Annotated in this window: 57 protein-coding genes (2 of these 57 cut by a window edge); 27 read left to right on the plus strand and 30 right to left on the minus strand. The window is 57.8% G+C overall.

Annotated elements, in window-relative coordinates; genetic code table 11:
• The 14 genes from ACR0DK_RS16965 to ACR0DK_RS17030 all read right to left on the minus strand — a co-directional run.
• Positions 1-1361, minus strand: partial view of a ligase-associated DNA damage response DEXH box helicase gene (locus tag ACR0DK_RS16965; RefSeq protein WP_480737264.1) — the 5' portion only. 1051 nt of this gene lie to the left of the window's left edge; only the first 1361 of its 2412 coding nucleotides appear in the window; it begins with the start codon at positions 1359-1361; the stop codon falls past the left edge of the window.
• Between the two features lie 49 nt (positions 1362-1410).
• On the minus strand, positions 1411-2718 hold the full coding sequence (locus tag ACR0DK_RS16970; protein ID WP_170397365.1) for an ATPase: 1308 nt from the start codon (positions 2716-2718) through the stop codon (positions 1411-1413).
• Between the two features lie 116 nt (positions 2719-2834).
• Positions 2835-3380 carry a prepilin peptidase gene (locus tag ACR0DK_RS16975; protein ID WP_170397363.1) on the minus strand — a complete coding sequence of 182 codons (546 nt, stop codon included), beginning with the start codon at positions 3378-3380 and terminating at the stop codon, positions 2835-2837.
• 3 nt (positions 3381-3383) lie between these two features.
• Complete coding sequence (locus tag ACR0DK_RS16980) at positions 3384-4235, minus strand: tetratricopeptide repeat protein (RefSeq protein WP_170397362.1); 852 nt, start codon at positions 4233-4235, stop codon at positions 3384-3386.
• Between the two features lie 30 nt (positions 4236-4265).
• Positions 4266-4808 (minus strand): tetratricopeptide repeat protein, encoded by a 543-nt coding sequence (locus ACR0DK_RS16985; protein ID WP_370644360.1) that lies wholly within the window; start codon positions 4806-4808, stop codon positions 4266-4268.
• A 52-nt stretch (positions 4809-4860) separates the two neighbouring features.
• On the minus strand, positions 4861-5838 hold the full coding sequence (locus tag ACR0DK_RS16990; protein WP_170397360.1) for a type II secretion system F family protein: 978 nt from the start codon (positions 5836-5838) through the stop codon (positions 4861-4863).
• A gap of 11 nt (positions 5839-5849) precedes the next feature.
• Positions 5850-6818 carry a type II secretion system F family protein gene (locus tag ACR0DK_RS16995; RefSeq protein ID WP_170397358.1) on the minus strand — a complete coding sequence of 323 codons (969 nt, stop codon included), beginning with the start codon at positions 6816-6818 and terminating at the stop codon, positions 5850-5852.
• 12 nt (positions 6819-6830) lie between these two features.
• Positions 6831-8270: a TadA family conjugal transfer-associated ATPase gene (locus tag ACR0DK_RS17000; RefSeq protein ID WP_170397349.1), complete on the minus strand. Its 1440-nt coding sequence runs from the start codon at positions 8268-8270 to the stop codon at positions 6831-6833.
• A 17-nt stretch (positions 8271-8287) separates the two neighbouring features.
• Positions 8288-9520 carry a CpaE/TadZ family protein gene (locus ACR0DK_RS17005; RefSeq protein ID WP_170424297.1) on the minus strand — a complete coding sequence of 411 codons (1233 nt, stop codon included), beginning with the start codon at positions 9518-9520 and terminating at the stop codon, positions 8288-8290.
• A 201-nt stretch (positions 9521-9721) separates the two neighbouring features.
• A complete protein-coding gene (locus tag ACR0DK_RS17010) occupies positions 9722-10348 on the minus strand; it encodes an OmpA family protein (protein WP_170397345.1) in 627 nt (208 codons plus the stop codon).
• 17 nt (positions 10349-10365) lie between these two features.
• Complete coding sequence (locus ACR0DK_RS17015; protein WP_170397343.1) at positions 10366-11772, minus strand: type II and III secretion system protein family protein; 1407 nt, start codon at positions 11770-11772, stop codon at positions 10366-10368.
• Between the two features lie 196 nt (positions 11773-11968).
• Positions 11969-12850: a Flp pilus assembly protein CpaB gene (gene cpaB / locus ACR0DK_RS17020; RefSeq protein ID WP_170424295.1), complete on the minus strand. Its 882-nt coding sequence runs from the start codon at positions 12848-12850 to the stop codon at positions 11969-11971.
• Positions 12851-13018: 168 nt separating this feature from the next.
• Positions 13019-13201, minus strand: a complete 183-nt coding sequence (locus ACR0DK_RS17025; protein ID WP_170424293.1) for a hypothetical protein — start codon at positions 13199-13201, stop codon at positions 13019-13021.
• A 94-nt stretch (positions 13202-13295) separates the two neighbouring features.
• A complete protein-coding gene (locus ACR0DK_RS17030) occupies positions 13296-13490 on the minus strand; it encodes a hypothetical protein (RefSeq protein ID WP_170397337.1) in 195 nt (64 codons plus the stop codon).
• Positions 13491-13842: 352 nt separating this feature from the next.
• Here ACR0DK_RS17030 and ACR0DK_RS17035 point away from each other — a divergent pair, with 352 nt between their 5' ends.
• Entirely contained in the window at positions 13843-14709 is an 867-nt protein-coding gene (locus tag ACR0DK_RS17035; RefSeq protein ID WP_170564712.1) for a transglycosylase SLT domain-containing protein, read from the plus strand.
• 45 nt (positions 14710-14754) lie between these two features.
• Here ACR0DK_RS17035 and ACR0DK_RS17040 read toward each other — a convergent pair whose 3' ends face one another.
• From ACR0DK_RS17040 to tldD, 5 genes are all read right to left on the minus strand, one after another.
• The gene (locus ACR0DK_RS17040; RefSeq protein WP_170397333.1) at positions 14755-15381 is read right to left on the minus strand and encodes a 3-oxoacid CoA-transferase subunit B; all 627 of its coding nucleotides are present in this window, start codon (positions 15379-15381) and stop codon (positions 14755-14757) included.
• Positions 15381-16085 carry a CoA transferase subunit A gene (locus ACR0DK_RS17045; protein ID WP_170404323.1) on the minus strand — a complete coding sequence of 235 codons (705 nt, stop codon included), beginning with the start codon at positions 16083-16085 and terminating at the stop codon, positions 15381-15383. The genes ACR0DK_RS17040 and ACR0DK_RS17045 overlap by 1 nt, the downstream gene beginning before the upstream one ends.
• 92 nt (positions 16086-16177) lie before the next feature.
• Positions 16178-18802, minus strand: coding sequence for a type I DNA topoisomerase (gene topA / locus ACR0DK_RS17050; protein ID WP_480737271.1), 2625 nt, complete (start codon positions 18800-18802; stop codon positions 16178-16180).
• A 169-nt stretch (positions 18803-18971) separates the two neighbouring features.
• Positions 18972-20108, minus strand: coding sequence for a DNA-processing protein DprA (dprA, locus tag ACR0DK_RS17055; protein WP_480737273.1), 1137 nt, complete (start codon positions 20106-20108; stop codon positions 18972-18974).
• A gap of 240 nt (positions 20109-20348) precedes the next feature.
• Positions 20349-21770 carry a metalloprotease TldD gene (tldD, locus tag ACR0DK_RS17060; protein ID WP_480612760.1) on the minus strand — a complete coding sequence of 474 codons (1422 nt, stop codon included), beginning with the start codon at positions 21768-21770 and terminating at the stop codon, positions 20349-20351.
• A gap of 176 nt (positions 21771-21946) precedes the next feature.
• Between tldD and coxB the strand changes: the two genes are divergently transcribed.
• The 11 genes from coxB (at position 21947) to ACR0DK_RS17115 (ending at position 31893) form a co-directional block, all read left to right on the plus strand.
• Positions 21947-22858, plus strand: coding sequence for a cytochrome c oxidase subunit II (gene coxB / locus ACR0DK_RS17065; protein ID WP_170397324.1), 912 nt, complete (start codon positions 21947-21949; stop codon positions 22856-22858).
• A gap of 74 nt (positions 22859-22932) precedes the next feature.
• Entirely contained in the window at positions 22933-23889 is a 957-nt protein-coding gene (gene cyoE, locus ACR0DK_RS17070; RefSeq protein WP_480737275.1) for a heme o synthase, read from the plus strand.
• On the plus strand, positions 23886-24047 hold the full coding sequence (locus ACR0DK_RS17075; RefSeq protein WP_170397320.1) for a hypothetical protein: 162 nt from the start codon (positions 23886-23888) through the stop codon (positions 24045-24047). The genes cyoE and ACR0DK_RS17075 overlap by 4 nt, the downstream gene beginning before the upstream one ends.
• Positions 24047-24622 (plus strand): cytochrome c oxidase assembly protein, encoded by a 576-nt coding sequence (locus ACR0DK_RS17080; RefSeq protein ID WP_170397318.1) that lies wholly within the window; start codon positions 24047-24049, stop codon positions 24620-24622. The genes ACR0DK_RS17075 and ACR0DK_RS17080 overlap by 1 nt, the downstream gene beginning before the upstream one ends.
• Positions 24623-24644: 22 nt before the next feature.
• Positions 24645-25460, plus strand: coding sequence for a cytochrome c oxidase subunit 3 (locus ACR0DK_RS17085; RefSeq protein ID WP_170397316.1), 816 nt, complete (start codon positions 24645-24647; stop codon positions 25458-25460).
• A gap of 156 nt (positions 25461-25616) precedes the next feature.
• Positions 25617-26294, plus strand: a complete 678-nt coding sequence (locus ACR0DK_RS17090; protein ID WP_480737278.1) for an SURF1 family protein — start codon at positions 25617-25619, stop codon at positions 26292-26294.
• Positions 26291-27679 carry a threonine synthase gene (gene thrC, locus ACR0DK_RS17095; protein WP_170635467.1) on the plus strand — a complete coding sequence of 463 codons (1389 nt, stop codon included), beginning with the start codon at positions 26291-26293 and terminating at the stop codon, positions 27677-27679. The genes ACR0DK_RS17090 and thrC overlap by 4 nt, the downstream gene beginning before the upstream one ends.
• The gene (locus ACR0DK_RS17100) at positions 27676-28938 is read left to right on the plus strand and encodes a M16 family metallopeptidase (RefSeq protein WP_170626462.1); all 1263 of its coding nucleotides are present in this window, start codon (positions 27676-27678) and stop codon (positions 28936-28938) included. The genes thrC and ACR0DK_RS17100 overlap by 4 nt, the downstream gene beginning before the upstream one ends.
• Positions 28938-29522 (plus strand): GNAT family N-acetyltransferase, encoded by a 585-nt coding sequence (locus ACR0DK_RS17105; RefSeq protein ID WP_170397308.1) that lies wholly within the window; start codon positions 28938-28940, stop codon positions 29520-29522. Before ACR0DK_RS17100 ends, ACR0DK_RS17105 begins: the two co-directional genes overlap by 1 nt.
• Positions 29523-29650: 128 nt before the next feature.
• The gene (locus ACR0DK_RS17110; protein ID WP_255612132.1) at positions 29651-30442 is read left to right on the plus strand and encodes an MBL fold metallo-hydrolase; all 792 of its coding nucleotides are present in this window, start codon (positions 29651-29653) and stop codon (positions 30440-30442) included.
• Between the two features lie 38 nt (positions 30443-30480).
• On the plus strand, positions 30481-31893 hold the full coding sequence (locus tag ACR0DK_RS17115) for an FAD-binding oxidoreductase (RefSeq protein WP_480737281.1): 1413 nt from the start codon (positions 30481-30483) through the stop codon (positions 31891-31893).
• A 39-nt stretch (positions 31894-31932) separates the two neighbouring features.
• Here the strand turns inward: ACR0DK_RS17115 and ACR0DK_RS17120 are convergent, their stop codons facing one another.
• Both ACR0DK_RS17120 and ACR0DK_RS17125 read right to left on the minus strand, forming a co-directional pair.
• Complete coding sequence (locus ACR0DK_RS17120; RefSeq protein ID WP_170424274.1) at positions 31933-32415, minus strand: fasciclin domain-containing protein; 483 nt, start codon at positions 32413-32415, stop codon at positions 31933-31935.
• A gap of 171 nt (positions 32416-32586) precedes the next feature.
• Positions 32587-33126 (minus strand): adenine phosphoribosyltransferase, encoded by a 540-nt coding sequence (locus tag ACR0DK_RS17125; RefSeq protein WP_480737283.1) that lies wholly within the window; start codon positions 33124-33126, stop codon positions 32587-32589.
• A gap of 324 nt (positions 33127-33450) precedes the next feature.
• Here ACR0DK_RS17125 and ACR0DK_RS17130 point away from each other — a divergent pair, with 324 nt between their 5' ends.
• Complete coding sequence (locus tag ACR0DK_RS17130; RefSeq protein ID WP_170397300.1) at positions 33451-33624, plus strand: hypothetical protein; 174 nt, start codon at positions 33451-33453, stop codon at positions 33622-33624.
• A gap of 2 nt (positions 33625-33626) precedes the next feature.
• On the opposite strand, the gene ACR0DK_RS17135 is transcribed toward ACR0DK_RS17130, so the two are convergent.
• The gene (locus ACR0DK_RS17135) at positions 33627-34256 is read right to left on the minus strand and encodes a LysE family translocator (RefSeq protein ID WP_170397298.1); all 630 of its coding nucleotides are present in this window, start codon (positions 34254-34256) and stop codon (positions 33627-33629) included.
• Between the two features lie 284 nt (positions 34257-34540).
• Between ACR0DK_RS17135 and ACR0DK_RS17140 the strand changes: the two genes are divergently transcribed.
• A complete protein-coding gene (locus ACR0DK_RS17140) occupies positions 34541-35398 on the plus strand; it encodes an alpha/beta hydrolase (protein ID WP_480737287.1) in 858 nt (285 codons plus the stop codon).
• Between the two features lie 2 nt (positions 35399-35400).
• On the opposite strand, the gene ACR0DK_RS17145 is transcribed toward ACR0DK_RS17140, so the two are convergent.
• On the minus strand, positions 35401-36273 hold the full coding sequence (locus ACR0DK_RS17145; RefSeq protein WP_480592141.1) for an S-methyl-5'-thioadenosine phosphorylase: 873 nt from the start codon (positions 36271-36273) through the stop codon (positions 35401-35403).
• 205 nt (positions 36274-36478) lie between these two features.
• Between ACR0DK_RS17145 and ACR0DK_RS17150 the strand changes: the two genes are divergently transcribed.
• Entirely contained in the window at positions 36479-38113 is a 1635-nt protein-coding gene (locus ACR0DK_RS17150) for a SulP family inorganic anion transporter (protein WP_480737289.1), read from the plus strand.
• Positions 38114-38143: 30 nt separating this feature from the next.
• Here ACR0DK_RS17150 and ACR0DK_RS17155 read toward each other — a convergent pair whose 3' ends face one another.
• On the minus strand, positions 38144-38788 hold the full coding sequence (locus ACR0DK_RS17155) for a CatB-related O-acetyltransferase (protein WP_480737291.1): 645 nt from the start codon (positions 38786-38788) through the stop codon (positions 38144-38146).
• Entirely contained in the window at positions 38788-39393 is a 606-nt protein-coding gene (locus tag ACR0DK_RS17160) for a flavin reductase family protein (RefSeq protein ID WP_170397289.1), read from the minus strand. Before ACR0DK_RS17160 ends, ACR0DK_RS17155 begins: the two co-directional genes overlap by 1 nt.
• Before the next feature lie 72 nt (positions 39394-39465).
• On the opposite strand from ACR0DK_RS17160, the gene ACR0DK_RS17165 reads away from it, so the two are divergent.
• The 5 genes from ACR0DK_RS17165 to ACR0DK_RS17185 all read left to right on the plus strand — a co-directional run bounded on the left by ACR0DK_RS17165 (position 39466) and on the right by ACR0DK_RS17185 (position 42516).
• Positions 39466-39960, plus strand: coding sequence for a GNAT family N-acetyltransferase (locus ACR0DK_RS17165; protein ID WP_480737445.1), 495 nt, complete (start codon positions 39466-39468; stop codon positions 39958-39960).
• Positions 39961-40013: 53 nt separating this feature from the next.
• Entirely contained in the window at positions 40014-40781 is a 768-nt protein-coding gene (locus tag ACR0DK_RS17170) for an EcsC family protein (protein WP_480737293.1), read from the plus strand.
• Positions 40782-40861: 80 nt separating this feature from the next.
• The gene (locus ACR0DK_RS17175) at positions 40862-41347 is read left to right on the plus strand and encodes an NUDIX hydrolase (protein WP_480737296.1); all 486 of its coding nucleotides are present in this window, start codon (positions 40862-40864) and stop codon (positions 41345-41347) included.
• Positions 41348-41418: 71 nt separating this feature from the next.
• Positions 41419-41874 carry a DUF1178 family protein gene (locus ACR0DK_RS17180; RefSeq protein WP_480612782.1) on the plus strand — a complete coding sequence of 152 codons (456 nt, stop codon included), beginning with the start codon at positions 41419-41421 and terminating at the stop codon, positions 41872-41874.
• Between the two features lie 3 nt (positions 41875-41877).
• Positions 41878-42516 (plus strand): SDR family NAD(P)-dependent oxidoreductase, encoded by a 639-nt coding sequence (locus tag ACR0DK_RS17185; RefSeq protein WP_480737299.1) that lies wholly within the window; start codon positions 41878-41880, stop codon positions 42514-42516.
• On the opposite strand, the gene ACR0DK_RS17190 is transcribed toward ACR0DK_RS17185, so the two are convergent.
• Positions 42510-42866, minus strand: coding sequence for a hypothetical protein (locus ACR0DK_RS17190; RefSeq protein ID WP_170397277.1), 357 nt, complete (start codon positions 42864-42866; stop codon positions 42510-42512). The genes ACR0DK_RS17185 and ACR0DK_RS17190 overlap by 7 nt on opposite strands.
• 155 nt (positions 42867-43021) lie before the next feature.
• Between ACR0DK_RS17190 and ACR0DK_RS17195 the strand changes: the two genes are divergently transcribed.
• From ACR0DK_RS17195 to ACR0DK_RS17220, 6 genes are all read left to right on the plus strand, one after another.
• Positions 43022-44260 (plus strand): aspartate kinase, encoded by a 1239-nt coding sequence (locus ACR0DK_RS17195; RefSeq protein WP_170397275.1) that lies wholly within the window; start codon positions 43022-43024, stop codon positions 44258-44260.
• Positions 44261-44305: 45 nt separating this feature from the next.
• Positions 44306-46549 carry a phosphoenolpyruvate--protein phosphotransferase gene (gene ptsP / locus ACR0DK_RS17200; protein WP_170511353.1) on the plus strand — a complete coding sequence of 748 codons (2244 nt, stop codon included), beginning with the start codon at positions 44306-44308 and terminating at the stop codon, positions 46547-46549.
• 165 nt (positions 46550-46714) lie between these two features.
• On the plus strand, positions 46715-48160 hold the full coding sequence (gene zwf, locus ACR0DK_RS17205; protein WP_170466131.1) for a glucose-6-phosphate dehydrogenase: 1446 nt from the start codon (positions 46715-46717) through the stop codon (positions 48158-48160).
• A gap of 2 nt (positions 48161-48162) precedes the next feature.
• On the plus strand, positions 48163-49968 hold the full coding sequence (gene edd, locus ACR0DK_RS17210; RefSeq protein ID WP_480737303.1) for a phosphogluconate dehydratase: 1806 nt from the start codon (positions 48163-48165) through the stop codon (positions 49966-49968).
• A gap of 4 nt (positions 49969-49972) precedes the next feature.
• Positions 49973-50605, plus strand: coding sequence for a bifunctional 4-hydroxy-2-oxoglutarate aldolase/2-dehydro-3-deoxy-phosphogluconate aldolase (locus ACR0DK_RS17215; RefSeq protein ID WP_170466124.1), 633 nt, complete (start codon positions 49973-49975; stop codon positions 50603-50605).
• A gap of 51 nt (positions 50606-50656) precedes the next feature.
• A complete protein-coding gene (locus tag ACR0DK_RS17220; RefSeq protein WP_170733246.1) occupies positions 50657-51847 on the plus strand; it encodes an aminotransferase class V-fold PLP-dependent enzyme in 1191 nt (396 codons plus the stop codon).
• Between the two features lie 81 nt (positions 51848-51928).
• Here the strand turns inward: ACR0DK_RS17220 and ACR0DK_RS17225 are convergent, their stop codons facing one another.
• The gene (locus tag ACR0DK_RS17225) at positions 51929-53038 is read right to left on the minus strand and encodes a pyridoxal phosphate-dependent aminotransferase (protein WP_480737304.1); all 1110 of its coding nucleotides are present in this window, start codon (positions 53036-53038) and stop codon (positions 51929-51931) included.
• A gap of 149 nt (positions 53039-53187) precedes the next feature.
• Between ACR0DK_RS17225 and ACR0DK_RS17230 the strand changes: the two genes are divergently transcribed.
• Entirely contained in the window at positions 53188-53970 is a 783-nt protein-coding gene (locus ACR0DK_RS17230) for a crotonase/enoyl-CoA hydratase family protein (protein WP_170564757.1), read from the plus strand.
• On the opposite strand, the gene ACR0DK_RS17235 is transcribed toward ACR0DK_RS17230, so the two are convergent.
• The 3 genes from ACR0DK_RS17235 to ACR0DK_RS17245 form a co-directional block, all read right to left on the minus strand.
• Positions 53971-54303: a DnaJ family domain-containing protein gene (locus tag ACR0DK_RS17235; protein WP_480737305.1), complete on the minus strand. Its 333-nt coding sequence runs from the start codon at positions 54301-54303 to the stop codon at positions 53971-53973.
• A 39-nt stretch (positions 54304-54342) separates the two neighbouring features.
• Positions 54343-55503, minus strand: a complete 1161-nt coding sequence (locus ACR0DK_RS17240) for a benzoate/H(+) symporter BenE family transporter (protein ID WP_480737307.1) — start codon at positions 55501-55503, stop codon at positions 54343-54345.
• Positions 55504-55649: 146 nt separating this feature from the next.
• Positions 55650-56695 carry the final stretch of a valine--tRNA ligase gene (locus ACR0DK_RS17245; RefSeq protein ID WP_480737310.1) on the minus strand. It continues 2116 nt past the right edge of the window, so only the last 1046 of its 3162 coding nucleotides appear in the window; its start codon lies beyond the right edge, outside the window; the stop codon is at positions 55650-55652.

Below are 56695 nucleotides of genomic sequence, written 5' to 3' on the forward strand. Positions count from 1 at the left end.
GCTCCATCCGGGCGCTGCTGTAGCCTCTGCCACCGATCATAGGCTCGCAGGGCATATCCACCGGTGGCGCAGAATTCCAAACAGGCATCGAATTCAGCACGGGTGATCTGCGCATAAGGCCCGGCAGCCGTCATTTCGGCGTAGAGTGCATCTGCATCGAACGGTCCCGCTGCGGCGGCGATCAGAATATGCTGGCACAAAACGTCCCTGGGTCCTGGCCCGCGGGGGTCGCCATCCAGATCATGTTCTTGCACAGCTTCCAGTGCAGCAACACATTCGACCACTTCGAACCGGTTGGCTGGGACGAGAATAGCTTTGGAAGGGGCATTGTAGCGGTGATTTGCGCGCCCGATCCGCTGCACCAGCCGCTTGACGTTCTTCGGCGCGCCGATCTGGATCACCAGATCCACATCGCCCCAGTCGATCCCCAGATCGAGGCTGCCGGTGCAGACAATTGCCCTCAGATCACCCCTGACCATCGCGGCCTCGACCCGTTCGCGTTGTTGCCGATCCAGGCTGCCGTGGTGAATGCCGATGGGCAGAGCGTCGTCGTTGGCGAGCCAGAGGTTGTGAAAGAAAATCTCGGCCTGCGCCCGAGTATTGTGAAAGATAAGTGTCGTCTTGTGCTTCTTGATCTGCTCTATCACAGCGGGGATGGAATAGGCTGCGCCACCGCCCGACCATGGCGGCATCTCTTGTGTTTGCAGCATCGAGATATCGGGGTCAGGGCCGGGATCAGCCTGAATAACTCGGCAAGGATCGGGATTGCGGGCTAGAAATCGTGCGATGCCTTCGGGGTCTTCAACAGTGGCGGACAAGCCAACGCGGCGCAGATCGGGGCAGAGTGTCTGCAATCGTGCCAGCGCCAGCATCAATTGATCCCCCCGTTTGCTTTCTGCCAGTGCATGTATTTCGTCGACAACAATGCGCTGGACCCCAGCAAACATGCGCGGAGCATCTTCGTATGAAGTAAGTAACGCCAGACTCTCGGGCGTGGTCAGCAGGATATGTGGAGGATCGGCGCGCTGGCGTTTCTTCTGCGTGGCCGATGTGTCGCCGGTGCGATCTTCGATCCGAATTGGAAGGCCGATTTCCTCGACGGGAACGCGCAGATTGCGCCTGATATCCGCTGCCAGCGCCTTGAGAGGAGACACATAAAGCGTGTGCAATCCGTCATGCTGCCCCTGCGCCAACTCGGCCAGGGAAGGCAGAAAACCGGCCATGGTTTTGCCGCCACCAGTTGGAGCGATAAGAAGGGTCGCGGGATCATTCGCCCGCTCAAACATTTCCTGCTGATGCGGATGAATCGACCAGCCTTTGTTCGAAAACCAGTTTTGGATTGCCGGGGGAATCTGCACCATCCGGCAAACCTAGCGCAGCCCTCAGGCCATGGAAACCAGGACAAGGGGATCAGTGAATGATCTTTTCTTCCTTCACGAACATGTTGGCCCAGGCTCGGTCGATCAGGTCCGGACTCATCTGATACGGGATACCCTCAAACTCGCAGATTGAGATCATCTGGTCGATCAGGAAGATCGGCTGATAGTTTGCGTAGATGTTGTTGATGGTCGGGTATTTGACCTTCAGCAAATGCACTAGCGCCGCCTCGTCTAGTGGCATACCGCGCTTGCGGGCGACCATGGCAAAGATCTTCAGGAAGTTCTCTTGGTTCGGGCCGTCGATTTTGATCTTGAAGAAAATCCGGCGCAGGGCCGCTTGGTCGAAAATCTCATTCGGGTGGAAGTTGGTCGAAAATATAACCAGCGTGTCGAATGGTACTTCGAACTTCTCACCCGATTGCAGGCCAAGGATATCCTTGCTTTCTTCAAGCGGAACAATCCAGCGGTTGATCAGGGCCTGAGGGGGCTCTGCCTGACGTCCAAGGTCGTCCACGATGAAGATGCCGCCGGTGGATTTCAGCTGCAGAGGCGCCTGATAGGTGCGCGCGGTGGGGTTGTAGACCAAATCCAGCATGCTCAGTGACAGTTCACCACCAGTCACAACGGTGGGACGTTCGCATTGAACATAGCGAGTGTCGAACCGCTTGCGACGGCGCAGACTGTTGGGATCGTCCTCTTCTTGCTCGATCGCGGTGTGCACGATCGGATCGTAGACCGTAATCACCTGACCGGCATATTCGATTGCGCGCGGAACATAGACGTTGTCCCCCAAAGCATCACGAATGCCGTTCGAGATCGAGGATTTACCATTGCCCGGAGGGCCATACATCAGAATTGAGCGACCGGCGCTGACCGCCGGGCCCAGATGATCCAGCAGGCTGTCGGGCAGAACAAGATGGCCCATCGCGCCAGTTAGCTGGTCGCGAGTGACTTGAATGTTGCGGATCGACTGGCGCTTGACCTGCTCGCGGTAAACATCGAGCGGCACCGGCATCGCACCGAAATATTCAGACTGGCTCAACGCGTCCAACGCCCGCGCTTTGCCCGCATCGGTCAGCTGATAGCCCATTTCATTGCCGGAGTTGGCGTTCAGAGTCCCGGTCGCTTCAAGCAGTTTCTGCTCGCGTGCGATATCAACTAGTTCCTGTGTCACGGACCCGGGCAGACAGATGGCACCCGCAATTTCGCTGACCGTATCCACGTTCTTGCGAAAGACGGTCTTCAACAGAATGTCCCGCATCATCACCAGCGGAAGTTGCATTTCTCCCAGGCCTTTAGGGGCAGGGGGGGCAATCACAGAGGAGGTCTGCATATTCATGAGCGGGGCTCGTCCATCCAAAAATCACGCAAAAGGCCCTTGCGGGGCCGCTTTGGAAGAATTTGGCGCGGATTTGTGGCAGGACAAAGGCGCGGGCAAGGCGCGCTGATGATTGTTCACGATCCGTGGATTATGCCCAAAATCAAATAAACAACGAGGCTGCCAGCCAGCGTCAGACCCATAGGGAACTGTTTGCCGCGATCCCAGCTTTCCCAATGTGGTGCGATCTGGCGCAGCCGGGTGTATTTCGCCAACCGGTGTGCAAAGAACGCTCCCAGCAGAGTTGCCGTCAGAATCACCATGACCCACATCAGGTCACCGACCCAGACAAACGCTGCGGCTGCGGCACAGAACTTCGCGTCTCCGGCCCCCATCACACCAGCTGCATTTAGCACGATGCCGATAACAAGAAGGACAACCATGTGAAGCAGCTGCCATCCGTAGACAGGCAGGGTCAGGGTTAACGGCCCGATGTTGCCGGGGATCCACGGACCGGACCACGGTGGCAATGCGATAAGCCCGACGATGAGATAAACAACCGCCAGCGCGACGACAGCGTGGTTCTTGATCCGCATCTCACGCATATCCGTAAAGGCAACGTAGAAACAGATCGGCAGAACAAAAGGTAGAAACCAGGCCGCCGCTGCCGCTGGTATGATCATGGATCAGGCGTCCTCAAGGGCCCGAAGCGAGCGGACCGCCTCGTCATAATGCTGCGGGTGGGTGGAAATCGCCTCGCGATAGAGGTTCTTGGCCAGGTTGATATTCCCCTGTTTCACGGCTGAAATGGCCATGGTGTTCAACAGTTTCGCCCGTTCGGTCTGCGTCATTGGGACAACAGGGACGCTGTAGTTGCCTTGCGCGCTGCGCGCCAGAACAAGGTTGTTCTTGGCGGTGAACATAGAATTGTCCTGCCTAATGGCGTCGGTAAACAGCCGCTCGGCTTCCGCATATTGCCCGCGCGTTAGTTTGGAATAGCCCCAGTTGTTCATGACTCCGGCAGGGCGGGTCGTCAGGCCCACCGCGGTTTCGTAGTAATGGTCGGCGCGATTCCAGTCTTTTTTGGCATCTGCCACCAGCGCTTCAAGCCGATACCGTTTAAAGGTTTCATATGTAGGGGGGATCTTGTCCAATGTCGCCTTTGCGCCGTCCCAGTTGCCGCTGCGAATCTGCGCATCAGCGTATTCGACACGGTCGGCGTTGTTGGCCCCTTTCATGCTCAGCACTCGTTTCCACGCGGCGGAAGCTTCAGTGCTGCGCTTGGCACGGGTCAGCGTGATCGCTAGTCCTCGTTGCAGGTCGATGCGGTCGGGGTTCTTGGCGGCCGCACTTTGGAAATAGGTCACCGCCTCATTGGGATCGGCCGCATTCAGCATCACGTCATTCAGGTTGGTCTCGTCGATAACGTTCACTTCCTGAAAAGTACGTTCAACCTTTTCCTCTTCGGTTTCCTTTGCGCAGGCGGCCAAAACCAGCCCGCACGCCAGCATCGTCGGAATCAAGAAGGGTTGGCGCATTTTTGTGCGTCCTTTACTGCTCTGCCTCTATTACTGGATTTTACGCAGAACAAATTGCCCGTTGCCGCGCTGCTCCAGTTCAAATTCTTGTTCTTGAGGGGTATTATTAACAGGATTTTCCATTTTTGCGAGTGCTAACCGCAGATTGTCGCGGATTGCGTCACTTTCGCCATTGTCCAGCGCATAGGCTCTGCGGAACATCTGCGCGGCTTCGGCATATTCGCCCGTTTCCACCAAGAAGACACCCAGGTTGTTCCATGCCACAGGCCACTCGGGATCGTCCTCGACAGCACGACGCAGTAGCGGTTCAGCTTGGCCAATCCGGCGCAATCCCAAATTAGCTGTCCCAAGCGAAGTCAGGATTTGCGGGGTCATACCCTGTTGCAACGCGGCACGGGTGAAGGATTCAAGTGCAAGCTCATATTCGCCCGCCGCCATCAATCGGTTTCCGACGGTCACCTCATCTACCGCAGGCCCATCTGGGTCGACGCCAGGGGCAAACGGATCGTCTGTCGCGCCTGTTTCAGTGCAAGAGGCCACCATGGTGAAAACCATGGCGGCCTGAATTGTCATACGAAGGTGCCAACAACCTGATTTGGCAACCCAGCGAAGAAGCGGGAAGGCGTTATCGGTTTCCAAACTCCATAATACCTTTTGCCGAAGGTCCAACAAGGATGACCAGCAGAGGAGGGACGGTCAACATCATTGTCGCAAGGGTCATTTTGGTTGGCAACTTATTCGCTGCCTCTTCGGCGCGCATCACGCGTTTGTCACGCATTTCATCGGCATAAACCCGCAACGCTTCGGCAATGGATGTCCCGAATGTCGCTGATTGGATCATCACGGTGACGAACGCACTAACGTCCTGAACGCCGCATCGCGTCGCGAAGTCGCGCAAAACGGTGTCCTTTTCTTTACCGGCTTTCATTTCGTAGGCGACAACCTCGAACTCAAGCGCGATGTCTGGGTAAGATGCTTTCATCTCAGACGCGACCCGTACAATGGCCTGATCCAAGGACTGCCCGGCCTCGACGCATACCAACATCAGATCGAGCGTATCAGGGAAACCATTTACGATCGCTTCCTTGCGTTCCTCTACGCGCCGCGTGATCCAGTATTTGGGCACGAAGTAACCCGCAATACCAGGTCCCAGAACGCGAATGAGGATTTGTGTCGAGTCAAATTCCTGATCGCCCGCAAACACGGTAACCAGCGAGACGCCGATCAGGATCCCGATTATGCCCAATGCGAACTGAGCGAAGTGATAGAAACGAACCGCGTCCTTGGACTGATAGCCGGCTTGCCTCAACTTGAGTTGAACGGCGGTATACTCTTCTTCGTTCTTTGGTTCGAGAAAGTTGGCGAACTTCTCAAGCTGTTCGTTCCGGCTGGCTGTTCTGAGACGCTCTTTCTTTTCTTTCTTGTTGTTTTTTGGCGGTGAATTTGACCGCTGCAACTTCTTTAGTGGGTCTTCCGGCTGGTTCAGCATCAGCGGGATTGTGACCAGGATCATGAACAATCCCAAAACGCCCACGACAATCAGCGGACCGAATTCACCCAAGTTCTGCTTCAACAGCTCATTGATCTGGTTCAAAAATTCCATCTTTGGGCCTCTTAAACCTTAATGTCGGTCAGGATACGCATGACGATCAGGTTCAGGGTCAGCGTGATGCCGACAAAGAAACATGCCGGAATGAAAAGCGGATCGTCGATTACGGCGTCGTAGTAGTTCGGGTCCTTAACCATGATGAACAGAAGACAGGCGACCGGGAAACCCGACAGGAATTTGCCTGACCATTTGGCTTCGGCGGTGATAGCGTTCACCCGGCGAAACAGTCGGAAACGCGCGCGGATCACCTTGGCCAAACCGGCCAAAATATCGGCAAGGTTACCCCCCGATTGTTGCTGGATCGAAACGGCGACGGCCAAAAACCGTAAATCCTGCATGTCCAGCCGCTCTGCCATATCTTTGAGTGCTTCACCGACATCCCGGCCATAAGCGGATTCATCCGAGATAACACCGAACTCTGTCGCAAGGGGGTCCTCGACCTCGTTAGCAACAATTTGGATCGAAGAAACAAATGGGTTTCCGACACGAAGTGACCGAACCATCAGTTCCACCGCATCGGGCAATTGTTCTTCAATCAAGGCCATACGTTTATTGGCTTTGTTATTGACCCAAGCGTACACCGCTCCGACCCCGATCGCGACCGATAGAGCCGCCCGAAGCGTCGGTTCGGTCGCTGTTCCTACACTCAAACCTACAAAAGCTAGCCCTGAAACCAGCGCCATGATCACAATCAACTGCCGAGGAGAGAAGGCGATCGCCGCCTTCTGCGCCTTGTCTGCCAATAGCGAGTAGAGCGGTATGCTCTGCGACTTCATGTGCTGCTGCATTTCCTTGCGCAGCTGCTCCAGTACTTGCTCGCGCCCGACGCCCTTATCGATCATGTCCAGCCTGCGATTGACGCGGCTGTTCAGGCTGATCGATTTTCCGAATGCGACGAGATAGATACCTTCGACCAGGGCAAAGACCCCGACGAAAATCACGATGTAGATGAGCGCCTCGACAGGCAGTTGCATATCTTGGTTCTCCTACATCGTGGTTGGATCGTAGATCGAGGCGGGCAGATCGAAGCCCCACAGACGGAAGCGCTCGGAATAGTGGCTGCGCACACCTGTGGCGGTGAAATGACCGATGATCTTGTTGTCGGGGGTCAAGCCAACCCGTTGAAATTTAAATATTTCCTGCATCGAGATGACGTCACCTTCCATGCCGGTAATTTCGGTGATTGATGTCATCCGGCGCGAACCATCCTGCAGACGGCTGGCCTGAACGATCAGATTCACAGCCGACGAGATCTGGCTGCGGACCGCCTTGATCGGCATTTCGATCCCCGCCATGGCGATCATGTTTTCAAGACGCGAGATACCGTCACGGGCCGAGTTCGCGTGGATCGTGGTCATTGATCCGTCGTGGCCGGTATTCATGGCCTGTAGCATATCGATCACTTCGGCGCCACGGGTCTCGCCCACGATGATGCGGTCGGGGCGCATACGCAGGGCGTTTTTCAAACAATCGCGCGGACTGACCTCGCCTTTGCCTTCAACGTTGGGCGGGCGGCTTTCCATCCGACCCACATGGGTCTGCTGCAGCTGAAGTTCCGCGGTATCCTCAATGGTCAGAATGCGCTCGGCGTCGTCGATAAAGCTCGACAGCGCGTTCAGCGTTGTCGTTTTACCGGAACCGGTACCGCCCGAAACAATGATATTCAGACGAGTCGACACGGCGGCTTGCAGATAGGCTGCCATTTCTTCGGTAAACGCACCGAAATTGACCAGATCGTCGATGCCGAGCTTGTCTTTCTTAAACTTACGAATGGAAACAAGCGAACCATCCACCGCGATCGGCGGCACCATCGCATTGAAACGTGAGCCATCAGCCAAGCGGGCGTCAACATACGGGTTGGATTCATCGACACGGCGACCAACGGCAGAAACGATCTTGTCGATGATCCGCATCAGGTGCTTTTCGTCTTTGAACGTGATGTCGCTAATCTCAAGCTTACCGGCCCGTTCGACAAAAATCTGCTGGGGGCCGTTGACCAGAATATCGTTGACCGAGTCGTCTTGTAGCAGCGCTTCCAGCGGCCCGAGACCCGTGACCTCGTCATAAAGCTCTTTGTTTAGCTGGCTGCGGTCTTCACGGTTCAGAACGATGTTGCGGGCTTCCAGAACTTCGCTGGCAATCGCGCTGATTTCTGTCCGCAGCTCGGATTCTTCAGCTTTTTCAAGGGCTGCGAGGTTCAGGTTTTCAAGAAGCTCGCGGTGCAGCTCAAGCTTGATTTCGCCCAGCCGTTCCTTGCGTTTGCGTTCCTTGTCGTTTCCAACAACTTCTGCTGCCTTTTTCTTGACCGGCTTGCGCGCAATTGCGTTGGCAGCTGGTGCCGCAGCTGCCGCTGCCGGGGCCTCGACTTTCGACGCCTGGGTTTCAACCGGCTGCGCCGAAGGCTGTTTTTTGTATCTTGAAAACACGGCAGCTCCCCTTTGAGTTATGCGGCTTCGGCGTCACTACTGCCAAGGCTATGAAGCGATTGAGCCAATTTGGCGATTTCCCGGCGCAGCGGGTTCTTGGCCGCTGAATTTGCCAGCGGTAAACCGTGGTCGCCGCTTTGCATGACGGGTTTGCCGCCATCGGGCAGAAGCAAATCAATGGAAATACCCAGACTTTCGCCCATACGTTTCACCCGGCTTTTACCGTTGAGATCGGTAAATTTCGGAGCCCGATTCATAGCAAACCGCAGTTTGTTGAAGGGTAATTCTTCGGCCTGCAGTGCCCGTTTCAGACGCAATGCGTTCTGGGCCGAGCGCATATCCAGCTCAAGCAACGCAAAATAGACATGGGCGGCCTGCAGAACCGTTTCTGACCAGTGAACAAGTGTTTTTGGCATGTCTATGACGACATAATCAAAATTCGCGCGTGCGGTGTCGATCACTCGCTGAATGTCCTCAGGCGTGATGATGTCCAGCGGCACCATGTCAGATGGTGCTGTTAGAACTTGCAGCTTCTCTTCAAACGTCTGGAGCGCCTGTCCGAAAGAGTCTTCGTCCATCGAATCCGTGTCTGAGAGCATTTCGAACACGGCTTCATGACGAGGCAGATCCAAATAGGTCGAAACAGTGCCGTATTGCAGATCCAGGTCGATCAGGCACACTTTCGGGGCTTCTTTGGCTGAAACCGTTGCAAGTTCCCATGCCAGATTGACCGCCATGGTTGTAGAACCGACACCACCTGCCAGACCCTGCACGACAAAAAGCGCCCCTTCTTTCGAGGAGCCGTTCGTCGCAGTAGGCGCTGCTTGTGGTGCCACAACCGGATCGGGTTGTTGCATACGATCGATTGCTTCCTGAAGTTCATTTTCGGGAAGCGGGTAGGGGACAAACTCGTCCGCACCTCTGCGTAGCAGCTGATGCAATGCGGCAGGGGTGACATCCTCGGCGATCAAGACAACCTTGATGCCTTTTTCCTTGGCCTGAGTGATGATCTCACCCATCAGTGTCAGGTTGTCTTCATCATCGCCGTCCAGCGCCAGCGCTACAAATTGAAGCGTCTTGGCTTCGGGTTGGCTAAAGAACGCAAGCGCTTCGGCAAATCCAAGATCACCCCAGCGTTCGCCCAGCGCAGCTTCCATATCCTCGATCAAAAGGTCGAAGTTCTGGACATCACGGCTGATGGTACAGGCCAAAATGGCGTTATTATCGTCTTGCGGCGTCGCGCTCGTCATTAACACAATCCTCATCGAGAGGGCTGAGCAAACCATTTGAACGCGAGAAGATTCAGTTCTGGTATGCTGTCGCCCGATGCGGTCGATTTTGGCCGCAGGTCACCCAATTGTTCACAAAGTGGCTTGGAAGTTAGGCAAGAATTGGGCGCAAAAGAACCAATTGTAGGGAAATGGGCGACAATGCCGCCCATTTCCTATTTATTAGTCGCTGGTACCACCGGCGTCTTCTTGCCGTTGGATATCGCTTATCGGGATCGCGCTTGAGATGTATTCGCGATAGATCACGTCCGCATATTTTCCATCTAGAATATTTGGATGCCGGTCGAAGAAGCCGGATACCTCGGTCACTGTCCGCCGATTGCGTCGATCCCGATCTTGGGTGGCAACCAACGGCCTGGATTTGCCAAAGGAAACAACGGCTTCCAACCGTGAACGCGATATTCCTTGTCGTGTCAGGAATGCAACGGCGGCATTAGCGCGGCGCTGGCCCAATCGCTTGTTATATGCCTCAGAGCCAACGGCATCCGTGTGCCCATAGACACGGAACCGCGCCTCGGGGAACTGTTTGATCCAGGCCGCCTGCTGCAACAGGATTCGTTGCGCCGAAGCGTCCAATTGCGCGCTATCGAATGCAAAGTTGATCTGTGTTGGCACCTCGGCAGCGAAACGCCGCGCGAGGATTTGGCCATACGTCAACTCACCATTCATGACCTGAATGTTGTTCAGTGTAGCGTTACCAAACGTGCCCTGATCGATTTCGTACCCGGCCTCGCGTGTACAACCGGCGACAGCAACCGAAAGACCCAGTGTGATGATCCACTTTTCCATTGGTTCTATCCTCTCTATCAGTCCAGCACGTAGCCGTAAGAGGTGCCAAAATCCTGATTGGCAACTTCAGAGGCTGCACCATTTCCGGCGCGTTCAGTCCGAGAGATCTTGCCGTTTACGAACAGATCGAACTCGCTGGGCGGTTTCACACGATCGGTCGGCAGGGCAAGCGCCTCGCCACGAGTGGGCGACACCAGATGCGCGGTAATGATGATGATCAATTCACTCTGCTCACGCTGATACTGAGCGCTCCTGAACAACGCGCCCAATACAGGCACATCGCCAAGCCAGGGAACCTGGCTGTTCAGATCCGTGAAATCATCCTGGATTAGGCCTGCAATGGCAAAGCTCTCACCGTCGCGCAACTCGATGGTTGTCCGGGTTTGACGCGTGATGAAGCTAGGAACATTGTCGCCGTTGATCGTGAAGTTCGCACTCTGGTCGATGCTCGATACTGATGCACCCAGTTCCAGGTTGATCAGGTTGCCATCGACGACGCGCGGAACAAACAGCAGCTGTACGCCAAACTGACGATACTCAATCGCAACGACACCGTCGCCTTGGGGTACTGGGATTGGCACTTCACCACCGGCAAGGAACTCCGCCTCTTGGCCAGACAGTGCAGAAAGATTCGGTTCTGCCAAGCTGCGAACCAAACCCTTGGTTTCAAGGGCTTCCAAAAGCAGTCTAACCTGTGTCGACCCCGCGCCGAAACCGAACAGAATGGCACCGGAATTTGTCTGAACAAACGGGATGTTGTTCGCCAGTGCGTTGTTCAGTGCGCCCTGGTTATTCAAGGAATTGAAGCCCGCAGTGGTGTCGCCACCGCCAAAGCCCAACGATGCCGACAAGTTTTTGGCTACAGAGCGGTTCATTTCCGCAAAGCGCACTTTCAGCATGACCTGCTGCACGCCGCCGACATTCATCAGGTTCGATACACGTTCAGGGGCATACCGTTCTGCCAACTCAAGCGCACGCGCCAGTTTGGCACTGCTGGAAACTGTTCCCGACAAGACGATCCCATCATTGGCGGTCCGAACCTCGATTCGCTCACTGGGAAGAATCTGACGCAAGCGTTCTTTGAATTCCGAAACATCAGGGGAAACACGCACACGCACGTTGGTAATCAGATTACCCGCGCCGTCGAACATTGTCAGGGTGGTTGTACCCGGTGCCCGACCGAGAACATAGATAGTGCGGTCCGACAGGGTCGAAATATCCGCTATGCCTGCATTGGCAATGCTGATGTCTGCGAACGGTTGTTCGCTTTCCACCACGATTGCGCGATTTACGGGGACATCCAGCGTTTCCGCTGTACCCTTTTTAACCACGCGAAGATTTTGGGCCCAAGCGGCATCGCCGATTGGGCTCACAACTAGCGACAACCCCAGCAGGGTTGCGCTGATCCAGGAACGTATTGTCATGTGACCTGCCTCTCCGATCACCACTCGATTTTTTTTGGGTCTTATGCCCTATGCTATGAAACCCTGCGACAGAACCAGATTTATTGCAATAATCAATGGTTTCTGGAAAGTTCCTTATGTGGATTATGCGCAACAACACAAAGAAAGAGACCGCGCAAAATGCGCGGTCTTTGTCTCGTAAAGGTCTGAAACTTAGTTAGTTTGTACAGGGAATTGGGGTCTCTACCGTCTCGCCGCCACGACGGGTGCGGATTGTGCAGACCTTCTCCGGAGCCGCGACGGGGGCCGGGGCCCTCTCTTCAATGCCAAGCAAAGACTGCTGATCGACTTCAACCACCTCTGCCACCTTGTCATCTTGAGCGCCAACCAGTGCCAGCGACATACGACCCGTGTTCTGAGCCTGTGCCAAAGCGGCGATCTGTTGTGGCGTCGCTGCAACTGTGACCGTGCGAGCAATGGTTGTGCCGGTCACATCCAGACCCGCCGACTGATCAACAGCGACCAATTCGATGTTCGTCAGCACCAAACGAGTAATCTCACCGCGGCCAGAATCGCTGGTGCCACGTAATGAGCCGGTCCAATACACGTCCACCGTATCGCCCGGGCGCAAAAAGCCCGATACGCCAGATGCCACGTCAACGCTTATCGCAAATGCGCGCATTCCCTTGGGCAATTGTGACCTGAGGCCAGCAGTCTCGCCTGGATTGGTGACTTTGACTTCCATAATCGCTTCGTCTTTCTCCATCGCGCGGAGAACGAATCGTTCATTGTTTTTGATTTCCGGGAATAGGGTTGTCATGTCCACGAAGGCACCCTCGGGAATCGCATCCTCTGGCCACTGAACGACGCGGATATCTTCCTGGTTCAAACGTTCGCCGTATTTGAAGGAGCGATTCGAAACCAAAACGCCTACGGTCGGGACGATGCCCGCCTGCGCATTGGCAAGCGCCTCTTCGCGCAACTTGCGTTCCTGTGCAAGTTTGGCCTGATTGTCCGTGATGTATTCGCGTGCCATATAGACAGCACCACCGGCCAACGCGACCCCGATGATAAGAACAAGTCCAAAAACAGCTCGCATTTGTCCCTCTTTATTTTCCGTAGACCGCGACTCTTGAAGTCACATCGATTCAGGATCCAAGATATTTTTCAATTGTGTCGAAAAAGCGGACAATCCCGGTAATTTTTGGCAGAAAATACGCTTATTCGCAGGGTTGCCGTTTCGCTAGTAAATGGGAACGGGCCCGCGCTACTCAAAGACCATCTCTTCTACTTCTACATTTGCGATCGGCTGTCCCGCTGTTAGAAGTCCTTGGCTCAGGATGAAGTAGATTATTGCGGCGAGACCTGCGATTGCAGCAGTTAAAACCACCCAGTCTACGGTTATCGCGCCGGTCTCATCGGTTCGGAAACTATATACTCTTTTTAACATTGGACTATACCGGATCGCTCTCTTCTGAAAACAAAGGGGCCACGCCTTTGAGTAAAGACATGGCCCCAAGTTGTTATGCTAGACCGATAACAGATTATTCGGTATCCGGAACTGTCACAGTTACCGAACCCAGAGCGTCATCGATGTTGCCTGCCAGGCTGCTGGCACCATTGTGGATCTGGTTGTAAGCAACGGCTGCCAGGCCAACAACAGCTGCGGTCAGAACGACCCAGTCTACAGTTACGGCGCCGTCTTCGTCTTTGCGGAAGTTCTTGATGAACTTGATCATGTTATGTCCCTCCTAAAGGATCAAAAATTAATTAACCTCGGCGTCTTTCAGAGCTTTCTCTCTCAGTCCGCTCCCGATCGTCTCGGTATGGATATATGTTTGACCCCTGTGCGTGGCAGGAATTGGGCCAAACCAATATTTTTTTGCTCAAAGCTTAATTTTTTGTTGGTGAATTTAGTAACTAGTTGGAAATAAATAAAAAAAATCACACCTTTTTTGTACTTCCGTTGTGTGGGCGATGCAAAATGGCGGCAATTGAGGCGAAATTGCCCCAATTCGCTTGGTTTTTCTGGTGTTGCGGGCCGTTATGATGTTCAAAATGCTTCAAAAGATAAGAAATCGAGGCAGGCAAATGTATTTCCGGGACGCAGTAATATGCGCCGGTGCAGCGGTGTTTCTGATGACGGGTGCAATTCCTGTCACTGCAACCGAAACCGAGCCGCGCGGCGTCTATAAGCGCATAAAGGCCCCTAAACCGGGGACACGTCCGCGCGTGACGATTCAAATCACGCCCGAACAACATGCAGCATCACCATCAGCCCCCAGCACTGGCGCCAAGCTGGAAGTGCCTGAGATTGCCGCTATCGCAAAGCCGCCCCCATCGGTTCCTCAGAAGATTGCGGGGGCGACCAAGCCAGTTGGCTCTTATAAAGCATTCTGGAGCCGGGTATCCCCCGATCTGGCGCAGGCCAGCGCAGGTAGGCTGAGAGAGGCCGTTCAAGCGCTTACTGCCACGGGTGTCGCGGCGCCGCGTCTGCAGACCTTGCAAGACATCGCAGAAAAGCGAGGGGTGGATATTCTACGTTCGACCGTAGGGACCAATGTCTCACCCGCACTTGTCCTAGCCGTGATCTCAGTAGAATCTGCGGGCCGCACACAGGCTGTCAGTTCTGCCGGGGCGCAGGGCTTAATGCAATTGATGCCAGCTACCGCCGAACGTTTTGGGGTAGAGGACAGCCTGAAACCTGAACAGAATATCGAAGGTGGGGTGAAATACCTGCATTGGCTTATGAACGAGTTCGACAATGACCCGATTCTCGTATTGGCAGGTTACAATGCCGGCGAAGGGGCCGTGCGCAAGCATAGTGGTGTGCCACCTTATGCCGAGACCAGAGACTACGTGCCCAAGGTTCTGGCCGCGTTTCAGGTCGCGAGTGCTCTTTGTACAACAACACCGCAGTTCGTTTCGGACCCCTGCATTTTTCAGACTTCGAACTAAAAAAGGCCCGCGTCGCAGCGGGCCTTATGTTTCATTGGCCTGAGGTCAATCTACGATTGTTGCCTGAGTCGCTCCTCGCATCTCGTCCTCGCTGACGCCATCGGCCAGTTCGACGATCTTCAGGCCGCCTTCGACGACATCCAGAACTCCCAGATTGGTGATGATGCGATCCACAACGCCTTGGCCAGTCAGAGGCAGCGTGCATTCCTTCAGCACTTTTGAATCACCATGCTTGTTGGTGTGATCCATCACTACAATCACGCGACCAACGCCAGCGACTAGATCCATCGCACCGCCCATACCTTTGACCAGCTTGCCGGGGATCATCCAGTTGGCCAGGTCTCCTTTCTCGTCCACTTCCATCGCACCCAAAATCGCAGCAGCGATCTTACCGCCTCGGATCATGGCGAACGAGGTCGCGCTATCGAAGTAAGAGGTGCGGGACAGTTCGGTAATCGTCTGCTTGCCTGCGTTGATCAGGTCAGCGTCTTCCTCGCCCTCAAACGGGAAAGGCCCCATGCCCAGCATACCGTTTTCGGACTGTAGGGTGATGTCCTTGTCCCCTACATAGTTCGCCACCAGCGTCGGAATACCGATGCCGAGGTTCACATACATGCCGTCTTCCAGCTCTTCTGCCGCACGTGCGGCCATCTGATTGCGATCCCAGGGCATTATGCGTCCTCCTTCTTGCGGGTGGTGCGCTGTTCGATGCGCTTTTCGTGGCTGCCTTGGATAATGCGATGCACATAGATGCCGGGCAGGTGGATGCCATCCGGGTCCAGCGAGCCGCGCGGGACGATTTCTTCAACCTCAGCCACACAAATCTTGCCGCAAGTCGCTGCGGGCACGTTAAAGTTGCGGGCGGTCTTGCGGAACACGAGGTTCCCGGTGTCATCGGCTTTCCACGCCTTTACGATCGCGAGGTCGGCGAAGATGCCTTCCTCCATGATATAGGTCTCGCCGTTGAAGTCCTTGTGCTCTTTGCCTTCAGCGATCACCGTTCCCACGCCCGTCTTGGTGTAAAACCCGGGGATGCCAGCGCCACCGGCCCGCATCCGCTCGGCCAGTGTGCCTTGTGGATTGAATTCCAGCTCCAGTTCTCCACTGAGATACTGGCGCATGAATTCGGCGTTTTCCCCAACGTAAGAGCTGATCATCTTTTTGACCTGCTTGGTTTGCAGCAGGATGCCGATGCCAAAATCATCCACACCTGCGTTGTTTGAGGCAAACGTCAGGTCCTTCGCGCCTGAGGCCTTGATCGCTTCAAGCAGCATTTCCGGGATACCGCACAGCCCAAAGCCGCCCGCGGCGATCAGCATGCCGTCCGATATCACCCCATCGAGCGCCTCATCGGCATTGTCATAGATTTTCTTCATGGAAAACTCCCCCAATGACATGGTGTTGGGCCGATTTGTGCCGCCACGTCACGGGGAAGTCAACGAATCCAAGGGTCAGGTGGTATTTCTACCTAACTTGCTTTCTTGGTGGTCTTCTTGGCAGCAGCTTTCTTCTTGGGGGCTGCCTTTTTCTTTGTGCCTTTCTTGGCCGCGCGTTCATTGACCAGTTCGATGGCCATTTCCTGGGTCACATCCTCGGGTTTGATGTCTTTGGGGATCGTCGCGTTGACCTTTTCCCATTTCACATACGGTCCATAGCGCCCGTCCAGTACCTGCATCGCGCCGCCATCGGGATGGTCGCCCAGCTCTTTCAGCGGCTTCGCGGCCGCCCGACGTCCGCGACCTGGATTGGCGCGTTTTTCGGCCAACAGTTCGACGGCGCGGTTCATGCCGATCTCAAACACATCGTTCGGGTCTTTGAGGTTGGCGTAGACAGGCTTTGCCTCGTCGGCAAACTGATGCATTAGATAAGGTCCAAAGCGACCAAAGTTCGAACTGATCATGCCGCCTCCGGGGTGCTCGCCGATCTGACGAGGCAAGGACAGAAGCGTCAGAGCTTTCTCCAGATCCATGTCGTCTTTGCTCCAGCCACGGGGCAGGGACGCACGAGGAGGCTTCTTGTTTTCAGGCGTGGGCTCTCCGCGCTGGACATATGGCCCAAATCGACCGGATTTCAGCCAGATCTCATCGCCCCCATCTTCGCCCAGCAAACGCTCGTCACCTTCCGCGCCCTCACCAGCGATCGGACGGGTATAAGTGCACTCAGGATAGTTGCCACAACCGACAAACCCGCCGGTGCGCGAAGTTTTCAGATGTAACTGCCCAACACCGCATTTCGGGCAAATGCGCGGGTCCGAGCCATCTTCACGCGGCGGATACAGCTGCGGTGCCAGCGCTTCGTCCAGCTTGTCCAGCACTTCCGAGATACGCAGCTCCGATGTCTCACCAATCGCGGCAGAGAAATCGCGCCAGAACTTTCCCAGCAGATCCTTATAGTCGCGTTCACCTGCGCTGACGTCGTCAAGCTCTTCTTCCAGATTGGCGGTGAACTCGTAGCCCACATACTGGCGAAAGAAATTCAGCAGGAAGATGGTGACGATTCGGCCCTTTTCTTCGGGGATCAGCCGATTCTTGTCTTTACGTACATATTCACGATCCTGAATCGTGGTGACAATCGAGGCATAGGTCGACGGACGCCCGATCCCCAGCTCTTCCATCCGTTTGACCAGCGTCGCCTCTGTATAGCGCGGGGGCGGTTGGGTGTGATGCTGCAGCGCCAGAACGGATTCGTTCTCGGCCAGAATGGCGGCCTTTTCCGAGTCGGCGGTGGCCTTGGCAAACTGATCACGCAGCGAGGTCTTGGCAAAACGTGCGGGATCGCCCTGCATGATCTGTGGCAAGCGCTTGTCGTCATCGTCGACCACGTCATCGCGGCCTTCTTCGTAAACGCGCATGAAGCCATCGAACAGCACCACCTGACCGGTGGCGCGCAGGCCAACCTGACCGTCCGTGCTGGTAATCTCGACAGTCGTGCGTTCAAGCCGTGCGGCAGCCATCTGACAGGCAATGGTGCGTTTCCAGATCAGATCATAAAGCTTGCGCTGATCCTCATCGGTCACCTTCAGCGCCTTAGCATCGCGCGACATATCTGTCGGGCGAATACACTCGTGTGCTTCCTGAGCGTTCTTGGCCTTGTTTTTGTACATGCGCGGGCTGTCTGGCACGTATTCCGCACCATAACGGTCGGCGATTGCATCGCGCGCTGCCGCCACGGCCTCGGGGGCCATGTCGATACCGTCGGTTCGCATGTAGGTAATGTATCCGGCCTCATACAGCCGCTGGGCCACCTGCATCGCATGGCGTGCGCCCATGCCGAACTTGCGGCTGGCTTCTTGCTGTAAGGTCGACGTCATGAACGGGGCAGAGGGGTTGCGCGCGGCAGGCTTGGCCTCGACCGATGTCACGCTCAGATCACGGCTGGTGATCGCCTGAACCGCCAGCTCAGCCTGCGTTGCGTTGGCCAGATCGTGCTTGTCCAGTTTCTTGCCTGCCAGCGTGACTAGACGCGCCTCGTAGGTTTGTCCCCTAGGCGTCTCGAACACAGCCTTGACCGACCAGTATTCGACCGGCTTGAAGGCTTCGATCTCCATCTCGCGTTCGACGATGAGGCGCAGGCAGACCGATTGCACGCGCCCCGCTGAACGGGCACCCGGCAACTTGCGCCACAGAACGGGCGACAGGTTGAACCCTACCAGATAGTCCAGCGCGCGGCGGGCCAGATAGGCCTCGACCAGCGGCATATCGACCTCACGCGGGTTCTGCATCGCCTCGGTCACGGCGTCCTTGGTGATCGCGTTGAACGTCACGCGGCTGACTGGCGTGTCCTTCTTGATCGAACGCCGCTTGGTCAGCGCTTCTTGGAGGTGCCAGCTGATTGCCTCGCCTTCGCGATCAGGGTCAGTCGCGAGGATCAGTGCGTTGTCTTCTTTCAGAGCGTCGGCGATCGCCTTGACATGCTTACGGCTGTCATTGCCGACCTCCCATTTCATTGAAAATTCATGCTCGGGATCGACCGACCCATCCTTCGGCGGCAGGTCCCGCACATGGCCATATGAGGCCAAAACGGTGTAGTCGGGGCCAAGATACTTATTAATCGTTTTTGCTTTGGCCGGAGATTCTACAACAACTACGGGCATTTAAGAGGAATCCTCGCTCGACGGATTTTGCGCTTTGTATGACCGTGCAAAATGTGTGGGGCAAGATCGAATTGTCAATGCGTTCGTTTTCACTACTAAAAATACTCTGAATTCAAGCCGGTTCTGGCCGCACCGCTCGCGAAATCCGGCGTCGAATCCGTTCGATAGCTTAGGCGCAAAGTGACAGCAGGCCGCCTGGTTGCCGCTGAATCTTGCCCTCAAGCTCCAGATCGACCAACACAGGGCCGACTTCGCCCGCAGATGCCGCGATGTCCCGGATCAACTGGTCTTCCGCGATCGGAGATGGGCCAAGTCGAGTCAGAATCGCCTCGTGCAAGGCTTGGGGCGTGATTTCGGCTGTGTCTGCCTCGGGTCCAAGGGGTAGGATTTGTTGGGCGGAGGATTGTAGCTGTTGCTTGGGCAAAGCATCAATCACGTCTTCTGCATTGCGGACGAGTATAGCCCCGTCTCGGATCAGCAGATTGCATCCTGCCGCGCGGGCGTCAAAGGGATGGCCGGGCACGGCCAGAACCTCGCGCCCTTGGTCCAGGGCGTCCCGCGCGGTGATCAAGCTGCCGGATTTCGCCGCGGCCTCGACAACGACCACTGCCTGCGCCAGACCCGAGATAATGCGATTGCGGCGCGGAAAATGTCGTGCCTGAGGTGTTGTGCCCATCGGTTGTTCAGACAGGCGAAGACCGGTTTCTGCGATATCTCGCGCAAGATCGGCATTTTCGGCCGGATAAATCACATCTACCCCACCTGCTAACACTGCCACAGTACCGGTCGCCAACGTGGCGAGGTGCGCCGAGGTGTCAATGCCGCGGGCAAGCCCCGAGACCACGACATAGTCTTGCTTACCCAGATCCGTCGCCAACGCCCGCGCCATGCGCGCGCCCAGCGAAGAACAGTTCCGTGCCCCGACCATGGCAATTGCCCGGCGTTTCAAGATCGACGGATCGCCGATTGCCCAAAGCATCGGGGGCGCATCCGAAAGGTCACATAACGCGTAAGGGTAATCGGCGGCCCCAAGGCACAAAATCCGCGCTTTGGCGACCTTTGCGGCCTTGAGCTCCGCCTCAATTACGCCGGGCGGGCAGATTTCATAATCCTCGATCCCGGCAGCGCGCGCCATTTCCGGCAACGCGGCCAGCGCGTTCTGCGCCGAGCCATGTTCGCGCAATAAGCGCCGGAATGTTGCCGGCCCTACTTTGCGTGAGCGCAACAGACGGAGCCAGGAAAACCGGTCCTCTTCCGTGGTGGGTGGGAGTGGGGGGTGATTGGAAGAAAGCTGCTCTTCGGTCATCCGATGCTCCGCCTGATTGCAAAACTGGTTTACGGTGCAGCGGGTTAACAGCCTGTGAATCTTAGAAAATTAGATCGGTATTTTTCGAACCCATCCCTCGGAGAGATGATTATGTCATTGAAAGAAAGAAAGAAAATTCGTGCGAATTATCTTGGCTCACATATCCATGGATGAGTTTTTGATTTGACGCGAAGGGTAGTGTGTTAACTCTTCGCGCCTTGATTCTTCTTTTGAGCCGACTCAGGTGGCAGAGCCGCCCACGGTCAGCCCATCCATCAAAACGGTAGGTTGGCCGACACCGACCGGCACCCATTGCCCATCCTTTCCACATGTGCCCATGCCGGGATCCAGCGCCATGTCATTGCCCAGTCCCCGAATGCGTTTTAGCGCCGAGGGGCCGTCGCCAATCAGCGTCGCGCCTTTGACCGGAGCGCCGATCTTGCCGTTCTCGACACGATATGCCTCGGTGCAGGAGAACACGAACTTGCCGTTGGTGATGTCGACCTGGCCACCGCCGAAGCCCACAGCCCAGATGCCGTCTTTGATATCTGCCACCAACGAGGCCGGATCGGCATCGCCACCCAACATGATTGTGTTGGTCATGCGCGGCATCGGTTTATGGGCATAGCTTTGACGCCGGCCGTTCCCGGTTGGAGCAACGCCCATCAGGCGTGCGTTCTGGCGGTCCTGCATATATCCGGTGAGGATTCCATCCTCGATCAGAACTGTACGCGAACTGGGTGTACCCTCGTCATCCACTGATATCGAACCGCGTCGGTCTGCAATCGTCCCATCATCCACGACTGTTACACCTTTCGAAGCGATCTGCTGCCCCATCAGCCCGGCAAAAGCGGAACTGCCCTTGCGGTTGAAATCACCTTCAAGCCCGTGGCCGATGGCCTCGTGCAAAAGAATACCGGGCCATCCGGGGCCCAACGCGACTTCCATCACGCCGGCAGGTGCAGGGACGGCATCCAGATTGACCATCGCGATCCGCAGAGCCTCACGCGCCTTATCTTGCCAGTCTGAGGGATCGATCAAGCCATCCAGCCCAACACGTCCGCCACCACCGGCAGAGCCGCTTTCGCGCCTGCCGTTCTGTTCTACGATAACCGAGATGTTCAGGCGGGTCATCGGGCGTATATCGCGCACCTGCACACCATCGGGGCGAAGAATCTCGACCTCCTGCACTGCAGCGGCAATCGTGGCGCTGACTTGCACAACCCGGGAATCCAGATCACGGGTAAAAGCGTCTATCTCGCGCAGTGTCTCGATTTTGACCGGGAAGGCGGCGGATTCGATCGGGTCTTCATCGGTATATAACCTGGTATTGGTGGCACGTGGTGGCCCGGCCAGCGTCCCACCACCATCGCCGACCGCCAACCGCGCGGTTTCGGCTGCACGCTTCAGAGAGGGAATCGAAACATCCGTTGAATGCGCGTATCCAGCCACTTCACCCTGCACCGCGCGAAGACCGAATCCCTCGGAAGCGTCGTAAGAGGCCGTGCGTAATCGGCCGTCATCAAACACCAAAGATTCGGATTTGCGCCGTTCTACGAACAGTTCCCCATCCTCGGCGCCATCAGTTGCAGCCTTCAGTACAGCAAGCGCTTCATCCTTGGGAAGAACGCTTTCAAACGGGCGAAACGGGGCCTGAGTCATCAGTTGTGACCTTTCGGGTTTGATCCAGATCAAAAATAGCGTCTGTTTGACGCAAGCATTTTGCTTTATCTACCCGACGGAATATGGTTTTTAACGCGGCCAAAGACAACGGGAGAGGTGCGACCGATTCACACCTTTTCGCGAGAGACGCAAAGATCAAACGATCAGGACAGAAAATGAAGAATGCTTTGATGCTTTCCGGGCTTGCTACGGCCCTCTCCAGCCTTCCCGCCATGGCTCAGGAGCTTGAGATTATTGGCAAGCCGGTTGACGGCGGCATGGGGTTCCAGCCTGCTGCCACCAGCCTTGCCGAAGGGATTCAGTCGCTGGACAACATGATTCTGGTGATCATCACCGCGATCTGTGTGTTTGTTGCGGGTCTGCTGGTTTACTGCATCGTACGCTACAACCAGCGCGTAAACCCGAACCCGGCTCGGTTCTCGCATTACACTCCGGTTGAGATTGCATGGACATTGGGCCCGATCCTGATTCTGGTCTTCATCGGAGCGTTCTCGCTACCGGTTCTGTTCAAACAGCAGGAAATTCCTGAAGGCGACATCACCATCAAAGTCGTGGGGAACCAGTGGTACTGGACCTACGAATATGTCGATCATGACTTTGCCTTCGATAGCTATCTTCTGGGCCACCCGGCCACCCTCGACGAGGGCGCGCGCCCGGCGGATGCCGACGTAACACCGTTTGTTCTGGACGATGCGATGCGGGCGAAGCTGGCCGATGCAGGCTATGGCGAAGACGAATGGCTGCTCGCCACCGACACCGCGGTCGTTGTTCCGGTCGGCAAGATTGTCGTGATGCAGGTTACTGCATCGGACGTGATCCATTCCTGGACCATTCCTTCGTTCGGCGTGAAGCAGGACGGCGTTCCTGGTCGTCTGGCCGAACTGTGGTTCGAAGCAGACAAGGAAGGCGTCTATTTCGGACAGTGCTCTGAGCTGTGCGGTAAAGACCATGCCTATATGCCAATCACTGTCAAAGTGGTCAGCGAAGAGGCATATGAACAGTGGCTGCAGGGCGCGCTTGAAGAATATGCAGGTCAGCCTGCTTCCTACCAAGTGGCCTCGAACTAAGCCCTTTGCGGCCTAGATAAACACATGCGAGCTGCGCGGAAATCGCGCAGCTTTTGCCCCGAAAAGGACCGGATATGAGCGACGCAAGCTTCAATGCCAGCACCGTCTCTGCGCAGACCCGCGCGGACGAGGCCAGCTTTGGCGATTATTTCGCCCTGCTGAAGCCGCGCGTGATGTCGCTGGTCGTATTCACGGCTTTGGTCGGACTGCTTGCGGCTCCGGTTCCGATACATCCATTTGTTGGCTTCTGCGCCATCCTGTTCATCGCTATTGGTGGCGGTGCATCCGGCGCGCTGAACATGTGGTGGGACGCGGATATCGACCGCGTGATGAAGCGCACCAAAGGCCGTCCAATCCCCTCTGGCAAAGTTGAAGAAGGCGAGGCATTGGCGCTGGGTCTGGCTCTGTCTGGCCTGTCCGTGATTATGCTGGGTTTGGCAACCAACTGGTTTGCAGGGGCGTTTCTGGCCTTCACTATTTTCTTCTATGTTGTCGTCTACACGATGTGGCTGAAACGCTCGACGCCTCAGAACATCGTCATTGGTGGTGCCGCGGGAGCGTTCCCGCCGGTCATCGGATGGGTCGCGGCCACTGGCTCGATGACGCTCGAACCGTGGTTGATGTTTGCCCTGACATTCATGTGGACACCTCCGCATTTCTGGGCGTTGGCCTTGTTCATGCGCTCGGACTATGACGATGCCGGGGTGCCGATGTTGACCGTCACCCATGGTCGACGCGCGACGCGCTGGCATATTCTGGTTTATGCCGCGTTGCTGGCGTTGCTGGCGGTGGGGACTGCGTTCTCGGATATCGGAGGCCCGATTTATCTAGTTGTTGCGCTGGTTCTGAATGGCTTGTTTCTGCGGGGGGCCTGGCAGATTTCTCGTCGAAACGAAGACGATTCGGAGGCCGACAACTTCAAGGTCGAACGCAGTTTCTTCAAACTGTCGCTGCTGTACCTGTTTCTGCATTTCGGCGCGATCCTCGTCGAGGCCCTGTTGAAACCTTACGGATTAGGAGGCTGGTCATGAGCCTGCGCAAAACTCACGAACTTCACCAAAGACGGTTCAGCCGCAATCTGGGCGTCGGCCTGACACTGGCCGCGTTCATCGTGATCATCTTCGGCCTGACAGTCGTCAAGGTCTCGAACACAGATTTTAGTCTGGCGACGCAGCAGGTGCAGAACTGATGAAGTTGACGGGGCCACAGAAAACGGTCGCGCAACTGGTCGGCGTCGTCGTCCTTATGGGCGGTTTGGCATGGGCAGCGGTGCCGTTTTATAATTGGTTCTGCCGGGTCACGGGGTATGGAGGGACCACGGGGGTTGCCGAGAAAGCCCCTGATGACATACTCGACCAAGTGGTGACGGTCCGATTTGATGCCTCCAAGGCCAAGGGTATGCCGTGGGAATTCAAGCCCGTCGAACGCGAGATGAAAATACGTATCGGTGAGACAGGTCTGGCGTTCTACGAAGCGTACAACCCAACCGACAAGCCCGTCGCAGGGCAGGCGTCCTACAACGTGGCGCCCTATTCCGCCGGGGGGTATTTTCAGAAAATCGCCTGTTTCTGCTTCGATGAACAGGTGTTGGAGCCGGGTGAGCGAGTCGAGATGCCCGTTACGTTCTTCGTCGATCCCGAACTGATCGAAGATCCCGAAGCAAAATATGTGCATACGATCACGCTGTCGTATACATTCTATGAGATTGATCTGCCCGAGGGCTATGCCGCCCTTGACGTGCAGGCTGAGACAAACAAGAACTAACGCCTGTAGGTGAGGGACGCTGATGGCACACGCAAAAGACCATGATTACCACATTCTGAACCCGTCAATCTGGCCACTGATCGGCGCGGTAAGCGGATTTGTGATGCTGTTCGGGGCCGTTCTTTGGATGCACGGGATCACCCCGTGGATCTTCTGGATGGGGCTGGTCGGGGTTCTTTATACCATGTTTGCATGGTGGTCCGAAGTCGTGGTCGAAAGCCGTCAGGGCGATCATACGCCGGTCGTGCGTATCGGCCTGCGCTATGGCTTTATCCTGTTCGTGATGTCCGAGGTGATGTTCTTCTTCGCCTGGTTCTGGTCGTTCTTCAAACATCGCATGTATCCGATGTACGACTATGCCGGTACTGAATACATCCAGCCGGATATCCACGCCGTTGATCCGTTCCACCTGCCACTGATCAACACTTTGGTCCTGTTGCTGTCAGGTTGTGCGATTACTTGGGCCCACCACGCGCTTGTTCATGACAATGACCGCAAGGCGCTGATCAATGGTCTGGCCATTGGTATCGTTCTGGGCATCGCCTTTACTGCGCTTCAGGCGTTTGAATACTATGAGTTACTGGCCCATGAGGGTTGGGAGTTCGGTGGCGATCAGTTCTATTCGAACTTCTTCATGGCAACCGGTTTCCACGGCGCGCATGTGATTATCGGCACCATCTTCCTGTCGGTCTGTCTGATCCGCGCCCTGAAGGGGGACTTTACGCCCGAGAAACACGTCGGTTTCGAGGCTGCCGCTTGGTACTGGCACTTCGTTGACGTCGTCTGGCTGTTCCTGTTTTTCGCCGTCTACATTTGGGGTCAGGCCCCGCTGATGTAACGCCACGCAGGTGATCCAATTGCAAAAGCCGCCCCACGGGGCGGCTTTTTCTCAATCAGGGGCGCAAGATTGCGCCCCATACAATTACATGGTTGCACTTCGGTTCACGTGCCCCTTAACAAGGCGCCGGTTCCCGCAACAAGGTCTGATCCCAATATGCGTCGCATTCTGTTTCTGCTGATCTTCGGCCTTGCCGGTCTGGGCCTGCTGCTGTCGCTGGGCATTTGGCAACTGCAGCGGCTGACCTGGAAACAGGAGGTGCTGGCCGAGATCGAAAGCCGCATCGCTGCCGATCCTGTCGCCTTGCCAGTGCAGGTGTCCGAAGATGCGGACAAATACCTGCCGGTGACGGTCACAGGCGAGATCGAACCGGGCGAGATCCACGTTTTGGTTTCGGTCAAGCAGGTGGGGCCGGGGTATCGGATCATCCAGTCCTTTACCACCGACGACCGGACTATTCTGGTGGATCGCGGCTTTGTGCCGACCACAGCCAAGCAGGCTGTTCGCCTGACTGGCCCGATGGAAATCACCGGCAACCTGCACTGGCCCGATGAAGTTGATGGCTACACGCCTGACGCAGATATTGACGGCAACATCTGGTTCGCCCGTGATGTGCCCAATCTGGCCGCCGCGTTGGGGGCTGAGCCTGTGTTGCTGATTGCTCGCTCGGAAACCGATCCGAATGTAACGCCAATGCCGGTGGATACGGCGGGCATCCCCAACGATCATTTGCAATATGCAATCATCTGGTTTGGTCTTGCTCTGGTCTGGGCCGCAATGACCGGATACTTCCTGTGGCGCAGCCGTGCCAATTCCGAAAGTGACGCGACATGAAATACATCTCGACCCGCGGGCAGGCGCCCGAACTGACCTTTGAAGAGGCGATGCTGACCGGACTGGCCCGCGATGGTGGTCTGTACTTGCCCGCTGAAATTCCGGTGATGTCGCAGGGCGAAATTGCTGCGTTGGCTGGCCTGTCCTATGAAGAAATCGCATTCCGCGTGATGTGGCCTTATGTGAGCGGCTCGTTCTCTGATGATGAGTTCAAAAAGATCATAGCGCGCGCTTATGAGGGCTTCGGCCATGACGCCCGCGCGCCCTTGAAGCAGCTGAACGAGAACCATTTTCTGCTGGAGCTGTTTCACGGACCCACGCTGGCCTTCAAAGATTTCGCCATGCAGCTAATCGGCCAGCTGTTCCAGGTCGCGCTCAAACGGCGGGAAGATCGCGTTACCATTGTCGGCGCGACGAGCGGTGACACCGGTTCAGCCGCCATCGAGGCGTTCCGTGGCCTGGATGCGGTGGATGTGTTCATCCTGTTCCCACATGGCCGTGTTTCAGAAGTGCAGCGCCGTCAGATGACTACGCCTGCAGACAGTAATGTGCACGCTTTGGCGGTAGACGGCGATTTCGATGACTGTCAGGCCGCGCTCAAAGACATGTTCAACGACTTTGATTTCCGCGACGGTGTGAAACTTGCAGGCGTCAATTCGATCAACTTCGCCCGCGTGTTGGCACAGATCGTTTACTATTTCTCCGCCGCCGTCAGCCTCGGCGCGCCACATCGCAAGGTCAGCTTCACCGTGCCGACGGGGAATTTCGGCGATATCTTCGCAGGCTATCTGGCCAAACGCATGGGGCTGCCCATCGATCGTCTGGTGGTGGCGACCAACCAGAACGACATTCTGCATCGCTGTCTCTCGGGCGAGGGATATTTCAAGGGCGATACGATCCCCTCAATCAGCCCTTCGATGGATATTCAGGTTAGCTCGAACTTTGAGCGCGCACTGTACTACGCCTATGGCGAAGATGGTGGCGCAGTCGCTCAGTTGATGGACGAACTCAAGAGCGGAGGCTTCAATGTCAGCCAAGGCGCAATGGAGGCTCTGCGAGAAAGCTTTGACTCGGGCCGCGTTTCTGAGGACGAGACGCTTGAGACGATCAGGCGCACGATGGTCCACAGCGCCGAGTTGGTTTGTCCGCACACCGCCGTTGGGATCAAAGTGGCTGAAGACCACCGCGCTGCCGATGTGCCCATGATCACGCTCGCAACCGCGCATCCCGCGAAGTTCCCGGCGGCGGTCGAGAAGGCAAGCGGCGAACATCCGCCTCTTCCATCCCGCATGTCTGATCTGTATGAACGTCCAGAACGGGTGACCCGCGTTGCGAACGATCTGGGTGCCCTTGAGGATCATATCAGAAGGCATATTGCTGAGTGACAGTCAGACAGGACCAACTGAAGAACGGATTTCGTATCGTCAGTGAACATATGCCGGGGCTGCAATCTGCGGCCATCGGCATCTGGGTAACCGCCGGTGGTCGGCACGAGCGGATCGAGCAGAACGGTATCGCGCATTTCCTTGAGCATATGGCGTTCAAGGGAACCCAGCGGCGTTCTGCGCTGCAAATCGCCGAAGCGATCGAGGATGTGGGCGGGTACATCAACGCCTATACCTCGCGCGAAGTTACGGCCTATTATGCACGCGTACTGAAGGACGATGTGGCGCTGGCCATGGACGTGATCGGCGACATCGTCCTGAACCCGGTATTCGACCCGCGCGAGATCGAGGTCGAGCGCGGAGTGATCCTGCAAGAGATTGGTCAGGCCTATGATACGCCGGACGATGTAATCTTTGACTGGCTGCAAGAGCAGAGCTATCACGACCAACCCCTTGGCCGCACCATTCTGGGCCCGACCGAGCGCGTCAGTGCGTTTTCCCGCGAGGACTTGTCTGGTTTCGTGGCCGAACACTACGGGCCGGAACAGATGATCCTGTCTGCAGCTGGAGCTGTGGACCACGATGCGCTTATGAAACTGGCCGAAGAGATGTTCGGCCACCTGCAGCCGCGCAAGGGTCTGATCCCCGACGCTGCGCGGTTCACTGGTGGTGAGGCGCGGCAGGAGAAAGAACTGGAGCAGGCGCATTTCGCGCTGGCGCTGGAAAGTCCGGGCTATCGCGATGATGCGATCTATACGGCCCAGATTTACTCGACCGCTCTGGGTGGAGGCATGTCCTCGCGCCTGTTTCAGGAAGTGCGCGAAACGCGCGGGCTTTGTTATACGATCTTTGCTCAGACCGGTGCTTATGCGGATACCGGTACGACAACGATTTACGCAGGCACCTCGGCCGATCAGGTGGGCGAATTGGCGACGATTACCATCGACGAGATGAAGCGCGCTGCCGAAGACATGAGCGCAGAAGAGGTTGCCCGTGCGCGGGCCCAGATGAAGGCCGGGATGCTGATGGGGCTGGAAAGCCCGTCGAACCGGGCCGAACGTCTGGCGCGGCTGGTGCAGATCTGGGGACGTGTGCCCTCGCTTGAGGACACCGTGGCCAAGATCGATGCGGTCAGCACCGAGGACGTGCGTGCCTTTGCCGAAGACATGGCAGTCAAAGCCCCTGCAGCGCTGGCGTTGTATGGGCCGGTCTCGGGCGCACCGACGCTGGTGGATCTGCAGGAGAGGCGTGCGGCGTGATGCTGTTAGGCAGACGCAAGCTGAAACTCGAAACCGAGCGCTTGACGCTGCGCCCGCCCATGCATTCCGACTTCAACGACTGGACCGCCCTGCGGCGTGCTTCAAAGGACTATCTGGTGCCGTGGGAGCCGGTTTGGGCCAAGGACCATCTGAGCCGCAAGTCGTTTACCAACCGGGTCTATTGGGCCCAGCGCTCAGTCGCGAGTGGAACGGCGATACCTCTGTTCCTGTTTCGTCGCACAGACAATATTCTGCTGGGGGCGATCACGTTGGACAATGTTCGCCGTGGTCCGGCGCAGGCTGGCACCTTGGGCTATTGGACCGGGCAGGCCTTTGCGCGTCAGGGGTTCATGCGCGAAGCAATTGGCGCCGTTGTTCATCACGCCTTCACCCGTCTGGATTTAAGCCGGATCGAGGCCGCGTGTTTGCCTGAGAACAAGGCCTCTCGCGGTCTGCTGGAAAGCTCAGGCTTCAAATACGAAGGCGTGGCGCAGTCTTATCTGCAGATCAATGGGCGCTGGCGAACACATGTTCTGTATGCCAGCCTAAGGTCCGATCGTCGGGGCAAGACTGAGGCAGGCTAGAGAGCTCTGCCGCCAGGCATGGCAAGCCTCCTGTCCTGGAGATATCCGTGGCCAGATCAACAAGGGCATGACTTGTTGGCCCATTGCGCTACACTTGCCCTATGTGGCGGTTTGTTGCGGGACTGATGATGATTGCAGGCGGGGCTGTGGCGCAGGAGCGGCGGCCTAGTCACTGTATCGCCATCGCAGATGCGGCACCGGGGATTGAATATCTTCACAAAGCGGCGTGGCAGGATCCCGTGCCCGAGTTTTCGGTTCGTATCAGCTATGTCGCGCATGCATCGTTTCTGATCCAGACACAGGGCGGGCTGAACGCGGTGACCGATTTCACCGGTTTTATCGGCGGCGCTGCGCTAATTCCTGACGTGGTCACAATGAACCATGCGCACAGCACCCACTGGACTGCCCATCCCGATCCGGCCATCCCGTATGTCTTGCCGGGCTGGGGCGAGTTCGGCGAAGGCATCGAGCACCATCTTGATCTGGGTGAGATGCTGATTCGCAATGTGTCGACCGATATCCGTTCGGCCTATGGCGGTATTGAAGATCGCGGAAACTCGATCTTTGTGTTCGAGGTCGAAGGGTTGTGCATCGGCCATCTGGGGCATCTGCATCACATTCCGTCGGATGAACAATTCGCTGCACTGGGTCGGCTGGATGTGGTCATGGCGGCGGTGGACGGAGGCACCACGATGCCCTTGCCCGAGATGGTTCAGGTTCTGAAACGCCTCAAAAGCTCGGTCATTATCCCGATGCATTGGTTCTCGGACTTTTCGCTCCAGCGGTTTTTGGTGGATATTCGGGATGAATTCCCGGTTGAACGGGATGGGGTGTCCGAGATTGTCGTCTCGTTGCGCACGCTGCCCGACAGGCCGACGGTTGTGGTGCTGGAGCCTCAGTACCTGATAGAGCTGGAATAGGGCTTGTCGCGGCCCGTGGCCTTTGGCAGGGAAGAGCCATGAAACTGAACCCTGCAGACAGCCGCCTTGCCGAAGCAATCAGAGCCCGATTGGGTGCTGACGTTTTGCGCCCGATTGCAGATCGTTACCTTGAAGAGCCGCGTCAGCGGTTTGTCGGGCAGCCCGGTTTGCTTGCCTTGCCACGCACTGTGGAAGATGTGTCGGCTCTGGTGCAATTGGCCGCAGACGCTCGGGTGCCTGTTGTCCCTTATGGCGGCGGCACCGGCCTGGTAGGAGGGCAGGTTGTTCCGGATGGTCCTGTCCCTTTGATCGTTTCCCTGGAACGGATGACGGCGATACGGGCGACTTACCCCACCGAGAACATACTTGTGGCCGAGGCCGGTGCCATTCTGGCCGACGTCCAGACTGCCGCTGAAGACGCGGACCGTCTATTTCCCCTGTCGCTGGCTGCGCAGGGTTCTTGCCGGATTGGCGGCAATCTGGCCACCAATGCGGGTGGCGTGAATGTGCTGCGCTATGGCAATGCGCGCGATCTGTGCCTGGGGCTTGAGGTGGTATTGCCCAGTGGTGAGATCTGGCATGGGCTTAGCCGGTTGCGTAAGGACAACACCGGTTATGACCTGCGTAACCTGATGATCGGGTCCGAAGGGACACTTGGCATAATTACGGCGGCGGCGTTGAAGCTGTTCCCGCGACCCAGGGGCGTTGGAACCGCAATGTTTCAGGTCTCCTCACCCGAGGCTGCCATTGATCTGTTGTCAGTGGCGCGGGATCAAGTGGGAGAAGCGGTCAGTACGTTTGAGTTGATCCATGGGCAGGGCCTCGAATTCCTGACCGAGGTTTTGCCCGACGTGCGGCAACCCTTTGCGGCAACACCGGAATGGAGTGTGTTGATCGAGCTGGGCTTGTCGGTCGGCCAAGACCCTTCGGACATGCTTGAGGCGATTTATGTCGCCGCTGATGAGCGCGATCTGGTCCGCGATGCGGTCATCGCGCAGAGCGAAGCACAGCGGTCCGAACTCTGGGCCGTGCGCGAGCGCATCCCCGAGGCCAACCGGCTGATCGGATCAGTTTCCAGCCATGATATCTCGGTCCCGATTTCCCGCATTCCAGAGTTCATTCGGCGCGGTGCGGATGTGGTGGCCGGGCAGGGGCCGTTTCGCGTAAACTGCTTTGGCCATCTGGGCGACGGTAATCTGCACTACAACGTATTTCCACCTGCCGGGCAGGACAAGGCGGAGTTTGTCGCACAGCGGGGCGCGGTCAAACGCGCGGTACATGATCTGGTTCATGAATTTGGTGGATCGGTCAGCGCCGAACACGGTGTCGGTCGGCTCAAGATAGATGATCTGGAACGCTATGGCGATCCGGTCAAGTTGCAGGCCATGAGGGCGATCAAAGCAGCGCTTGATCCTCAGGGGATTATGAACCCCGGGGCGGTTCTGGCCTAATAGACGCGCCCCGGACGTATACCGGGGCGCTGCGGTTCTTTACGACGCGGGCAGAATGACCTTGTCGATCACATGGATCACGCCGTTCTCGGCTTCGATATCGGCTTGCACAACGTTGGCATCATTCACCATGACGCCATTGTCGAGATCGATGGTGATATCTCCGCCCTGCACGGTGGCGGCGGTCATGTCATCGGACAGATCACCCGACATCACTTTGCCCGGGACAACGTGATAGGTCAGCACTGCGACCAACTGGTCCTTGTTTTCGGGCTTCAGAAGATTTTCGACCGTGCCCTCGGGGAGCGCTGCAAAAGCCTCATCCGTTGGGGCGAAAACGGTGAACGGCCCTTCGCCTTTCAGCGTTTCAACCAGTTCGGCGGCCTGAACGGCAGCGACGAGCGTTTCAAAACTGCCCGCGCCCACCGCAGTATCGACGATATCCTTGGCGTGCCCATCTGCCAAAGCAGAGGTGGTCAACAGAAGACTGGCAACTCCAGCAACAGCGAATTTGCGCAACATGACATGATTTCCCTTGTTGAGAATGCCCTAGGTGGCATCATTCGGGGTACGCAGTCAGGTCGCGACAAGATCACAGAATCCAGAGGCAACTGTTTCTTGAATGTGACCCCAATCGCGCTAAGCCTGCGGCGCACGCGATATCCAGTCACGAGTTTGTGAATTTTGTGGAGATCAGAGCCCTTCGAACTCGCACAGAACGTGCACGTCCATGCCCAAATCTTCCAGCGCTTTGCGACCACCCAATTCGGGCAGATCGATGATGAACGCGCATGAGATGATCTCGCCGCCCAGCCGTTCGATCAGCTTGATCCCCGCGGCGGCGGTGCCTCCGGTAGCCAGAAGATCATCAACGACCAGGATCTTCTCACCCGGCTGGATGGCGTCATCGTGAATTTCGACGATCGCCTCGCCATATTCCAGTTTGTAGTCCTGGCTGATCGTGGTGCCGGGCAGTTTGCCCTTTTTGCGGATCGGCACGAATCCAACGCTCAGCTGGTGGGCAATCGCACCGCCCAGAATGAAGCCGCGCGCCTCAAGGCCAACGACCTTGTCGATACGCTCACCCGCGTAAGGGTGCAACATCTGGTCAATTGCCATGCGGAACCCACGCGGGTCGGCAAACAGGGTGGTGACATCGCGGAACATGATCCCCTCATGCGGGAAATCGATGATGGTCCGAATGTAATCCTTGACCGTTTTGTTTCTGGACATGGGCCACCCCTTTGGCATCAAACACGCGCGGGGTATTTCGCCCATAAGGTGCGGTCATGCAAGAGAACTCTGGCCCCTGCGGCTACTTGCTGCGGCCGCGCATGGCGTTAGGCAGGCCGTAGTAGCGATACAGCGCGTTCGGAAGCCAGGATAGGTGCGGCTTGCGCCAGTTGCGTTGATCCCGAAGAAGAATGGCTTGCGCGACATGAAGGTTCATTGCTTTAATCTCACTTTTGCTGTTATGTGCCCGATATCTACATATTATATGCTGTGTATATACAATGCATCGCACTTAGAATCAAGGGCAGGACGGGGACTGGACGTGTGACCAAGAAAGATGGAAAGAAATCTACGAAGAAAAACAGTCAGTTGGTTTTGCGTCTCGACAAGGATGAGCGCGATGCATTCGTCGAGCTGTGCAGGGATCTGGACACCTCTGCCGCCCGCGAAATCCGCCGGTTTATCCGGGGGTTCATGAAGGAAAACGCTGAAAACTGAAATCACGCCGGGCGGCGCAGAACCGCTGTGGCGATGCCCATTCCTATCAGGGTCAACCCTCCGAACCGGGTCATGGTCGTGATGACATTCGCGCGTCCGATCATCCGGCGTAACTTGTCCGCCAGCAGCGCATAGGCCAGCGCGTTCAGCCCCGCGAGACCCACAAATGTTGCGATCAGGATCGCGAATTGCGGACCCAAAGGCTCGGCTGGACGCAAGAATTGCGGTACGAAAGCGATGAAGAAGGCAATGGACTTCGGGTTCAGCGCGGTGACTGCAGCGGCATGGCCAAAAACACTGCGGGCGGTCACGTCACGTTCGGTTTCAATTGCTTGCAGCCCGCCCGACGGCGCGCTGCGCAGGAGTTTGACACCCAGCCAGACCAGATAGGCTGCCCCAACCCATTTCAGCACGGTAAACAGTGTGGCAGAGGCCAGCACCAGCGCCCCCAGCCCCAGCAGCGACGCGGTCATCGCCACCAAATCCCCCAATGCGACCCCAGTGGCCGAGGCAACCGCCACACTGCGTCCTTTCGACAGCGCATAGCTAAGCACCAGCAACACGGTCGGGCCTGGGATCAGCAGCAGCGCGGTCGAAGCGGCCACAAAGGCCAGCCAGATTTCAATGGACATGGAGTATCCTATTAGAGTGTTTCCCACACCAAGCCTTGGCACGACGTATTGGTCAAGGCTTTGCGGGCACATTCTCGTGGTGAAACACCGGCTCCAACGGGTTGGCGTTCGGATTTGCGAAGCCGGGGTCGCCTAATTACCGAGGACATGGGGCAGGGAATTCAGGCATGCAATGCGATCTGGGATTGCCGCAACAGGTTTAAGATTGGATGAAGCTTGGCTTATGCATCTTGAAACGCCTCCAATGTACCCCACTCTCGCAATGCGACCCAAAGGAGGGAGCCATGGTTCAAACCCAACACGCTGAGGCCGATACCGGCCGCGCCAGATCCGGTGTCGAGCGCCTCAAAAGCATCTTGGTAGGACTGCTGTTGGCCGGGGCGATCTTGTATGCGGGCGTCCTCGGATACATGTTTTTCAACCAGCAATCTCTGCTGTACAAACCCGAAGGTACGTTACCGGATCCGGCTTCGGTGGGGTTGGCGGATGTTGATGCGCTGTCGCTGACAATGGCTGATGGTACTGCCCTGACGGTCTGGGCAGCACCCGCTGCAATCCCGGATGCACCGACCGTCCTATTCTTCCACGGCCAAAGCGGCAATCTGGGGGACCGTGCTGAACGGCTGCGCGAAATCCTCAACTCGGGCTACGGGCTGCTTGCCCCCAGCTATCGCGGCTTTCCGGGCAGCGAAGGCGAGCCTTCGGAACTGGCGCTGATCTCTGATGGAGTTCAGCTCTATGACAGGCTGGCGGGTCAGGGCGAAGCTGTGGTGCTGCACGGTCAGAGCCTCGGCACCGGCATTGCCGCCGCTGTGGCTGCCGAGCGTCCCGATGCAGAACTTCTGGTGCTTGAGGCCCCGTTCACTGCAACCGTTGATGTCGCGGCGGAACGCTATCCTTTCCTGCCGGTCTCAGCCTTGATGAGGGATCAGTTCGCCACACGTGACCTTATCGAACAGATCTCGGTGCCGACGTTGATTTTTCACGGCACCGAGGATGAAACTATTCCACTGCATCACGGAAAAGCTCTGGCCGAGATGTCCGATACCGCGCAGATTTACGTGATCCCCGACGGCACCCACAACGATTTGTGGTCGCGTGGCCTATGGGACGAGGTGCAAAAGAAACTGTCGCAGTACTGAGTTTATAACACCCGCCCAGCCACAGCATCCAGCTTGGCCAACAATTCCGGATCGCGCTTTTCAGGCGCGGTCAGGATGGCATACTCCAGCGCCCGGTCGCAGCCATGCGGGCAGGGCGCACGGTCGGTCCCCAGCATAGCGGGCAGACCTTTGACCAATGCCCGGCCTTTTTCCGCATTACCGGTCAGCGTGGCGATGATGGCGGCCACGTCGACTTCACCGTGATCAGGGTGCCAGCTGTCATAGTCGGTGACCATGGCAATTGAGGCATAACAAAGCTCGGCCTCGCGTGCGAGTTTCGCTTCGGGCATGTTGGTCATGCCGATCACGTCGCACCCCCATTGTTCGCGATATAATTTGGATTCCGCCAATGACGAGAATTGCGGTCCTTCCATCGCCAGATAGGTTCCACCTCGGTGGATGGTGATGCCAGCCGTCTTGCCTGCAGTCTCACAAGCGTCCGACAGGCGCGGGCAGGTCGGATGCGCGACACTGACATGGGCGACGCAGCCAGTCCCGAAAAAGCTCTTTTCACGGGCAAATGTTCGATCGATGAACTGATCCACGATCACGAAATCACCCGGCGCCAAATGTTCGCGGAACGACCCGCAGGCCGAGACCGAGATCACATCCGTTACGCCAAGCCGTTTCAACGCGTCGATATTGGCGCGATAGGGCACCTCGGTCGGCGAGTGCACATGTCCGCGACCGTGACGCGGCAAGAAGGCCATTTCGACCCCATCCAGCGACCCGGTCAGGATCTGATCCGACGGATCGCCCCATGGCGTTTCTACTGTGACCCACTCGGCATTCTCCAGACCATCGATGTCATAAATGCCCGATCCTCCAATGACGGCGATTTTTGTTTGGGTCACGAGTGCTCTCCATTGAAAATTCCTGCTGTGTGAGTTCTGCGGGCCACAGCACCTTTTGACAAGTGGGTTCAACGGTTTGTGTGCGCTTGGGTCAAGCTATGCGCACGGCGCATATCAGGGTCCCGCCTGGCGCGGTATCTCAAGACCGGTTTGACCGCTAGAAGGCCCCTTTCGCGCGAACAATACCGACCAACAGGACCGATCCATGCCCCGAGCCATGCTGGCAAGCTTTGCCAATCGTATAGCCAAACCCGATTTGCGCTGGGTACCGGATGAGGGATTGACCTTTTCCCGCCTGCGGATCGAACTGCTGTCCGGTCTCACCGTCGCCTTGGCGCTGGTCCCCGAAGCCGTGGCCTTTGCCTTTGTCGCCGGGGTGCACCCTCTGGTCGGGCTTTACGCAGCGTTTCTGGTCGGTCTGATCACTGCTTTGATCGGCGGTCGCCCCGGCATGATCTCGGGCGCGACCGGGGCGCTTGCGGTTGTCATGGTCGCACTGGTCGCACAACACGGGGTCGAATACCTGTTCGCAACGGTGGTGCTGATGGGGATTATGCAGATCATCGCAGGTGCGATGCATTGGGGCCGGTTCATCCGACTTGTGCCGCATCCGGTGATGCTGGGCTTTGTGAACGGCCTGGCGATTGTGATCTTTCTGGCGCAGCTGGGGCAATTCAAAGTGCCCGGAACCATGGAAAATACCGGCCACGGCATGGGCGGTGGCGAGTGGCTTTCAGGCCTACAGCTCTACACAATGCTGGGTCTGGTTGCTCTGACCATGGCTGTGATCTGGATCATGCCCCGCATCACCCGCGTCATCCCAGCGCCTCTGGCCGGGATTTTTGTTGTCGCTGCTTTGGTCATTGGCATTGGGCTGGACGTCCCGCGTGTCGGTGATCTGGCTTCGATCGAAGGCGGCCTGCCCAGCTTCCATATACCGATGGTGCCGCTGAACTGGGAGACCTTTGAAATCATGCTGCCCTATGCCCTGATCCTTGCCGCAATCGGTCTGATTGAATCCCTGCTGACGCTGAACCTTGTGGGTGAGATTACCGGCAAGCGCGGTGGTGCCTCGCAGGAATGTATCGCGCAAGGCACAGCGAACGTGGTCACTGGCTTCTTCGGCGGTATGGGCGGTTGTGCGATGATCGGTCAGTCGATGATCAACGTGAAGTCAGGCGGGCGCACGCGTATCGCAGGTATCGCTGCAGCGCTATTTCTGTTGCTCTTCATCCTCGTGGGTTCGCCTCTGATCGAGCAGATTCCACTGGCCGCACTTGTCGGTGTGATGTTCATGGTGGTGATCGGAACCTTCGCCTGGAATTCGCTGAAGATCATGCGCAAGGTGCCTTTGATGGATGCGTTCGTGATCGTACTGGTGACAGTCGTCACCGTGATGGAAGACCTTGCGGTGGCTGTTGTGGTAGGTGTGATTGTCTCTGCCCTGGCTTATGCATGGAATAACGCCAAACGCATCCACGCGGTTACGCGCGACTCGGAAACGGAAGAAGGGGCGAAGGTCTATGAAATTCAGGGCCCGCTGTTCTTTGGCTCGTCCGAGGGCTTCGTGGAGCTGTTCGACGTAACAAACGACCCCGAGACCGTCATCATCGACTTTGCAGCCAGCCGTGTCGTGGACCAATCCGCGCTGCAGGCTATCGAAAACATCGCCGCCAAATACGAAGCGGCTGGCAAACGCGTCATGCTGCGGCACCTGAGCCGTGACTGTCATACACTGCTGAACAAGGCCGGCCATCTGATGGTCGACAGCGATGATGACCCGGATTACGAACTGGCTGTGGATTATTCGGTCCGCACCGGTATTCTGGGCGGGCACTGAATACGCGAAAGGGCGGCCGGATTGGCCGCCTTATATCTCAGAAGCAATGCGCTCCAACGCATCGATATTGCCTGAAAGCAAGGCATCTTCGGCCCGAGTGATTGTTTCTGCGGGCCAATCCCACCATCGCAAGTCTTGCAGCCTTTCAATCACATCGTGATCAAAACGATAGCGCCGGACTTTTGCCGGATTTCCGGTAACGGCTGCATAGGGTGGAACCTGACCCCGCACGACCGAGCCTGCGCCAACAATCGCGCCATTTCCGATCTGCGCTCCGGGTAAAATCAAAGCTCCGTAACCGATCCAGACATCGTGCCCGATAACGGTATCACGTGTATCAGGCTGGTAGCCTGACATGCAATCCGGATCGAAGATTGGAAATGGAAAGCAGGTCAAGCCATCGGTCGCGTGATTTGCGGAGGCAGTGATAAACCTTACTCCATGAGCGATTTGGCAGAACTTGCCCAGCATCAGCTTTTCTTCTGAAAAGGGAAACAGATACGGTGCAAGCCGCTGCGCCCAGTCCTTCGGCGCATCGAAATCCGAAGCATAAGTGTAAGCTCCGGCCTCAAAGCGGGGATGATCGATGGCCTGAGACAGAAACACTGTTCCGTTGTGGCTAGAGCCGTCGGGCAGAACAATCGGATATCTGCGTGTAGGATCAGGCAGTGGCATTAGTCATCCGGGCGTGAAAGGCTGAACAATTCTGTCACCACAGAATAGTCCCGATAACCCAACCGCGCGAGCGGGTTGAATGAGGTCACGTCAAATTTGCCGTCACGGATGTGGTCATCGTGCAGGTGCACACCAGTGACCTCTCCGAACACCACCCGATTGGACTCACCCGGCAGAGTTACGATCTGGGTAAGTTTGCATTCCAGCGCTGCGGGCGCTCCCTCGACCCGAGAGCAATTTATGGTTTCGCATTCAACGGGTGTCAGCCCAGCATGAGTGAACTCGTCGACGTGCTTTCCCAAACCCTCTGAGCTGGCATTCATTGCGTCGCGATGCGCATGGGCCACCACGTTGACGCAGAATACCTTCGTGGCCTCGATATTGGCGATGCTGTCCTTGCCGCCATCCTGATCGTGTTTGGAGCCGGTTGAGGCGAACATCACCTGGGGCGGTGTATAAGCGACACCATTGAAGAAGGAATACGGGGCCAGGTTGTTGATCCCGTCAGCATCGCGCGTCGAAATCCAGCCGATAGGGCGTGGGGTTATGATGGCGTTGAAGGGGTTGTGTGGCAGGCCGTGGCCGTCTTCGGGGCGATAGAACATATGGACTCCAAGCGTTTGCCCAAGGCCTATCGAAGTGCTAGGGCGATTTCCAGCAAGGATAAGAGGGCGCGCGTGCAGCAATTCAAGATCAGGCCGGAAGAGCCGGAAGACTGGTGGGAGGTCGAAGCGCTCTATGACCTGTGCTTTGCTCCGGGGCGCGAGGCGTTGTCGTCTTATCGTCTGCGCGATGACGTGCCGCCTGTCGCTGGCCTGTCGCAGGTCGCGCGCGATGGGCAGGGCATTCTGGCTGGTGCAATCCGGTTTTGGCCCGTGCATGTGGGTGAACATGACGCGCTGCTGCTAGGTCCAGTGGCGGTCCACCCGACCCATCAAGGCGAAGGGTTGGGCGGATATCTGATCCATCAGGGGGTAGAGGCCGGACGCGCCAAAGGGTGGGATCGCGTCATGCTTGTGGGCGATGCGCCCTATTATGCCCGGTTCGGGTTCACCCCGCTGACGGGTGTCGAAATGCCCCCGCCCACCAACCCTGATCGCATACTGGGTTTGGAACTGACCCCCGGAGTTTGGTCCGGAATTCAGGGACTTGTTAGTCGCTGGACCCGTTGACCCATTGAAAACCCGCTGCAAAGTCCCGATGTTTTCAGGACAGGAGGGCACAGATGCAGGACGTGGTTCTTGTCGAAAAACTCGATCCCGAGGCCGAGCTTGATCGGCTTGCGCAGCTGTATGGTGCGGCAGGTGGCGTAGGAGTGAATCTGCTGAACAAGCTTGGTGGTTCGGCGGAATCCTTATTGGATCAGTTGCCTAAGCCGGTGCGAGAAGGTCTGACCGAAGCAACCGAACAGGCGCTTTGGCTTGCCATGCATGCGGCCGAAGGCTCTCGGCGTGCCGTGCCGGACCAGAAACCATGGGTCAACACAGTCTTGACTACTGCCATGGGCGCAGCCGGAGGTCTGGGTGGAGTGTCCACAGCACTTGTCGAGCTGCCCGCGACAACCGCCATGATGCTGCGCGCGATCCAAGGCGCAGCGATGCGGGAAGGGTTTGATCCGACCGCCGAGAACGTGAAATTCGACTCGATCCGAGTGTTGTCAGCCGCAGGTCCTTTGGCCGAGGATGACGGGGCTGATCTGGGCTTTTTCTCAATGCGCATGACCCTGACCGGACCGACCATGCAACGCCTCATTGCGATGGTGGCGCCGCGCCTGTCCGTAGTGCTGGGCCAGAAGCTGGCGGCGCAGTCTGTACCGTTGCTTGGGGCGCTTGCCGGGGGCGGTACAAATTTTGTCTATACTCGCTACTACCAGCAGATCGCGCATGTGCATTTTGGGCTGCGTCGATTGGCGATTGATGCCGACATCCCTCATGACGAGCTGGTGCGGCGCTTGTCGGGGCGGATGGCTCTTAATAAGGGCGCTTTCCCGTAAAGCTTGGCAGACTTTGCCGGATATGATAAATATCACTTTATAAACCGCAACATAAGCGGAGCGAGCAGTGGATATGAACCGTGTTTGACGGGCGCAGTAGTGGTGCGATTGCCGGGCTTTCGGCAGAAAACCTCTCCCTTTCCGGGGCGCTGCCTGTTTATGCTCAATCCGCTGCGCTTTGCTATCGAACCAATGATGACCTGCCAGAGATTTTGTTGATCACAACGCGCAGGGCGCGGCGCTGGATCATCCCGAAGGGGTGGTTGATCAACGGGCTGACCCCGTCTGAAACAGCCGCCCGCGAGGCCTGGGAAGAGGCTGGTGTTTTGGGGCAGTGCGGAAGCGAAAGCCTTGGTCGGTTTGCCTATATCAAGAACCGGCCTGGCAAGCCATCGGCGCTGTGTCTAGTTGATGTGTTTCCGCTGCATGTGCAGCGATTGGAGGCGCATTTTCCCGAAGCGGGTGAGCGCAGGCGCAAATGGGTTTCGCCCAAAAAGGCGTCATCGAAAGTGGCGTCGCCTGATCTCGCCGCGCTTTTGGGTGGATTCGGGCTGCACCGGCAGTAGCGCGACAAGATCAAGACTTGATATTGCCATGTTGGTCGGTATCTATTCGCCAACCGGATTTTGGATGTGATATGATTCAATACGCATTGAAATGCAGCAATGACCACAGCTTTGACAGTTGGTTTCAATCCGCAGCCGGCTTTGACAAACTGTCAGCGGCCGGGTTGGTAACCTGCGCGGTCTGCGGCTGCGACAAGGTGGAAAAGGCGGTGATGACACCGCGTGTCCGGCCTGCGCGCAAGGCGGTGACCGAGGTTGCACCAGAGCAGCCTTCTGCGGATGAGATCAGCATGGCAACACCTTCGCCCGAGATCGCTGAGGTCCTCAGCGAACTGCGTCGAAAGGTCGAGGAAAACTCGGACTATGTGGGCAAGGATTTCGCCAAAGAAGCCCGCAAAATCCATCTGGGGGATGCGCCCGAGCGCGCGATCTATGGTGAGGCCAAGCCCGAAGAGGCGCAATCTCTGATTGAAGACGGCGTGCCGGTCGCACCGCTGCCGTTTGTTCCTAGCCGCAAAACCAACTGACCCATGCACATCGTTGTTACGGGCGCGAACCGAGGGATCGGGAAAACCATTGCGGATCAGTATCGTGCAGAAGGTCATGAAGTGACCGGAACTGCCCGGGACGGTAGCGCAGATATCGTGCTGGATGTCACGGACCCAGAACAGCACGCTGCGATGGCCGAGCAACTGCGAGGCCGCCAGATTGACCTGCTGATCTGCAATGCGGGCGTTTATCTGGACAAAGGACACGACATTAGTGGCTATCCCGCCGAGATGTGGGCGCAAAGCTTTGCCGCCAACGTGACAGGCGTGTTTCTTACCATCCAGTCCTTGTTGCCGAACCTGCGAACCGCGCGGGGCCGGATCGCCATCGTTTCGTCTCAGATGGCGTCACATACGCGCGCGCCGGGTGGCAGCTATATCTACCGTGCGTCAAAGGCGGCGGCGCTGAATTTGGGCCGCAACCTAGCGACTGACCTACAGGCGGATGGCATTGCGGTGGGAATCTACCATCCGGGCTGGGTGCAGACGGACATGGGCGGATCTGCAGCAGAGATCACGGTCGATCAGGCGGCAAACGGCTTGATCGAGCGATTTGCGGCTCTCTCGCTCGATACTACCGGTTGTTTTGAAACCTGGGATGGTCGGGCGCACCCTTACTGAGAGTTCAGGGCCGCCTTGGGGATTTCGTAGACTTCACCGGGATCAATGAAGATCACCATGATATCACCGCGTGTCTCATAGGTCAGTTTCGATGTCGAACTGCTGGAATCCGGCACACCTTTGGTGAAGTAAATCCGCCGAACCTCGCCAGTGTTCAACTGAACCGCCAACGTCGCCGTTCCATCTTCGCGCTTCCGCAATTCGGCCGGACAACTGGCCAGTGTATCACCTGCCAATGCAGCGCATGGAACGGTGCCTAATGAGTTCTCGCCATCCGTTCCCGATAGGGTGGCCACTTGGGCATTTGCGGCAGTCGAAACCAGGCTTAGGGCAAGGGCAAAGCGGAACATTGAAATCCTCGTGGAATAAGACTTTGACCGAACGCTTACACCACGCACGACCAAAGTAAAGCACTGCGGTGCAGACTTTGCCCACTTGCCCTTGCGCCCCCCCTCGCATAAGAGGCACGGGATCAGAAATTCAAGGCGCGGAGACACTAGCCCCCATGCCCGTACTCGTGATGAAATTCGGCGGCACATCGGTCGCCAATCTGGACCGGATCCGCCGTGCTGCCAAACGGGTTGGTGTCGAGGTAGCCAAGGGCTATGACGTCATCGTCATCGTTTCGGCGATGTCCGGCAAGACCAACGAGCTGGTGGGCTGGGTCGATGAAATCTCTCCGCTCTATGACGCGCGCGAATATGATGCCGTTGTCTCCTCTGGTGAAAACGTTACAGCTGGCCTGATGGCGCTGACCCTGCAGGAAATGGACATCCCGGCGCGCAGCTGGCAGGGTTGGCAGGTGCCGCTGATCACCAACGGTGCCCATTCAGCGGCCCGGATCGAAGAAATCCCGCCCGAGAATATCAACCAGAAATTCGGCGAAGGGATGCGCGTTGCGGTGGTCGCGGGCTTCCAGGGCATCAGCCCCGAAGGTCGCATCACCACGCTGGGTCGGGGCGGTTCGGACACCACCGCCGTGGCTTTTGCTGCCGCTTTCGAAGCCGAGCGCTGCGACATCTATACGGATGTGGACGGTGTCTATACGACCGACCCGCGCATCTGTGAAAAGGCGCGCAAGCTGGACAAAATCTCGTTCGAGGAAATGCTCGAACTGGCCTCGCTGGGGGCCAAAGTGCTTCAAACCCGCTCGGTCGAGCTGGCGATGCGCTACAAGGTGAAACTGCGCGTTCTTTCAAGCTTTGAGGAACAATCCGACGAGGCCGGTACACTGGTCTGCGACGAGGAGGATATCATGGAATCCAATGTTGTGGCCGGTGTGGCCTATTCCCGCGACGAAGCCAAGATGACCGTCGTTTCGGTGGCGGACCGTCCCGGCATCGCCTCGATCATCTTTACCGCGCTCAGCGACGAGGGCGTGAACGTGGACATGATCGTCCAGAATATCTCGGACGAAGGGCGCACCGACATGACCTTCTCCTGTCCGACCAATCAGGTCTCCCGCGCCGAAAAGGCATTGCTGGCGATCAAGGATCAGGGTGAGCTGAACTACGCCGAACTGGTTGCGGATGAGGACGTTTGCAAGGTCTCAGTTGTCGGGATCGGCATGCGTTCGCAATCCGGTGTTGCGGCCAAGATGTTCAAGATTCTCTCGGATGAGGGGATTAACATCAAGGTCATTACAACCTCCGAGATCAAAATTTCCGTCCTGATCGACAGGAAATACATGGAACTTGCGGTTCAGGCACTGCATGATGCCTTTGAACTGGACAAGGCGGCCTGAGCTTTCAGCCAAGTGTCCTGTCTGAAACCGTAACGTGGGTGGGCCATGGCGGAAGGCACGGAAACAGAATCTCGCAAGTTGCTGGGACGGCTGCGCGAAGAAATGGCGAGTGAAGCCGCCGGTCAGGAACGTCTTGACCGGATCACGCACCTGATCGCCGACAGTACCGGTCGCGAAGTTTGCTCGATCTACCTGTTTCGGGATGAGGATACGCTTGAACTGTGCGCCACCGAAGGTCTGTCCCCAGAAGCGGTGCACAAGACGCGGATGCGTATGGGCGAAGGGCTGGTCGGTCGCGTCGCCAAATCTGGCAAGGTGGTGAATACGGCGGACGCGCCCTCGGCCAAGGGCTTTCGGTACATGCCGGAAACCGGCGAGGAACGGTATTCGTCCTTTCTTGGTGTGCCGGTACAGCGTCTGGGTCAGAAACTGGGCGTGCTGGTGGTTCAGTCCCGGGACGCGCGCGAGTTTTCGGCGGATGAGGTTTATGCGCTGGAAGTTGTCGCGATGGTTCTGGCCGAAATGGCCGAACTGGGCGCGTTCGTCGGCGAAGGCGCGGCCTTGTCACCGCTGCACCAGCAATCGGTGCAACTTACCGGTGGCCCGGCGCAGGAGGGATCTGCTGAAGGTCATGTCTGGCTGCATGAACCTCGTGTTGTTGTCACCAATCCCATTGCCGAAGACCCGCATCGTGAGCGTGAGCGGCTGACCGAGGCCGTTGAAGAGCTACGCGTCGGCGTCGACAAGATGCTTGAGATTTCTCAGGGCGGCGACAAAGAGCAGTTGCAGGTTCTGGAAGCCTACCGGATGTTCGCCAACTCCAAGGGTTGGATGCGCCGGATGGAGGAGGACATCGCTCTTGGTCTCAGCGCTGAGGCGGCGGTCGAGAAAGAACAATCTCAGGCGCGGGCCCGCATGGGGCAGGTCACCGATCCGTATTTACGTGAACGGTTGGCCGATCTGGACGACCTCAGCAATCGGTTGCTGCGAATTTTGACTGGACAGGGCAACGGCAACGGGGCTGACCTGCCGCCCGATCCGATCCTAATTGCGCGAAATATCGGCCCCGGTGATCTGCTGGAATATGGCCGTTCTCTCAAAGGGATCGTATTGGAAGAAGGCTCGGTCGGAAGCCATGCCACTATCGTGGCGCGCGCGTTGGCGATCCCACTGGTGGTGCATGTAGGCCGCATCACCACCGAAGCGCTGAATGGCGATCACATATTGGTGGATGGGGATAGCGGTGTCGTACATCTGCGCCCCGAGGACACCGTCGTTAGTGCTTTCCGTGATAAAATCGCGATGGAAGCCAAGGCGCAGGAACGCTACGCCTCGATCCGTGAAACGCCCACCGTCACGCAGGATGGTGCGCGAATCAACATGGTGATGAACGCGGGCCTGATGGCCGATTTGCCCTCGCTTAGTACCTCTGGCGCCGAAGGAGTGGGCCTGTTCCGCACCGAACTGCAGTTTCTGATCCGCAATCAGATGCCCAAGCGATCCGAGCTGGTGACGCAATACAAACGTGTCCTGGATGCTGCGGGCGAAAAGCGCGTGGTGTTCCGCACGCTCGATATCGGGTCAGATAAGGTTCTGCCTTATATGAAACATGTGGAAGAGCCGAACCCGGCGCTGGGCTGGCGGGCGATCCGGGTGGGTCTGGACAAGCGCGGCGTGATGCGGATGCAGTTGCAGGCGCTGATCCGGGCCGCCGATGGCCGCCCCCTGACGATCATGTTCCCGTTTGTCGCGCAGGCTGACGAATTCCGTGAGGCGCGCTGGGAGGTCAAGAAAACGATCGAGCGTGAACGGCGCCTGGGCCATGTACTGCCTGAATCGCTCGAAGTGGGGGCGATGCTGGAAACGCCTTCGCTGGCCTTTGCGCCGCAGAAGTTCTTTGACGAAGTCGGCTTTATCTCGATCGGTGGGAACGACCTGAAACAGTTTTTCTTCGCCGCCGACCGCGAAAATGAACTGGTTCGCCGTCGCTACGATACGCTGAATGTCAGCTTTCTGAGTTTCATTGAACGTATCGTTGAGAGATGCTCGATCTCGGACACACCGCTCAGCTTCTGTGGCGAAGATGCCGGTCGCCCGGTCGAGGCGCTGTGTCTCGCGGCCATGGGCATCCGTACCCTTTCGATGCGCCCGGCCTCAATCGGGCCGGTCAAAAGCCTGTTGTTGCGGTCGAACCTTCAGGATGTGCGTAAAATTATCGCCGATGCCCGCCATCGTGGAGAACAATCCGTGCGTCCGGCGGTGATGGACTGGCTGCGGACGCAGTCCTGACTGATCTTCCGCGATGCCCGCTGCAAATCCGCGCTTGATTTTTGCGCTCAGGTTTTCTATTCAGCCGGTGAATGTTAGCGATAACATAGCTAATGACGCACATGCGTTTTAATCCCGGGCTGAAACCTCGCTTATGCTGGCGGGGAATTCGAAAGGAGCCTTGCAATGGTCTCACGCGTAATTCCGGTAGATCCGTTCGACCTTGTGTTGTTCGGCGCGACGGGCGATTTGGCGCAGCGTAAAATCCTGCCGGGCCTCTATCATCGCTTCGAAGTCGGCCAGATGCCTGAGAATGCGCGCATCATTGGAACCGCCCGATCCGACATGGACAGCGACGGGTTCCGTGAACAGCTGCGTGCGTCGATGCAAGAGTTTGCGCCGGGTTTTAAAAAGGATACGCTTGATCGCTTTCTGTCCCGCGTCGAGTATGTTCCGGTAGATGCGCTTGGCGATGCGGGTTGGTCTGACCTTGCGAAAACGCTGCGACCGGATGTGGTACGCGCTTTCTATCTGTCAGTAGGCCCAAGCCTTTTCTCGGGCATCGCCCAACGTCTGAACGAGCACGGCCTGTCCACACCTGACAGTCGTATCGTGGTCGAGAAACCCTTTGGTCACGATCTGGCATCAGCCAAAGCGTTGAACGAAGGGCTGCGGGCCTGTTTTGAAGAACATCAGATTTACCGGATCGATCATTATCTGGGCAAGGAAACCGTGCAGAACCTGATGGCGCTGCGCTTTGCCAATTCGCTTTTCGAACCGCTCTGGAACGCCACTCATGTTGATAACGTCCAGATCACCGTGGCCGAAACCGTGGGCGTCGAAGGGCGCGGTGCTTATTATGATCAGTCCGGCGCGATGCGGGACATGATCCAGAACCATCTGGTTCAATTGCTGTGCCTGACGGCGATGGAACCGCCTTCGAAATTCTCACCCAACGCGGTGCGCGATGAGAAAGTCAAAGTGATCGAAGCGCTGGAGCCGGTGGAACCCAAGGATATCGCTCGTGGTCAGTACCGCACCGAAAAAGGGGGCGATGGCTATCTGGATCACGTCGGCAACCCCGCCAGCCGTACCGAAAGTTTCATTGCGCTGAAGGCGCATATCGGCAACTGGCGCTGGGCCGGTGTCCCGTTTTATCTGCGGACCGGCAAGCGCCTGCGCGCACGTGAATCCGAGATTGCAGTGTTCTTTCGCGATCCGCCGCATACGATTTTTCCGAATGTCGGACCATTGCATGGCAACGTGCTGGTGATCCGCCTGCAACCGGACGAAGGCATCACGCTCCGCACCACCATCAAGGAACCGGGGCAGGGCGGGTTCCGCCTGTCCGACGTTGCACTCGATATGAGTTTCGCTGATGCGCTGGGCGATGACGGCCAATCCCCGGATGCCTATGAACGCCTGATCATGGATGTCATCCGCGGCGACCAGACTTTGTTCATGCGCGGCGATGAGGCCGAGGCCGCATGGGCCTGGGTCGATCCCATCATTCACGGCTGGGAAGAGCGTGGCGATAAGCCCGCGAAATACGATCAGGGCAGCTCGGGGCCTGAAGAAGCATTGATGCTGATGCATCGCGATGGGCGCCGCTGGCGTCAGATCGGAGGGTAATCATGGTCAACACAGTTATATCCGACGTCACCAAACGCATCATCGACCGCAGCGCCGATCTGCGTGGTCCGCATCTTGAACGAATGGAGCAGGCCAAATCCAAGGGCCCTGCGCGTGCGCACCTGTCCTGCAGCGGGCAGGCCCACGCCTATGCCGGGGCGGGCGAAGATCAGGACTTCATGGCCACCGGCACGGCTGGCAATCTGGGGATCGTCACCGCCTATAACGATATGCTCTCGGCCCATCAGCCTTTCGAACGCTACCCGGCTCTGATCCGCGATGCGATCCGAGCAGCAGGCGGCACAGCGCAGGTTGCAGGCGGCGTGCCAGCCATGTGCGACGGCGTCACGCAAGGCGAGGCGGGGATGGAACTATCTCTGTTCTCGCGCGATGTGATCGCGCTGGCGACCGGAGTGGCGCTAAGCCACAACACTTATGACGCCGCCGTTTTCCTGGGCGTCTGTGACAAGATCGTACCCGGCCTGATCATCGGCGCGCAAGCCTTTGGGCATCTTCCTGCCGTCTTCCTGCCTGCAGGTCCGATGACCAGTGGCCTGCCGAATGACGAAAAGGCCAAGGTCCGCCAAAAATTCGCTGCCGGAGAAGTCGGCCGCGATGAATTGATGAAGGCCGAGATGGCCGCTTATCATGGCCCCGGCACCTGCACCTTCTACGGCACCGCCAACACCAATCAGATGCTGATGGAGTTCATGGGTCTGCACCTGCCGGGCTCCAGCTTCGTCAATCCCAACACGCCCCTGCGCGATGCGCTGACCGAAGAAGGTGCGCGCCGCGCCCTTTCCCTTAGTGCACTAGGCAATCACTACACACCGGTCTGCCAGATCCTTGATGAGCGCGCTTTCGTCAATGGCATCGTCGGCCTGATGGCCACCGGCGGTTCCACTAACCTACTGATCCACCTGATCGCCATGGCGCGTGCCGGTGGTATCGTGCTGGACTGGGAGGATTTTTCCGACATCTCCGCTGTCGTGCCTTTGGTCGCGCGCGTCTATCCCAACGGTCTGGCAGACGTGAACCACTTCCACGCTGCGGGTGGCCTGGGCTTTGCCATCGGCACGCTGCTGGAAGATGGCTTGCTGCACCCCGATACGCTCACTGTCGCGGGGCAGGGCCTGCACAACTACACCAAAGAACCCAAGCTGAAAGACGGCGAGTTGGTCTGGGAAGAGGGCGCGGGCTACAGTCTGAACGAAAAGATCGTCCGCCCGGCTAAAGACCCGTTCCAACCCACGGGCGGGCTCTCTCGCTTGACAGGCAATCTGGGCACAGGGGTCATGAAGGTGTCGGCTGTAGCACCTGAACACCAAGTGGTCGAAGCGCCCGTGCGTGTATTCCACGACCAGAACGCCGTTAAAGCCGCTTTCAAAGCCGGAGAATTCACCGATGACGTCATCGTTGTTGTTCGCTTCCAAGGGCCAAAAGCCAACGGTATGCCTGAACTTCATTCGCTGACACCGATCCTGTCGATCCTGCAGGGCAGGGGGCAGAAGGTGGCTCTGGTCACCGATGGCCGTATGTCGGGCGCATCCGGCAAAGTGCCCGCCGCCATCCATGTCTGCCCCGAGGCGCTGGATGGTGGACCGATCGCCTATCTGCAAGACGGCGACCAGTTGCGCGTTGATGCGGTCAAGGGCGAGTTGGAAATCCTGACCCCTGGTGTTCTCGACCGCAATCCGGCCACCGCCGACCTTACGGCAAACCAACACGGCGTTGGCCGTGACCTCTTCGGCGCCTTCCGTCAGAATGTCGGCTCAGCCGACACCGGCGCCAGCATTTTCGGAGTGTAACCCAATGTCCAAAACCCAACGCACCCGCGAGATCTGCGCGCTGGCCCCGATTGTTCCAGTCCTGGTCGTCGACGACGCGGCCCATGCGCGCCCGTTGGCCGAAGCTTTGGTCGCCGGTGGCCTCCCGGCGCTTGAAGTCACCTTGCGCACTCCCGCCGCGCTCGACGCGATCCGCGCCATGGCCGACGTCCCCGGCGGTGTTGTTGGGGCGGGTACACTGGTCACACCCGAAGATGTCCGCGCTGTCAAAGAGGCTGGCGCTCAGTTCGGCGTCTCGCCCGGTGCAACCGATGCCCTGATCGCCGCCTGCGAAGCCGAAGGTCTGCCCCTTCTCCCCGGTGCGGCTACTGCAAGCGAAGCCATGGCTCTGCTGGAAAAGGGCTATGACATGCTGAAATTCTTCCCCGCCGAGGCCTCAGGAGGGGCTCCCGCCCTAAAAGCGATCGGCGCACCGCTACCGCAGATCACCTTCTGCCCAACTGGTGGCGTATCGCCGTCAAATGCCCTCGATTACCTGTCACTGTCGAATGTTGTCTGCGCCGGCGGCAGCTGGGTCGCGCCGAAGCAGATGGTTCAAAACGGTGATTGGTCCGGGATCGAAACACTTGCCCGCGAGGCCGCCAGTCTGCTGGATTGACGCCGCAGGGCAAGACGCTAGGGTAGGCCTCAATTCAAACAGGTTGCCCTCATGACAAACCAAACCTCCCTCGCGCATGGGCGCGAGTATCTGGCCATCCCCGGCCCTTCGGTCATGCCCGATACGGTGCTGCAAGCGATGCACCGTCCGTCGCCCAATATCTATGACGGTGAATTGATCGAGATGATGCCCGCGCTCACCCGAGATCTGAAACGCGTTGCCGGAACTCAGCACAACGTCGCCATCTATATCGCTAATGGTCACGGTACATGGGAGGCTGCGCTTTCCAACGTCATTGCACCCGGTGAAACCGTGCTTGCCCCGGCCTCTGGCCGATTCACCCACGGTTGGGCCGAGATGGCCGAAGGAATCGGCGCCAAGGTTGACCTGATCGATTTCGGAATGTCCTCGCCCTGGGATCTTGACCGCATCGCCGAGGCCCTGCGTAACGATACCAGCCACAAGATCAAAGCGGTCCTTGCGGTCCACGTCGATACCTCCACTTCGATCCGCAACGATATCCCGGCCCTGCGCGCCTTGCTCGACGACCTCGGCCACCCTGCTTTGCTGATGGCCGATTGTATCGCATCCATGGGCTGCGACCGGTTTGAGATGGACGCCTGGGGCGTCGACGTCACTGTCACGGCTTGCCAAAAGGGGCTTATGACCCCGGCGGGCACCGGCTTTGTCTTCTTCAACGACAAGGCGCAAGCCAAGCGCGCCACAATGCCCCGCGTCTCGCATTATTGGGACTGGCAACCACGCGCCAATCCAGATCTGTTCTATCAGTATTTTAACGGCACCGCGCCAACCCACCACCTGTATGGCCTGCGCGCCGCGCTCGACTTGATCCATGGCGAAGGGATCGAACAGGTCTGGGCCCGCCACGAACACCTGGCAACGGCCATCTGGGCCGCCTGTGAAATCTGGGCGCAAGGTGGCGCGCTGCATTTCAACGTCGCCGACCCGGCCCATCGCAGCCACGCGGTCACTGCCCTCCGCCTGACCGAGGGGCGCGGCACGCCGCTGCGCAGCTATACCGAAACCCAACTGGGTCTGACGCTGGGCATCGGTCTGGGAATGGAGGATTGGGACGGCTGCTTCCGCCTTGGCCACATGGGGCACGTAAACGCTCAAATGGTCATGGCCATGCTGGGTGGCGTCGAAACCGCTATGGCTGCGCTCGATATCCCCCGTGGTCAGGGTGCGCTCGAAGCCGCCGCCGCGACGCTGGCCGGATAAGCCCGATCCGCCTCTTCATCTGGCCCGAAATACCTTCGGGGGAAATCGCGCATGGGCGCGATAGGGGGCAGACAGCCCCCTTTACGAGGCTCGGGCTTTTGCCAAGGCCGTGGGCAGAGCAGCTTCAAACGCCGCCATTTCCGCCTCACCTCCGCAGCTGACCCGAATGCACCGGTTCTGGGGCGCGGCAAATGGCATCCGCACGAACACGCCTTGTTCAACGAGCGTGTCCAACACGGCCTTGGCAAACACCCCATCGCGCCCACAATCAATCGCCACAAAGTTTGTCGCAGACGGCAAAGGCACCAGACCATTCGACCGTGAAATCTCTTCGATGCGGTTCCGGGACCCGGCAATCCTTTGCTGCACATGCGTCAGCCAATCTTCATCTTTTAGCGCGGCCAATGCCCCTGCCTGCGCGGCTCGGTTCATGCCGAAATGGTTGCGCACTTTGTTGAAGCTCGCAATCAACTCGGACGAGCCGATAGCGTAGCCTACCCGCGCCCCGGCCATGCCATAAACCTTGGAAAACGTTCGCATCCGGATCACACGTGAATCATCAGCAGCGACAGGTGCAGCGGTCCCCTCGGGCGCGCATTCGACATATGCCTCGTCAAGAACCACCAAACAGCCCTCTGGCAAAGCCTCCAGAGCGGACACGATATCCTCACCTGAATGCCATGTTCCCATCGGGTTGTCCGGGTTGGCCAGATAGACCAACTTGGCGTCTACCTCCGCCGCTTTGGCGAACAGTGCCGTCGGGTCCTCGTGATCGTCGCGGTAGGGGACCTTGTGCAATACCCCACCAAACCCGGCCACGTGGTAATTGAAAGTCGGATAAGCTCCATCCGAAGTCACAACTGCATCGCCGTGACCAACCAGCAGGCGCACCAGATAGCCCAGCAACCCGTCAATGCCTTCGCCAACCACGATATTTTCAGGCGCAACCCCATGATGTACCGCCAGCGCATGGCGTAGTTCGTAATTCTCGGGATCGCCATACATCCATATCTCGCCTGCGGCCCGTTGCATTGCATCGATGGCGCGCGGGGACGGGCCAAACACGCTTTCATTCGCACCGATCCGGGCCACGAAGGGCGCGCCACGTTGGCGCTCCTGCGTTTCGGGGCCGACAAAAGGCACGGTCGCGGGCAGTGTGAGGGCAAGCGGGGTATAACGAGGACCAGTCATGGCCGCAGATAAGCGCAACCGATCAGGCGGGGCAAGCCTTGCCAGAAGTTCAAAGGAGGCTTCGGATGCGCGGTTTGCCCTGACGTCGCTGTGGCGCTGCTGGCGTCTTGCTGGCATGTTTATACAGCAAATCACGCCCCGGAGGTCCCATGTCCCGCGTATCCATCGAATACAAAGACCACATCGCACGTGTCACGCTGACCCGTGGCGACAAGATGAACGCGCTGGACGATGCGATGATCAAGGCGATCCTTTCGGCCGGTCAAGAGGTCGCCGCAGCCGACATCCGCGCGGTGGTGCTATCGGGGGAAGGCAAAAGCTTTTGCGCTGGGCTCGATATGGCCAGCTTTGCCAGCATGGCGCACACAGACCCAAGCGAATGGCTGATGACCCGCAGCCACGAAGATGCCAACGAAATGCAGGAACTTGCCTTGATCTGGCGGCGCGTCCCGGTGCCGGTGATCTGCGCTATTCAAGGCGTCGCCTATGGCGGTGGGCTACAGATCGCGCTGGGTGCTGACATCCGCATCGCGCATCCCGAAGCCAAGCTGGCAGTGATGGAGATGAAATGGGGCATTATCCCCGACATGGGCGGCATGGTTCTGCTGCCAGAGCTCGTGCGCTCGGACGTGCTGCGCCTGCTGACCTATACCGCCCGCCCTATCGGAGCGCCACAGGCGGCAGATTGGGGGCTTGTTACCAAACTGTCGGATGATCCCCTGACCGAAGCGCTGGCGCTGGCCGAGGACATCGCGGGTAAAAGCCCGTCCGCCATCCGCGCCGCCAAACGGTTGATTGATGTGGCCGAAACCCGTGACCGTGCTGATGTGCTGTTGGCCGAATCTACCGAACAGGTCGACCTGATCGGTAAGTCGGATCAAATGGAAGTTGTCATGGCACAGATGCAGGGCCGAAAGCCCGAGTTCAAATGATCACCGCATGAATGCGCGCCGTGCATCGCGGGCCATGTTGTATCGCATCTCAAGATCAGCAATCTTTTTCATTGCTGCCCTGCGGTCCTGATTGTCAGTCAGCGCTGCAAACTCCTTGCGGGCGGCGTCGAGCTGTTTCTTGATGTCGAACTCCTCGGGCAGAACTCCGGCCTGCGCCATTATCCGATGACCCGCAGCAATGACGGGATCGCCTTGTACCTCGCCCGAGCGGTCGGGTAACGGGGCACCTTCGCCTTCAAGACCCTGCAGTTGGCCTTCGGCCTGCGCCTTTTTGATCTGGCGTTCAATCAGTTTTCCAAGCGATCCGAACATGCACTTATTTTACCGCCTGAGGGGTTCAGATGAAAGGGCTCAGCGCACTCGGTTTGTTGCCAGATATGCGATACCCCCAGCCAACAGCCCCCAGACTGCCGCGCCCAACCCAAAAACCGTTATTCCAGAGGCTGTGATGGCCAGTGTCAAAATAGCCGCTTCGCGCTCGACAGGGACGTCCAGTGCGGCATGCATGGCATTGGCCAGGACCCCGATCAGGGCCACACCTGCCAGAGTGCCCATAAGCAGCGGGTCGGCATAGGCGGCAAAACTGGTGATCGCCACGGCAAAGATACCGAAGAGGCAGTAGAACACGCCCCCCATGATTGCCGACCAATTACGCTGCGCCGGATCGGGGTGGCTTTCCTCGTTGGAACACATCGCTGCGGTGATTGCGGCCAGGCAGGTTGCAGGCGCCCCGAAAGGGGCCGAAAGCATGCTTGCGCCACCGACGGATGAAAACAACCGGCCGGGAACAGGATCAAAGCCAAAGCTGCGCATCACCGCGACGCCGGGGATATTCTGTGTCGCCATCGTGACGATAAACAGCGGTACGCCGATCCCGATGGCCGACGCGACCGAGAATGATGGCATGGTCCAGATCGGAGCCGCGATCAAACGATCCGGCATCAATTGGACATCTCCTGCGTTCAGCGACACAATGATAGCCGCCGCGACCACAGCTGCCGGAACCGCGATCAACCGATTGAAACGGCCCGCGACAAACCACGTCAGGATCACCGGCAACGCCTGCCATGGAATCTCGACCGCCGCCTGGAAGGGCACAAGGCATAGTGGCAAGAGCACGCCTGCCAGCATTGCTTGCGCCAGTGTTGTGGGAATTGCTGCTGCCAACCGTCCCAGCGGCTTCCACAGCCCTGCCAGAACCGTTAATGCTCCGGCGCACAGGAACGCACCAATCGCGCCTGAAAATCCCTCGACCGGGGTGGCCGAGACGGCTAACAGAGCGGCCCCCGGGGTCGACCACGCAACGCTGATCGGCATTTTGTACCGCAGGCTGAGGACGATGGCTGCAAGCCCCATGGCAATCGCCGCACTCATCAGACCCGAGGCGGCTTCCTGCGATGAAGCTCCCATTGCGCCCAACCCTTGCAATACGATGGGAAACGAGCTGAAGAACCCGACAATGGCCACAACCAACCCGGTTGAGACGGTCTGCATCGGAGGGAAAGATCGCATCGTCAGTGCCTCGCCAGGTTGTGTCGCCGAAGTGCTAACAAGCGGGGCGTGGCGTGAACAAGGGGAAAGCTCTGAGGGTAAAGAAAAACCTCACCGCCGGTTGGGTGGTGAGGTTCGATTTCAATATATCAGCAGCAGGAAAAAGATCAGGCAATTTCAGCCAAACGGGCGAGAGCTTCGTTTAGCTTGGCTTCTTCTTCTTCGCGGGCGGCAAGGTTAGCTTTGGCTTCCGCAACAACCTCTTCCGGGGCCGATGCCACGAATTTCGGGTTGTTCAGGCGCCCGCGCAGACCGCCGAGTTCCTTGGCCAACTTGCCTTTGGCTTTTTCCAGCCGTTCCTTTTCCGCACCAATGTCGATGATGTCCGCCAGTGGCAGGCCAAAGGAGGCACCGGGGGCGGCAATCGAGATCGTGCCCTTTGGCAGTTCATCCGCCTTGGTCAGGCTGTCGATCCGCGCCAGACGTTTGATCAGCGCTTCGTTGCGGTCCCATGCAGCTTGGCCGTGCGCGTCAATCTCAGTCACCAGCATCGGCACGTATAGGCCAGCAGGAACTCGCATCTGCGCGCGGGCCGAGCGGGTGTTTTCGATCACCGAGATCACCCAGTTCATCTCGCGATCCGCATCCGCGTCGACCAGGTTAGCCGCCGTATAGGTTGGCCAATCTGCGTGTACGACCATTTTGGCACGCTTACCGGTCAGGCCCCATAGCTCTTCGGTGATGAAAGGCATGATCGGGTGCAGCATGACCATGCACTGGTCCAGAACCCAGCGCATGGTGGCGCGGGTCTCGGCCTGTGCCTCGGCGTCATCGCCTTGCAGCAAGGGTTTAGAGAGTTCCACGTACCAGTCGCAGACCTTGCCCCAGACAAAGGCGTAGAGCCCGTTGGCCGCGTCGTTGAAACGATAGCTTTCCAGCGCCGCGTCGACCTCTTCCCGCACACGGGCGGTTTCACCGATGATCCAGCGGTTCACGGCGGCTTTGGGTTTCAGGTCAGCCACGTCCAGTTGCGGGACAGCGTCGGTGAAGACCTCATTCATCTCGGCAAAGCGGACGGCGTTCCACAGTTTGGTGCCGAAGTTACGGTAACCTGTGATGCGCTCGCGCGACAGTTTCAGTACCCCGCCAATAGCCGCCATCGAGGCATTGGTAAAGCGCAGCGCGTCAGCACCGAATTCGTCCACGATCTCCA

This window comes from Ruegeria sp. CE6 (assembly GCF_056537485.1).

Bases quoted from the DNA above. Each gene is read 5' to 3' on its own strand.
- ACR0DK_RS16970 (WP_170397365.1), bottom strand. From the start codon at position 2,718: ATGAATATGCAGACCTCCTCTGTGATTGCCCCCCCTGCCCCTAAAGGC.
- ACR0DK_RS16975 (WP_170397363.1), bottom strand. From the start codon at position 3,380: ATGATCATACCAGCGGCAGCGGCGGCCTGGTTTCTACCTTTTGTTCTG.
- ACR0DK_RS16980 (WP_170397362.1), bottom strand. From the start codon at position 4,235: ATGCGCCAACCCTTCTTGATTCCGACGATGCTGGCGTGCGGGCTGGTT.
- ACR0DK_RS16985 (WP_370644360.1), bottom strand. From the start codon at position 4,808: ATGACAATTCAGGCCGCCATGGTTTTCACCATGGTGGCCTCTTGCACT.
- ACR0DK_RS16990 (WP_170397360.1), bottom strand. From the start codon at position 5,838: ATGGAATTTTTGAACCAGATCAATGAGCTGTTGAAGCAGAACTTGGGT.
- ACR0DK_RS16995 (WP_170397358.1), bottom strand. From the start codon at position 6,818: ATGCAACTGCCTGTCGAGGCGCTCATCTACATCGTGATTTTCGTCGGG.
- ACR0DK_RS17005 (WP_170424297.1), bottom strand. From the start codon at position 9,520: ATGACGAGCGCGACGCCGCAAGACGATAATAACGCCATTTTGGCCTGT.
- ACR0DK_RS17010 (WP_170397345.1), bottom strand. From the start codon at position 10,348: ATGGAAAAGTGGATCATCACACTGGGTCTTTCGGTTGCTGTCGCCGGT.
- ACR0DK_RS17015 (WP_170397343.1), bottom strand. From the start codon at position 11,772: ATGACAATACGTTCCTGGATCAGCGCAACCCTGCTGGGGTTGTCGCTA.
- cpaB (WP_170424295.1), bottom strand. From the start codon at position 12,850: ATGCGAGCTGTTTTTGGACTTGTTCTTATCATCGGGGTCGCGTTGGCC.
- ACR0DK_RS17025 (WP_170424293.1), bottom strand. From the start codon at position 13,201: ATGTTAAAAAGAGTATATAGTTTCCGAACCGATGAGACCGGCGCGATA.
- ACR0DK_RS17030 (WP_170397337.1), bottom strand. From the start codon at position 13,490: ATGATCAAGTTCATCAAGAACTTCCGCAAAGACGAAGACGGCGCCGTA.
- ACR0DK_RS17035 (WP_170564712.1), top strand. From the start codon at position 13,843: ATGTATTTCCGGGACGCAGTAATATGCGCCGGTGCAGCGGTGTTTCTG.
- ACR0DK_RS17040 (WP_170397333.1), bottom strand. From the start codon at position 15,381: ATGCCCTGGGATCGCAATCAGATGGCCGCACGTGCGGCAGAAGAGCTG.
- ACR0DK_RS17045 (WP_170404323.1), bottom strand. From the start codon at position 16,085: ATGAAGAAAATCTATGACAATGCCGATGAGGCGCTCGATGGGGTGATA.
- topA (WP_480737271.1), bottom strand. From the start codon at position 18,802: ATGCCCGTAGTTGTTGTAGAATCTCCGGCCAAAGCAAAAACGATTAAT.
- dprA (WP_480737273.1), bottom strand. From the start codon at position 20,108: ATGACCGAAGAGCAGCTTTCTTCCAATCACCCCCCACTCCCACCCACC.
- tldD (WP_480612760.1), bottom strand. From the start codon at position 21,770: ATGACTCAGGCCCCGTTTCGCCCGTTTGAAAGCGTTCTTCCCAAGGAT.
- coxB (WP_170397324.1), top strand. From the start codon at position 21,947: ATGAAGAATGCTTTGATGCTTTCCGGGCTTGCTACGGCCCTCTCCAGC.
- cyoE (WP_480737275.1), top strand. From the start codon at position 22,933: ATGAGCGACGCAAGCTTCAATGCCAGCACCGTCTCTGCGCAGACCCGC.
- ACR0DK_RS17075 (WP_170397320.1), top strand. From the start codon at position 23,886: ATGAGCCTGCGCAAAACTCACGAACTTCACCAAAGACGGTTCAGCCGC.
- ACR0DK_RS17080 (WP_170397318.1), top strand. From the start codon at position 24,047: ATGAAGTTGACGGGGCCACAGAAAACGGTCGCGCAACTGGTCGGCGTC.
- ACR0DK_RS17085 (WP_170397316.1), top strand. From the start codon at position 24,645: ATGGCACACGCAAAAGACCATGATTACCACATTCTGAACCCGTCAATC.
- ACR0DK_RS17090 (WP_480737278.1), top strand. From the start codon at position 25,617: ATGCGTCGCATTCTGTTTCTGCTGATCTTCGGCCTTGCCGGTCTGGGC.
- thrC (WP_170635467.1), top strand. From the start codon at position 26,291: ATGAAATACATCTCGACCCGCGGGCAGGCGCCCGAACTGACCTTTGAA.
- ACR0DK_RS17105 (WP_170397308.1), top strand. From the start codon at position 28,938: ATGCTGTTAGGCAGACGCAAGCTGAAACTCGAAACCGAGCGCTTGACG.
- ACR0DK_RS17110 (WP_255612132.1), top strand. From the start codon at position 29,651: ATGATTGCAGGCGGGGCTGTGGCGCAGGAGCGGCGGCCTAGTCACTGT.
- ACR0DK_RS17115 (WP_480737281.1), top strand. From the start codon at position 30,481: ATGAAACTGAACCCTGCAGACAGCCGCCTTGCCGAAGCAATCAGAGCC.
- ACR0DK_RS17120 (WP_170424274.1), bottom strand. From the start codon at position 32,415: ATGTTGCGCAAATTCGCTGTTGCTGGAGTTGCCAGTCTTCTGTTGACC.
- ACR0DK_RS17125 (WP_480737283.1), bottom strand. From the start codon at position 33,126: ATGTCCAGAAACAAAACGGTCAAGGATTACATTCGGACCATCATCGAT.
- ACR0DK_RS17135 (WP_170397298.1), bottom strand. From the start codon at position 34,256: ATGTCCATTGAAATCTGGCTGGCCTTTGTGGCCGCTTCGACCGCGCTG.
- ACR0DK_RS17140 (WP_480737287.1), top strand. From the start codon at position 34,541: ATGGTTCAAACCCAACACGCTGAGGCCGATACCGGCCGCGCCAGATCC.
- ACR0DK_RS17150 (WP_480737289.1), top strand. From the start codon at position 36,479: ATGCCCCGAGCCATGCTGGCAAGCTTTGCCAATCGTATAGCCAAACCC.
- ACR0DK_RS17155 (WP_480737291.1), bottom strand. From the start codon at position 38,788: ATGCCACTGCCTGATCCTACACGCAGATATCCGATTGTTCTGCCCGAC.
- ACR0DK_RS17160 (WP_170397289.1), bottom strand. From the start codon at position 39,393: ATGTTCTATCGCCCCGAAGACGGCCACGGCCTGCCACACAACCCCTTC.
- ACR0DK_RS17170 (WP_480737293.1), top strand. From the start codon at position 40,014: ATGCAGGACGTGGTTCTTGTCGAAAAACTCGATCCCGAGGCCGAGCTT.
- ACR0DK_RS17180 (WP_480612782.1), top strand. From the start codon at position 41,419: ATGATTCAATACGCATTGAAATGCAGCAATGACCACAGCTTTGACAGT.
- ACR0DK_RS17185 (WP_480737299.1), top strand. From the start codon at position 41,878: ATGCACATCGTTGTTACGGGCGCGAACCGAGGGATCGGGAAAACCATT.
- ACR0DK_RS17190 (WP_170397277.1), bottom strand. From the start codon at position 42,866: ATGTTCCGCTTTGCCCTTGCCCTAAGCCTGGTTTCGACTGCCGCAAAT.
- ACR0DK_RS17195 (WP_170397275.1), top strand. From the start codon at position 43,022: ATGCCCGTACTCGTGATGAAATTCGGCGGCACATCGGTCGCCAATCTG.
- ptsP (WP_170511353.1), top strand. From the start codon at position 44,306: ATGGCGGAAGGCACGGAAACAGAATCTCGCAAGTTGCTGGGACGGCTG.
- zwf (WP_170466131.1), top strand. From the start codon at position 46,715: ATGGTCTCACGCGTAATTCCGGTAGATCCGTTCGACCTTGTGTTGTTC.
- edd (WP_480737303.1), top strand. From the start codon at position 48,163: ATGGTCAACACAGTTATATCCGACGTCACCAAACGCATCATCGACCGC.
- ACR0DK_RS17215 (WP_170466124.1), top strand. From the start codon at position 49,973: ATGTCCAAAACCCAACGCACCCGCGAGATCTGCGCGCTGGCCCCGATT.
- ACR0DK_RS17220 (WP_170733246.1), top strand. From the start codon at position 50,657: ATGACAAACCAAACCTCCCTCGCGCATGGGCGCGAGTATCTGGCCATC.
- ACR0DK_RS17225 (WP_480737304.1), bottom strand. From the start codon at position 53,038: ATGACTGGTCCTCGTTATACCCCGCTTGCCCTCACACTGCCCGCGACC.
- ACR0DK_RS17230 (WP_170564757.1), top strand. From the start codon at position 53,188: ATGTCCCGCGTATCCATCGAATACAAAGACCACATCGCACGTGTCACG.
- ACR0DK_RS17235 (WP_480737305.1), bottom strand. From the start codon at position 54,303: ATGTTCGGATCGCTTGGAAAACTGATTGAACGCCAGATCAAAAAGGCG.
- ACR0DK_RS17240 (WP_480737307.1), bottom strand. From the start codon at position 55,503: ATGCGATCTTTCCCTCCGATGCAGACCGTCTCAACCGGGTTGGTTGTG.